53 protein-coding genes and 2 tRNA genes (2 of these 55 cut by a window edge) are annotated in these 55,904 nt (G+C 58.7%); 27 read left to right on the top strand and 28 right to left on the bottom strand.

Translation table 11 applies throughout. The annotated features are described in order from the left end of the window. The 4 genes in view from BM403_RS12455 to BM403_RS12440 are tightly spaced (each overlapping or abutting the next) and all read left to right on the top strand, a layout consistent with a single transcriptional unit that may run on beyond the window. On the top strand, positions 1 to 457 hold the 3' end of the coding sequence (locus BM403_RS12455) for a hypothetical protein (RefSeq protein WP_093542987.1). 467 nt of this gene lie to the left of the window's left edge; the window shows 457 of its 924 coding nt (coding positions 468–924); its start codon lies beyond the left edge, outside the window; it ends in the stop codon at positions 455 to 457. Next, positions 454 to 999, top strand: a complete 546-nt coding sequence (locus BM403_RS12450) for a baseplate complex protein (protein WP_093542984.1) — start codon at positions 454 to 456, stop codon at positions 997 to 999. Before BM403_RS12455 ends, BM403_RS12450 begins: the two co-directional genes overlap by 4 nt. Beyond that, positions 996 to 1,700 (top strand): hypothetical protein, encoded by a 705-nt coding sequence (locus BM403_RS12445; protein ID WP_093542981.1) that lies wholly within the window; start codon positions 996 to 998, stop codon positions 1,698 to 1,700. The genes BM403_RS12450 and BM403_RS12445 overlap by 4 nt, the downstream gene beginning before the upstream one ends. Next, positions 1,673 to 2,650 (top strand): hypothetical protein, encoded by a 978-nt coding sequence (locus tag BM403_RS12440; RefSeq protein WP_093542979.1) that lies wholly within the window; start codon positions 1,673 to 1,675, stop codon positions 2,648 to 2,650. The genes BM403_RS12445 and BM403_RS12440 overlap by 28 nt, the downstream gene beginning before the upstream one ends. Positions 2,651 to 2,658: 8 nt before the next feature. Here BM403_RS12440 and BM403_RS31470 read toward each other — a convergent pair whose 3' ends face one another. The 4 genes from BM403_RS31470 to BM403_RS12420 form a co-directional block, all read right to left on the bottom strand. Continuing rightward, positions 2,659 to 3,351 (bottom strand): hypothetical protein, encoded by a 693-nt coding sequence (locus BM403_RS31470; protein WP_139237967.1) that lies wholly within the window; start codon positions 3,349 to 3,351, stop codon positions 2,659 to 2,661. A gap of 30 nt (positions 3,352 to 3,381) precedes the next feature. Continuing rightward, positions 3,382 to 4,245, bottom strand: coding sequence for a hypothetical protein (locus BM403_RS12430; RefSeq protein ID WP_093542973.1), 864 nt, complete (start codon positions 4,243 to 4,245; stop codon positions 3,382 to 3,384). Positions 4,246 to 4,314: 69 nt separating this feature from the next. Then, positions 4,315 to 4,611: a hypothetical protein gene (locus BM403_RS32155; RefSeq protein WP_093542971.1), complete on the bottom strand. Its 297-nt coding sequence runs from the start codon at positions 4,609 to 4,611 to the stop codon at positions 4,315 to 4,317. Between the two features lies 1 nt (position 4,612). After that, complete coding sequence (locus BM403_RS12420) at positions 4,613 to 4,873, bottom strand: hypothetical protein (protein WP_175538064.1); 261 nt, start codon at positions 4,871 to 4,873, stop codon at positions 4,613 to 4,615. A gap of 81 nt (positions 4,874 to 4,954) precedes the next feature. Here BM403_RS12420 and BM403_RS31465 point away from each other — a divergent pair, with 81 nt between their 5' ends. Next, positions 4,955 to 5,152, top strand: coding sequence for a hypothetical protein (locus BM403_RS31465; protein ID WP_139237966.1), 198 nt, complete (start codon positions 4,955 to 4,957; stop codon positions 5,150 to 5,152). 231 nt (positions 5,153 to 5,383) lie between these two features. Here the strand turns inward: BM403_RS31465 and BM403_RS12415 are convergent, their stop codons facing one another. The 3 genes from BM403_RS12415 to BM403_RS12405 form a co-directional block, all read right to left on the bottom strand. Beyond that, complete coding sequence (locus BM403_RS12415) at positions 5,384 to 5,743, bottom strand: hypothetical protein (RefSeq protein ID WP_093542969.1); 360 nt, start codon at positions 5,741 to 5,743, stop codon at positions 5,384 to 5,386. A 490-nt stretch (positions 5,744 to 6,233) separates the two neighbouring features. Next, on the bottom strand, positions 6,234 to 6,827 hold the full coding sequence (locus BM403_RS12410; RefSeq protein WP_093542967.1) for a DUF4145 domain-containing protein: 594 nt from the start codon (positions 6,825 to 6,827) through the stop codon (positions 6,234 to 6,236). Between the two features lie 115 nt (positions 6,828 to 6,942). Beyond that, positions 6,943 to 7,018, bottom strand: a tRNA-Thr gene (locus tag BM403_RS12405). A 181-nt stretch (positions 7,019 to 7,199) separates the two neighbouring features. Between BM403_RS12405 and BM403_RS12400 the strand changes: the two genes are divergently transcribed. The 11 genes from BM403_RS12400 (at position 7,200) to bcsQ (BM403_RS12350) (ending at position 23,901) form a co-directional block, all read left to right on the top strand. Beyond that, positions 7,200 to 7,607, top strand: a complete 408-nt coding sequence (locus tag BM403_RS12400; protein WP_012721720.1) for a hypothetical protein — start codon at positions 7,200 to 7,202, stop codon at positions 7,605 to 7,607. A 736-nt stretch (positions 7,608 to 8,343) separates the two neighbouring features. Beyond that, a complete protein-coding gene (gene bcsQ / locus BM403_RS12395) occupies positions 8,344 to 9,378 on the top strand; it encodes a cellulose biosynthesis protein BcsQ (RefSeq protein WP_093542965.1) in 1,035 nt (344 codons plus the stop codon). After that, positions 9,375 to 11,594 (top strand): UDP-forming cellulose synthase catalytic subunit, encoded by a 2,220-nt coding sequence (bcsA, locus tag BM403_RS12390; protein WP_093542963.1) that lies wholly within the window; start codon positions 9,375 to 9,377, stop codon positions 11,592 to 11,594. Before bcsQ (BM403_RS12395) ends, bcsA begins: the two co-directional genes overlap by 4 nt. Then, positions 11,591 to 13,858, top strand: coding sequence for a cellulose biosynthesis cyclic di-GMP-binding regulatory protein BcsB (gene bcsB, locus BM403_RS12385; RefSeq protein ID WP_093542961.1), 2,268 nt, complete (start codon positions 11,591 to 11,593; stop codon positions 13,856 to 13,858). Before bcsA ends, bcsB begins: the two co-directional genes overlap by 4 nt. Beyond that, positions 13,855 to 15,051, top strand: coding sequence for a cellulose synthase complex periplasmic endoglucanase BcsZ (bcsZ, locus tag BM403_RS12380; protein ID WP_093542959.1), 1,197 nt, complete (start codon positions 13,855 to 13,857; stop codon positions 15,049 to 15,051). The genes bcsB and bcsZ overlap by 4 nt, the downstream gene beginning before the upstream one ends. Next, on the top strand, positions 15,033 to 18,872 hold the full coding sequence (locus BM403_RS12375; RefSeq protein WP_093542957.1) for a cellulose biosynthesis protein BcsC: 3,840 nt from the start codon (positions 15,033 to 15,035) through the stop codon (positions 18,870 to 18,872). Before bcsZ ends, BM403_RS12375 begins: the two co-directional genes overlap by 19 nt. A gap of 16 nt (positions 18,873 to 18,888) precedes the next feature. Then, positions 18,889 to 19,554, top strand: a complete 666-nt coding sequence (locus BM403_RS12370; RefSeq protein ID WP_028615346.1) for an SGNH/GDSL hydrolase family protein — start codon at positions 18,889 to 18,891, stop codon at positions 19,552 to 19,554. Next, positions 19,554 to 20,219, top strand: coding sequence for a cell division protein FtsQ (locus BM403_RS12365; protein ID WP_093542954.1), 666 nt, complete (start codon positions 19,554 to 19,556; stop codon positions 20,217 to 20,219). The genes BM403_RS12370 and BM403_RS12365 overlap by 1 nt, the downstream gene beginning before the upstream one ends. Before the next feature lie 17 nt (positions 20,220 to 20,236). Then, positions 20,237 to 21,652 carry an MBOAT family O-acyltransferase gene (locus tag BM403_RS12360; protein WP_093542952.1) on the top strand — a complete coding sequence of 472 codons (1,416 nt, stop codon included), beginning with the start codon at positions 20,237 to 20,239 and terminating at the stop codon, positions 21,650 to 21,652. Positions 21,653 to 21,664: 12 nt separating this feature from the next. Then, the gene (locus BM403_RS12355) at positions 21,665 to 22,789 is read left to right on the top strand and encodes an alginate O-acetyltransferase AlgX-related protein (RefSeq protein ID WP_093542950.1); all 1,125 of its coding nucleotides are present in this window, start codon (positions 21,665 to 21,667) and stop codon (positions 22,787 to 22,789) included. Positions 22,790 to 22,965: 176 nt separating this feature from the next. Further along, positions 22,966 to 23,901, top strand: coding sequence for a cellulose biosynthesis protein BcsQ (bcsQ, locus tag BM403_RS12350; protein WP_093542947.1), 936 nt, complete (start codon positions 22,966 to 22,968; stop codon positions 23,899 to 23,901). A 241-nt stretch (positions 23,902 to 24,142) separates the two neighbouring features. On the opposite strand, the gene BM403_RS12345 is transcribed toward bcsQ (BM403_RS12350), so the two are convergent. The 5 genes from BM403_RS12345 to BM403_RS12325 form a co-directional block, all read right to left on the bottom strand. Then, positions 24,143 to 25,330: a methyltransferase gene (locus BM403_RS12345; RefSeq protein WP_093542945.1), complete on the bottom strand. Its 1,188-nt coding sequence runs from the start codon at positions 25,328 to 25,330 to the stop codon at positions 24,143 to 24,145. Continuing rightward, complete coding sequence (locus BM403_RS12340; RefSeq protein WP_012721732.1) at positions 25,311 to 26,000, bottom strand: ABC transporter permease; 690 nt, start codon at positions 25,998 to 26,000, stop codon at positions 25,311 to 25,313. The genes BM403_RS12345 and BM403_RS12340 overlap by 20 nt, the downstream gene beginning before the upstream one ends. Next, positions 26,000 to 26,692: an ABC transporter permease gene (locus BM403_RS12335; protein ID WP_093542943.1), complete on the bottom strand. Its 693-nt coding sequence runs from the start codon at positions 26,690 to 26,692 to the stop codon at positions 26,000 to 26,002. Before BM403_RS12335 ends, BM403_RS12340 begins: the two co-directional genes overlap by 1 nt. A gap of 74 nt (positions 26,693 to 26,766) precedes the next feature. Continuing rightward, entirely contained in the window at positions 26,767 to 27,519 is a 753-nt protein-coding gene (locus BM403_RS12330) for an ABC transporter substrate-binding protein (RefSeq protein WP_003187758.1), read from the bottom strand. Between the two features lie 13 nt (positions 27,520 to 27,532). After that, a complete protein-coding gene (locus BM403_RS12325; RefSeq protein WP_012721734.1) occupies positions 27,533 to 28,306 on the bottom strand; it encodes an ABC transporter ATP-binding protein in 774 nt (257 codons plus the stop codon). Between the two features lie 554 nt (positions 28,307 to 28,860). Between BM403_RS12325 and gabP the strand changes: the two genes are divergently transcribed. Beyond that, on the top strand, positions 28,861 to 30,252 hold the full coding sequence (gabP, locus tag BM403_RS12320) for a GABA permease (protein ID WP_046034626.1): 1,392 nt from the start codon (positions 28,861 to 28,863) through the stop codon (positions 30,250 to 30,252). Between the two features lie 118 nt (positions 30,253 to 30,370). Here the strand turns inward: gabP and BM403_RS12315 are convergent, their stop codons facing one another. Both BM403_RS12315 and BM403_RS12310 read right to left on the bottom strand, forming a co-directional pair. Next, positions 30,371 to 30,784, bottom strand: coding sequence for a hypothetical protein (locus BM403_RS12315; protein ID WP_012721736.1), 414 nt, complete (start codon positions 30,782 to 30,784; stop codon positions 30,371 to 30,373). A 3-nt stretch (positions 30,785 to 30,787) separates the two neighbouring features. Further along, complete coding sequence (locus tag BM403_RS12310) at positions 30,788 to 31,741, bottom strand: alpha/beta hydrolase family protein (protein ID WP_012721737.1); 954 nt, start codon at positions 31,739 to 31,741, stop codon at positions 30,788 to 30,790. A gap of 173 nt (positions 31,742 to 31,914) precedes the next feature. Between BM403_RS12310 and BM403_RS12305 the strand changes: the two genes are divergently transcribed. The 3 genes from BM403_RS12305 (at position 31,915) to BM403_RS12295 (ending at position 34,925) form a co-directional block, all read left to right on the top strand. Continuing rightward, the gene (locus BM403_RS12305) at positions 31,915 to 32,880 is read left to right on the top strand and encodes an arsenic resistance protein (protein ID WP_093542941.1); all 966 of its coding nucleotides are present in this window, start codon (positions 31,915 to 31,917) and stop codon (positions 32,878 to 32,880) included. An 87-nt stretch (positions 32,881 to 32,967) separates the two neighbouring features. Continuing rightward, positions 32,968 to 34,560 carry an ArnT family glycosyltransferase gene (locus tag BM403_RS12300; protein WP_093542939.1) on the top strand — a complete coding sequence of 531 codons (1,593 nt, stop codon included), beginning with the start codon at positions 32,968 to 32,970 and terminating at the stop codon, positions 34,558 to 34,560. A gap of 89 nt (positions 34,561 to 34,649) precedes the next feature. Beyond that, a complete protein-coding gene (locus tag BM403_RS12295) occupies positions 34,650 to 34,925 on the top strand; it encodes a hypothetical protein (RefSeq protein WP_093542937.1) in 276 nt (91 codons plus the stop codon). Between the two features lie 103 nt (positions 34,926 to 35,028). On the opposite strand, the gene BM403_RS12290 is transcribed toward BM403_RS12295, so the two are convergent. The 11 genes from BM403_RS12290 to BM403_RS12240 form a co-directional block, all read right to left on the bottom strand. After that, positions 35,029 to 35,430, bottom strand: a complete 402-nt coding sequence (locus BM403_RS12290) for a GtrA family protein (RefSeq protein ID WP_093542935.1) — start codon at positions 35,428 to 35,430, stop codon at positions 35,029 to 35,031. Next, positions 35,424 to 36,713 (bottom strand): NAD(P)/FAD-dependent oxidoreductase, encoded by a 1,290-nt coding sequence (locus BM403_RS12285; protein WP_093542933.1) that lies wholly within the window; start codon positions 36,711 to 36,713, stop codon positions 35,424 to 35,426. The genes BM403_RS12290 and BM403_RS12285 overlap by 7 nt, the downstream gene beginning before the upstream one ends. Positions 36,714 to 36,715: 2 nt before the next feature. Continuing rightward, the gene (locus BM403_RS12280; protein ID WP_093542931.1) at positions 36,716 to 37,657 is read right to left on the bottom strand and encodes an NAD-dependent epimerase/dehydratase family protein; all 942 of its coding nucleotides are present in this window, start codon (positions 37,655 to 37,657) and stop codon (positions 36,716 to 36,718) included. Then, on the bottom strand, positions 37,654 to 38,850 hold the full coding sequence (locus BM403_RS12275; protein ID WP_093542929.1) for a glycosyltransferase 87 family protein: 1,197 nt from the start codon (positions 38,848 to 38,850) through the stop codon (positions 37,654 to 37,656). The genes BM403_RS12280 and BM403_RS12275 overlap by 4 nt, the downstream gene beginning before the upstream one ends. A 77-nt stretch (positions 38,851 to 38,927) precedes the next feature. Beyond that, positions 38,928 to 39,668, bottom strand: coding sequence for an SDR family oxidoreductase (locus BM403_RS12270; RefSeq protein ID WP_093542927.1), 741 nt, complete (start codon positions 39,666 to 39,668; stop codon positions 38,928 to 38,930). Next, on the bottom strand, positions 39,665 to 40,978 hold the full coding sequence (locus BM403_RS12265; RefSeq protein WP_093542925.1) for an FAD-binding oxidoreductase: 1,314 nt from the start codon (positions 40,976 to 40,978) through the stop codon (positions 39,665 to 39,667). Before BM403_RS12265 ends, BM403_RS12270 begins: the two co-directional genes overlap by 4 nt. Beyond that, on the bottom strand, positions 40,975 to 42,408 hold the full coding sequence (locus BM403_RS12260) for a UbiA family prenyltransferase (protein WP_093542923.1): 1,434 nt from the start codon (positions 42,406 to 42,408) through the stop codon (positions 40,975 to 40,977). Before BM403_RS12260 ends, BM403_RS12265 begins: the two co-directional genes overlap by 4 nt. Positions 42,409 to 42,850: 442 nt before the next feature. Then, a tRNA-Phe gene (locus BM403_RS12255) sits at positions 42,851 to 42,926 on the bottom strand. Positions 42,927 to 43,029: 103 nt separating this feature from the next. Then, a complete protein-coding gene (locus tag BM403_RS12250) occupies positions 43,030 to 43,302 on the bottom strand; it encodes an oxidative damage protection protein (protein WP_012721742.1) in 273 nt (90 codons plus the stop codon). Continuing rightward, a complete protein-coding gene (gene mutY, locus BM403_RS12245; protein WP_012721743.1) occupies positions 43,299 to 44,366 on the bottom strand; it encodes an A/G-specific adenine glycosylase in 1,068 nt (355 codons plus the stop codon). The genes BM403_RS12250 and mutY overlap by 4 nt, the downstream gene beginning before the upstream one ends. Continuing rightward, positions 44,363 to 46,573: an AsmA family protein gene (locus BM403_RS12240; RefSeq protein ID WP_093542921.1), complete on the bottom strand. Its 2,211-nt coding sequence runs from the start codon at positions 46,571 to 46,573 to the stop codon at positions 44,363 to 44,365. The genes mutY and BM403_RS12240 overlap by 4 nt, the downstream gene beginning before the upstream one ends. 324 nt (positions 46,574 to 46,897) lie before the next feature. Here BM403_RS12240 and BM403_RS12235 point away from each other — a divergent pair, with 324 nt between their 5' ends. From BM403_RS12235 to BM403_RS12205, 7 genes are all read left to right on the top strand, one after another. Beyond that, complete coding sequence (locus BM403_RS12235; RefSeq protein WP_012721745.1) at positions 46,898 to 48,559, top strand: OFA family MFS transporter; 1,662 nt, start codon at positions 46,898 to 46,900, stop codon at positions 48,557 to 48,559. Between the two features lie 315 nt (positions 48,560 to 48,874). Beyond that, on the top strand, positions 48,875 to 49,468 hold the full coding sequence (gene hisB / locus BM403_RS12230; protein WP_003218037.1) for an imidazoleglycerol-phosphate dehydratase HisB: 594 nt from the start codon (positions 48,875 to 48,877) through the stop codon (positions 49,466 to 49,468). Further along, positions 49,468 to 50,106, top strand: coding sequence for an imidazole glycerol phosphate synthase subunit HisH (hisH, locus tag BM403_RS12225; protein WP_012721746.1), 639 nt, complete (start codon positions 49,468 to 49,470; stop codon positions 50,104 to 50,106). The genes hisB and hisH overlap by 1 nt, the downstream gene beginning before the upstream one ends. After that, the gene (locus BM403_RS12220) at positions 50,107 to 50,364 is read left to right on the top strand and encodes a DUF2164 domain-containing protein (protein WP_012721747.1); all 258 of its coding nucleotides are present in this window, start codon (positions 50,107 to 50,109) and stop codon (positions 50,362 to 50,364) included. A gap of 39 nt (positions 50,365 to 50,403) precedes the next feature. After that, positions 50,404 to 51,141, top strand: coding sequence for a 1-(5-phosphoribosyl)-5-[(5-phosphoribosylamino)methylideneamino]imidazole-4-carboxamide isomerase (gene hisA / locus BM403_RS12215; RefSeq protein WP_003187784.1), 738 nt, complete (start codon positions 50,404 to 50,406; stop codon positions 51,139 to 51,141). Between the two features lie 9 nt (positions 51,142 to 51,150). Then, complete coding sequence (gene hisF, locus BM403_RS12210; protein ID WP_003171107.1) at positions 51,151 to 51,921, top strand: imidazole glycerol phosphate synthase subunit HisF; 771 nt, start codon at positions 51,151 to 51,153, stop codon at positions 51,919 to 51,921. 66 nt (positions 51,922 to 51,987) lie between these two features. Further along, a complete protein-coding gene (locus tag BM403_RS12205) occupies positions 51,988 to 52,743 on the top strand; it encodes a substrate-binding periplasmic protein (RefSeq protein ID WP_012721748.1) in 756 nt (251 codons plus the stop codon). Between the two features lie 3 nt (positions 52,744 to 52,746). On the opposite strand, the gene BM403_RS12200 is transcribed toward BM403_RS12205, so the two are convergent. The 3 genes from BM403_RS12200 to BM403_RS12190 all read right to left on the bottom strand — a co-directional run. Continuing rightward, on the bottom strand, positions 52,747 to 54,333 hold the full coding sequence (locus tag BM403_RS12200) for a serine protease (RefSeq protein WP_256577160.1): 1,587 nt from the start codon (positions 54,331 to 54,333) through the stop codon (positions 52,747 to 52,749). 67 nt (positions 54,334 to 54,400) lie between these two features. Then, on the bottom strand, positions 54,401 to 55,189 hold the full coding sequence (locus BM403_RS12195; RefSeq protein WP_093542917.1) for a divergent polysaccharide deacetylase family protein: 789 nt from the start codon (positions 55,187 to 55,189) through the stop codon (positions 54,401 to 54,403). 1 nt (position 55,190) lies between these two features. Beyond that, a protein-coding gene (locus tag BM403_RS12190) for a S41 family peptidase (protein ID WP_012721751.1) crosses the window boundary here: on the bottom strand, positions 55,191 to 55,904 show its 3' portion. Its footprint extends 603 nt past the window's final position; only the last 714 of its 1,317 coding nucleotides appear in the window; its start codon lies beyond the right edge, outside the window; it ends in the stop codon at positions 55,191 to 55,193.

Here is a 55,904-nt window from a genome sequence, read left to right as displayed (position 1 = left end):
GCGCGCTGAACGCCGTGCCCGCAACCTGTCGCGCCTTGAGGCTGAAAAGTGGGAGATCCCCAGCGCCGGGCCTTTGCCACGTTGGTCTGCGCTGCCCCTGGAGCGCTGCACGGTGGTGAAAGCGGCCAAGCAATCCATGGCCGGCCAGATCGCTGTCCTGGAGAGCTACGCGGCTGATAGCTCGCCCATGAGTGACCTGGCGGCGCTGGCCGGGCGCAAGGCTGCCCAGCAGCAGGACCGCGATAAGCAACTGAACGACCTGAAAGCCCTACTGGCCGACGGCAACGCCGATCACAGCATGCGGGCGCGGATCCTGGGCCCCGGCGACAACAACGAACTGCGCCGCGCCCTGCTGCTGGGGGATGCACCTGGTCATGAATGGGTGCTGTGCGCGGGCGTGCTGCTGGTCGGCTCGCTGGACGGTTTGAGCTTTGTTCGGGAGTTGGTCGGCCTATGACGCTATTACTCGACGGCCAACAGATCCTAGGCAAACGCCTGAAAATCACGGCCAACCTGCGCATCGAAAGCGATGATTTGTCCGGGCAGACCAGCAACAGCCAGACCGCGCACAAAGGGTTCAAACCCAAAACCCTAGCGGTCTCGCTGATGATCCCGTTCGTTGACCAGGTGCAGCTGCGCAACCTCATGCGCTTGGCCGAGGCCACTGCCGGCGGTGGGCAACTCAAGATGTACCGCATCGTCAACGACACCGCTGCCGCATTCGGTATCCGTGAGGTGCAGTTCTCCGACGGTGTGAGCGCCCGGGAAGATGACTCGCTGAACGCCTGGCTGGTGCAGTTCACCCTGTCGGAGAAGCTGTCCAACCCAGAGCGGGTGGAGAACCGCCGTGCCGGCAACAAGGTTACGTCGCAGTCCGGCCCGGGTTCGGCTGTCGGCGGCGGCGCTGGAGGTGGCGACGGCACCGGCAATCCCGAGGAACTGAGCGGTTTTGAGCGGACCTTGAAAAAGGTCGATGACTGGCTGGCCCCGACACCATGAAACTGCACAAGGTATTGACGATCGGCGGCACGCCTTACCCGCTGATCAAAGATGAAGTACGTCTGGAGATCAAAAGCCCGGGCCGTGCGACGTTCACCATCCAGGCCGGCGCCCCTGTCAAAGGCCTGGTGATGCTCGATGTCGGTTACAACGACAGCCCGCTGCATCGCCACTTCATTGGCTTTGTTGAACGCTCGACGGCGATCAACAGCGTGCAGCAGATCCTGATCTGTCGGGAATTGGCGGCGATCCTATCGCAGCCTATGCCGCTGAACCTGCGTCACGTCGACCTGCAGGGCGTGCTGGCCGAGGTCAGCGATAAGACCGGCCTGCGTTTCCGTGTGCCGGACAAGGCATACGCCAAGGTCAAGGCGCCGTTTTTCTACAGCCTGGCCGCCGGATACCTGGCCATGGACAGCCTGGCCAGCGTGTTCAACATCCCCGACTTTATCTGGCAGCAGCAGGGCGACGGAGAAGTGTTCGTAGGCAGTTGGGCCGACAGCTTCTTTGGCGTGCGTGCGCCGCTGCAGCTGCCGGTGGAGCTGTTCGACGGCTATCAGGGTAACCAAAGCGCAATGATCGCGGCCCTTCCCGGACTGCGCCCAGGTGCAACTATCAACCAGGGCGAGAGGATCACCAGCGTGACCCTTGCCGGCAACCAAATGGCGATCAAATGGACGACGCAATCCGTCGCAGCGTAGAGCGGCAATTCCCTGAACTCACCGGCGGTTACCACCTGCCACGCTTTGGCCGAGTGGTGGCCGTGCCCGATGCGCCGGCGGCGCCTGGTCTGTGCGATGACTTCCGACCGCGCTTCGGCGTTGATGTGGAAGTATTACTGCCCGATGGCGAGCCAGATCCCGCGCTGCCGATACTCACCGGGCTGCCGTTGCCGGCGCCGATGGGTGGGCAAGAGGCGGGTATGTTCGGCTTTCCGGAGGAGGGCACCACGGTGGTGATCAGCTTTGCGTATGGCTTGCCGCACAAACCCTTCATCACCCAGATCCTGCCCCACGGCCTGAGCCTGCCCCGGGTGCCGAAGGGTGACCAGGTGTGGCAGCACAGCGAAGCGTGTCAGCAGCGCGTCGACGCGGACGGTAACTGGCTGCGCCAAACGGACGGCAAGATCCAGGACAAGGCGATCGAGCGCGAAGTGGAGGCGATGCAGAACACCGAGAGCTTTCAGAGCCACACCAGGACGGTGGACGATCATTCAACCGAGTCGGTGGGCGGGATCAAGACGATCGAGGCTTTGGGTGCGCTCAAGTTGCTGTCGGGCGGATCCGCGAGCCTAGCGGCGGTGGACGACCTGCACCAGGCAACCGGGCGGGACTTGAACCTGGTGGTGGGGCAGAAGCATAACGCCACGGTGGGTGGAGATATGGAGGAAAGGATTCAGGGGATGCGAAAAAGCTTGTCGGCAGACAGCCAACTCATGGTCGCTCCAAGGAGCTGGATCGGATCAGAAAACGTTAATCTGTTTAAGGTGGTGTGCGATGTGCTCGACTTGCTCCAGCAACTGAATGCTCAGTTGGCCGTTCATACTCACGTTTCAGGGGCCGCCCCAAGCCCAGTTGACGCAGCCGCATTCAATGAGAAAGCGGCAAAGGCACTATTATTGTCCGCAGAGGTCAAGGTAATTACTCTTTAGTGTTGGTCTTAATGGTTTTGTCTGATGTACTGGGCAATGTCTAACTTTATATCGTTCACCAATAATTCAATTTCACTCGTTAGCGCTTTCATTCCGTCTGCGGTGTCACCCATGTTTAGTTTTTTGGACTCCTGATACTGATATGTGTCGTAATATTCAGATAGTTTTTCAGAGCCAGCTTCGCTAATTTCTATTTTTTTGTCGTCTGCTTTGCTGATGATTATTTTCATGGCATCTTGCGTCGCCTTGCAGATATCGTGATAATTCTTGTTGTTGAGCTCTATCATGCTCACCATACCTTTCATGCGCATGTACAAGCGTACAAGTTTTGCAGACGTATCTGGATTGATATTCGCTAGGCAAGCCGGAACGGAGTCGTATATCGGGAAAGGGTTATTTCCTATTGGAAAGTTACAGAGATAAGGCTCTGATGCAGCTACTTCGAATAAGTCTTTGGCGTATTCTTCCTGATAGAGATCCCATGCAGTAGAGATCTCAACGCTCAACAGAAGTAGTGTATTTTTTGTTATTCTGGCTTCGTCATGGTCTGATTTTTTTATAGCGTTCCAATGTGCTTCATTTGTGGCTTTTCTTGTTGCTCTAGCGCCCATCCAGGCTGCTATTAATGCAATCATCACTTCTTTTGAAAAAGCAGCGTCTACGGCACTCGCAATTTCATTTAATATGTTTACTAATGTCATATGTGCAATCTCTGAAACTATAATGTTGGATTAGACTGCTGATGAAGAAGCCTCTTCACGATGCCTTATCACTTTTGTTTCTAACAGTACGCGCCTGTAAACAGATATAAATTGGGAGATTAATCCAAATTTTGGAGAAATCGGATCATTTCCTAAGAGAATGGCTATAGTCCAAAGCAGCTCTTTAAAGGTTGAATTGAATCCCTCCTCTAATATATGGGATACCGTTTCGATTCCGGTGATAAACCCTCCATCATTTGCATATAATAGTTGGTTTCTATAATCAGCCCTCTGAGTGACGAACACTTTAAGGCTGAAATTATGAGTGTGCTCAACCTGACTCACTAATTGTTGGTATAGAGAGTCAATTACCTCTTCATTGGACTTGTCGTCCAGACTGAGAAAAATCGATAGGGGATTTAGTGGCAGCATCTCCTTCCCATCGAGGTCGCATATATGGAAAATAACTGTGTCGCTACTTATTTTTGCAGTTACCTTCATTTGGTAATGCTCTAGCCCCTCAAGTGCTAATCCTCCTTGAATCATTGGGCTTACTGTGTGATACATTAAGCTTAATACTGGATAGAACATTAATTTGGCTTGGTGGTTTTTATAAGATCGAACAAGATCTCGATGTTCTGGCATCTTGCTCTCGTTAAGTTTTAGCCACTCAAATATTGCGACTACGAGTTCTTCTTCTGCCGCAATGAGCCGGATTGCCCCCATTTCGTTATCGATATTATCCAGTAGTCTGGCTTTTTCTGCGTGATCCATTGCTTTTAAAATTCGCGACCAAACCTTAGTAGGAGCTTTTTTCTCAATGAAGCTTAAAAGCTCTTCTCCTATGAGCTCGACAAAGTAATCTGTACTGATGCTGCGCTCTACGTGCTCCATAAATTTCCCTAGTTTAAGATTTTCTGAAGTGTACCTTTAGTTTGCTCGCTATTACGCAATTTATATAAATTAGCCCAATCTACACCACCAGGATTGAGCGTAGGCGCACCCGTCTATGTATTCAATTCCACTTAAAACGAAACCGGTGACAGCCATCCCCGAAAGCGTGGCGTCCAGTAGCTGTGGCAGAGGATCCGGTTCAAGAGGCATACCCACATTCAGCCTAGCGACATTGGCACTCCGCCCGAGCTCAGAATTGTTCTCTGAATTCACCATCACGTTTCCCTTGATCGCTGGATACCTCCGCCGTTCTGAGGGGGTAAGAGGAACACCTCTGCATCTCATCGGGGTAACAAGCATGTGCATGCTAGTCCTCCATGCCGCTAATCTGATAGTCCATCAGCGCTTCTACGGCATAGGCCAAAGCGCCATCAGCTTGCTCAAGCAGATCGCTGAGATCGTCACAGCTAATCACCTGAGCTCGGTATAGAGAATGTGCCTTGGAGAGCAGAGCTTTATGATGTGCACCCGGATGGCTCAGCAGAGCGGCCTCATCCCGCAAAAGTTCGTTCCATAACGCGATTCCCCGTGTGCGAACAAGAGATCTTTTATCATTCTCTTCAGTCATAGCTGCCTCCTAATAATAGCTGTATGGATGAACAGTACTTGTTCGGAGCACGCCCGCCTATCGCGGCCCGATGAAATGCGAATGTTTGATTGGCAAGGGCTTCATCGAAAGCTGGCTGGTGAAGAAAAAAAACAAGAAAAAGCACTTATCCCCCTCCCGCCGACGGGGTTTGTGTCCTTTTTTTGTGCAAAGTCGGAAGTAGTGCAAACGAAGCTGCAGCCTAAGCGGGCCGTGGGGCTCTGCGGGCGATCGGCAATTTCACAGATTGCAAAGTTTTGAAGAGAAATGCAGCGCGGCTGCACAACAGTGCGATGGGTGTACTTCAATAGCGGAAAGCTGAAGTCCCCGGCCCCATTGGGCAAAAAAATGAAAAATACCGTTATTCGCGAGTTTTCATTCTCGGATGGGCTCTTTTGAAGGCGCCTCGCTGATCAATGGCCGAACCGCATTTCTGCTCTGGGGCCCCCGAATACTGTGGGCTGTAGCCGATGCGCCCCATTACAGAGAGTTTCACACCGATTCGGAGGCGGCCAAGCGAAGGTGGGGTAGTTCATTCAGCTTCTGCAGGCGTGTGAATTCATGCTTCACAACTGGAATCAGCAGACTTTCCAGCGCGTCACGCAGCTTTGTTGCCTGCTCTTCGGTCAGCTTTTTAACCGAGCCAGTAACGCTGCTGGCGCAGAGGACGTTGGCGGGGAGGATGCCCAACATATCCATGGAACCGTCAATGTATCCGCCCAGGTATTCCTGCCGTTTGAACAGTACCGAGCTTTCGGGGGCTTCCTGGTAATCCCAATGAACCTCCCAAGTCGAACCGTTCTTCTTTATTTCAATGATGGGTTCCGCTGCATGGGACGCTGGCTTACGCATGCTTGCTTCCTTCGATCAGTGTGCGGCGCAGCATTCTGAGCGTGAGCTTCGAGGCGTCCGCATTAATGTTTATTTAGGTTGACCCTCAAATCCCTGTCAGATCACGGATATCTGTCAGCGAGTGCCCTACAGGCCCCGTGTTTACTGGAGTTCAGCTCTGACAGCGGGGTTGGATGTTTGTGTCAGTTTCTCCCTCAAAAATAAAAAACCCTTAAAAATCAAGCGCTTAAAAACATAAAATCTGACAACACTGTTTTGTCAGGTTCTGACAGGTCTCCGACAGCTTTCTGACAGTGATGCAAAACGCTGAAAGGCTTGAAATATAAGGGTTACAGAGTAGAGGAATATAAATCTGACAAATCTGACAGGCTTTTAAGGGGTCAACCTTAATTTTTTCGGGGACGTATATCTCGCTTGTCATCGTATGCGTGTATACAAAGGCGGCTTGTGGGAATCGTCTATCTCACAGCGATATAGGCTTCCCCTCGTATCACTTGCCTCGTCCACTCCGAACTCGACTTGGTAATACGAACAAGAACTGAGCAAGCGCCATTACAAACTCAATGGATCGTTGCGCATCAGTTTCGTCCGGTAGGCCCGCATCCTCATCAGCATGCCGTTGGTCGTTTGCATCTAACCTAACCTCGTGAGCCCATTCCGCCATCTCGTTGGTTATTAAGTGCCCTTCTGCAGCTAACTTGATCCGGCTGTAGAGGTTTCCTTGTGACAATCCAATTTCTTTAAGCATCGCGTCGACAGAGGATGCTGCGAGCATGACCGCACCAGATGGAGCATGGATGCTGTTGATAGCTTGGTTGAGGAATTGCTTCGCGCGATCAGGAACTGAATCATCCACCACCTGAGAGGATGGCCAGATCTTGTGGATGTCTTCCCAGCCGCCATCGGTTTTCCGGGCTACTGTAAGTAGAACCCCACCGCAGGTGCGGCACGAATAGCCTATCCACCGACGAGGATTACGCTGAGCGCTGTCTCGAGTTTCCGCGCCGCAAACTTGGCTTAGGTTGGGTTTCGCGACACTGCAGTGAGGGCAGCGATCTAAGTGAATGTTGGGGTCCTGCCTCATAGCAATCCCTCGGGTTAAAGTCCAGAACTGACGTTCTGACCTCGCTTGTTACGTCGTATGTTACGTAACGTAGACAAAAAAAAGGCCTGCATCGCTGCAAGCCTTTGATTTTAAATGGTGCCGGCACCAGGAGTCGAACCCGGGACCTACTGATTACAAGTCAGTTGCTCTACCAACTGAGCTATACCGGCGTGTTAGGGCGACGATTATAGCGATTGGAAAGGTTCTGTAAACCCCTGAATTCTGACTATTTTTGCAAAACCCAAGCTTTTCTCACACTCGCCCCTTTTTTCGACCAGCAAGGGTAGGATTCTTCTCTTAATGCCGAAGGGTCTATCTCGGCAATCTTGTCCAAACCAAAGGAAGCCCCATATGAAACGGACTCTCTCCCTGTCCCTCGTCCTCCTCACCGCCGCTCTCGGTGCGTGCTCCACCCATCAGTCGGCCAACGACCCCGCGCTGGTTGGCACTTGGAAAGGCTTGCGCACCGAGACCGGTAAATGCCAGTTCCTGTCGTGGACCAATACCCTCAAGCCTGACGGTCGTTTCGTTATTACCTTCTACCGCGATGCGCAGCAGACGCAGGTGATCCAGACCGAGCAAGGTTCGTGGGCGGCGGCCAATGGTAAGAATGAGCTGCGCACAGATGGCGTGCGTTCGCCGGATGTGTACACCTATAAGCTGCTGGACGCAGACACCGTTCATTATGTGAGTGTGGCATCGGACCCCACCAGCGATTGCCAGGACGACTACCAGTTCACCGAGCGCCGTGTCCGCTGACAAGGCAGGTTTGCTTCAAAACCGGGCACTCGGGTGCCCGGCCGTCACAAGTTTCAACTCCCTTGCGCGCACGTGCCCGCACCTTTCTCGTAGTCCAATACCTTTTTTTGCCGGGCGTGAGCATCAGCAGCAAAAGCCTACAGCCTGACTGCGATCAATTTGGTCTAGTTAATGGGGCGTATCTTCCAGGCTCAGCAGGTTTAGCGCTCTGGAGGTGTCGGCCCTGTGTCATTCGGCGTGGGTTTTGCTTCGTCGTCTTGGCTGCCTGCACAGCGATATACGGGCCGTGGCTTTGAGGGCGGTTGCGGATCGACCGCTCGGCAGTTTCGCCCTTGAATACAGGCGAGGTTTCCGTATTCTGTCGCGCGATATAAACCGTCCGTTTAATCGCGGTTGTGTGTAGGCAAATTTTTGAGACAGTGTAGGGCAATCGAATATTTGTTTATGGGTATGTCAGATTAGTGCCGTTTCTGACCACTCAGCCAACAAATAATACGATAAATCAGTGCAAGTTCATGTTCTTACAGCGAATGCATTCTCTCTAAATAATCTGTCATAAAAATGGCGCCACGCCGTTCGTCGGATAAGATTGAGCGAAAAGCATCAAAATACTGACACCATCATTGTGATATCACAGAATGAGCCCGACACCACATAACTAAAAAAATACAAGGTCAGCCTATTGCTGACCTTTTTATCGCCTTTAAAGCGCAAACCAGGTGGGGAGGGGCAGTGAGTGAGTCGAGCAGATGACATTTCAAAACTATTCAACAAGCTGGGTGCCAACCCGAGCGGCTACCGCGAGATCGACTTCGTCCACGAGTTCATCGAGGACGATGTAGAGGTCCTGGAAACCCCGGCGGTCGTTCGAGCCCTGCCTGTGATTGAAGCGCCGTCAGCGCCTTTGCTGCGTCTGTTGGAAGAGCTGAGCCAAGGCGAAGCCGACCACCTGCAGCCGCCCGAAGTGGTGGAGGGGCCAAACGGTGAGGTGTACTCGGAGCATTCCAGCCCCAAAGTCGTGGTGGTTGTCTCGGTAAAAGGCGGCGTTGGCCGCAGCACCCTGACTGCCGCGATTGCCAGTGGTTTGCAGCGTCAGGGGCGCCCGGCACTGGCCCTGGACCTGGACCCGCAAAACGCCCTGCGCCACCACTTGTGCCTGGGCCTCGACATGCCCGGCGTGGGCGCGACCAGCTTGCTCAATGAAAGCTGGGAAGCGCTGCCCGAGCGCGGTTTTGCCGGGTGCCGCCTGGTGGCATTCGGTGCTACCGACCACGAGCAGCAACAGAGCCTGAATCGCTGGCTGGGCCAGGATGACGAATGGCTGAGCAAACGCTTGGCCGGCCTCAAATTGAACGGCCAGGACACCGTGATCATCGACGTCCCGGCCGGCAATACCGTGTACTTCAGCCAAGCCATGTCGGTCGCCGACACAGTGCTGGTAGTGGTGCAGCCGGACGTGGCGTCGTTCAGCACGCTCGATCAGATGGACAGCGTGCTCAAGCCCTCTCTCAATCGCAAAAAACCGCCACAACGCTTCTATGTGATCAACCAACTGGACGGTGCCCACCGCTTCAGCCTGGACATGGCCGAGGTGTTCAAGGCCCGCCTGGGTGCTGCCCTGTTGGGGACGGTCCACCGCGACCCCGCGTTCAGCGAAGCCCAGGCCTACGGGCGTGATCCCCTTGACCCCACCGTCAACAGTATCGGCAGCCAGGACATCCATGCCCTGTGCCGCGCATTGCTCGAACGAATCGACTCGGACCTCCCATGACCGACACTACGTCCTCCACGCCCTTCGTCGAAGGGCGCGCTGAACAGCGCCTAAATGGCGCCATCGCGCGCTTCAATCGGTGGCCTTCGGCGCTGCGTACGGTACTGGTTGTTGCCAGTTGCGTGCTCGGCGCCATGCTGCTGCTGGGCATTATCAGCGCGCCGCTCGACCTTTACAGCCAATGCCTGTTTGCCGCCGTGTGCTTCCTGGCGGTGCTGGTACTGCGCAAGATCCCGGGGCGCCTGGCGATCCTCGCCTTGGTGGTGTTGTCGCTGGTGGCGTCGTTGCGCTACATGTTCTGGCGCCTCACCTCCACCCTCGGCTTTGAAACCTGGGTCGACATGTTCTTCGGCTACGGCCTGGTCGCGGCCGAGTTCTACGCCCTGATCGTGCTGATCTTCGGCTACGTGCAAACCGCGTGGCCGCTGCGCCGCACGCCGGTGTGGCTCAAGACCGAGCCGGAAGAGTGGCCGACGGTCGACGTGTTCATCCCGACGTATAACGAGGCGCTGAGCATCGTAAAGCTGACCATTTTCGCCGCCCAGGCGATGGACTGGCCCAAGAACAAGCTGCGCGTCCACGTGCTCGACGACGGTCGCCGCGACGACTTCCGCGAATTCTGCCGCAAGGTCGGCGTGAACTACATCCGGCGCGACAATAACTTCCACGCCAAGGCCGGTAACCTCAACGAAGCGTTGAAGGTCACCGACGGCGAATACATCGCCCTGTTCGACGCAGACCACGTGCCGACGCGTTCCTTCCTGCAAGTGAGCCTGGGCTGGTTCCTGAAAGATCCGAAGCTGGCGATGCTGCAAACGCCGCACTTCTTCTTCTCGCCGGACCCGTTTGAAAAGAACCTCGACACGTTCCGCGCCGTGCCCAACGAAGGTGAGCTGTTCTACGGCCTGGTGCAGGACGGCAACGACCTGTGGAACGCCACCTTCTTCTGTGGCTCCTGTGCCGTGATTCGCCGTGAGCCGCTGCTGGAAATCGGCGGCGTAGCCGTTGAGACCGTGACCGAAGACGCCCACACCGCGCTCAAGCTCAACCGCCTGGGCTACAACACCGCTTACCTGGCCATCCCGCAAGCCGCGGGCCTGGCCACTGAAAGCCTGTCGCGCCACATCAACCAGCGCATTCGCTGGGCACGGGGCATGGCGCAGATTTTCCGCACCGACAACCCGCTGCTGGGCAAAGGCCTGAAGTGGGGCCAGCGCATCTGTTATGCCAACGCCATGCTGCACTTCTTCTATGGTTTGCCGCGCCTGGTGTTCCTGACCGCGCCGTTGGCCTACCTGATTTTCGGCGCCGAAATCTTCCACGCATCGGCGCTGATGATCGTCGCCTATGTGTTGCCGCACTTGGTGCACTCCAGCCTGACCAACTCGCGGATCCAGGGGCGCTTCCGTCACTCGTTCTGGAACGAGGTGTACGAGACCGTACTGGCCTGGTACATCCTGCCGCCGGTGCTGGTCGCGCTGGTCAATCCCAAGGCGGGTGGCTTCAACGTCACCGACAAGGGCGGCATCATCGACAAGCAGTTCTTCGACTGGAAACTCGCCCGGCCCTACCTGGTGTTGTTGGCGGTCAACCTGATCGGCCTCGGCTTCGGTATCCACCAGTTGATCTGGGGCGATGCGTCCACTGCCGTGACGGTGGCGATCAACCTGACCTGGACCCTATATAACCTGATCATCACCAGTGCCGCCGTGGCCGTGGCCTCGGAAGCACGCCAAGTGCGTTCCGAGCCGCGTGTCAGCGCCAAGCTGCCAGTGAGCATCATTTGCGCCGACGGCCGCGTGCTTGATGGCACCACCCAGGACTTCTCGCAAAACGGCTTCGGTTTGATGCTTTCCGATGGTCACTCGATCACCCAGGGTGAACGCGTGCAATTGGTACTGTCGCGCAACGGCCAGGACAGCCTGTTTGACGCCCGCGTGGTGTTCAGCAAGGGCGCGCAGATCGGCGCCCAGTTCGAAGCCCTCAGCCTGCGCCAGCAAAGCGAACTGGTTCGCCTGACCTTCTCACGCGCCGATACCTGGGCCGCGAGTTGGGGCGCCGGTCAGCCGGATACGCCGCTGGCGGCCCTGCGCGAAGTCGGCTCCATCGGCATCGGCGGCTTGTTCACCCTCGGCCGCGCCACCCTACACGAACTGCGTCTGGCCTTGAGCCGCACCCCCACAAAACCGCTAGATACGCTGATGGACAAGCCATGACCTCGAACATATTCGCTCGCCCTCATCCGCGCCGTGCACTGGCGCTGATGATCGCCTCGCTGATGGGCTTCAACACCCTCGCGCAAGCTGCCGAGCAAGCGGTTGCCACCGTGCCGGTACAAAGTACCGACACCGGCTACAGCCTGACCCTCAAGCAATTGGGGCGTCGCGACACCATGAACCTGCAAGGTGTGGAGTCGTCCGACAGCGTCAACTTTGATATCCGTGCCGATGAAGTGGTGAAGGGCGCGCAACTGTTGCTCAAGTACAGCTACTCGCCGGCGCTGCTGGCCGATCTGTCGCAGATCAACGTGCTGGTCAACGGCGAAGTCGCCGCCAGCCTGCCGCTGCCTAAAGAAGGCGCGGGCACGCCGCAAGAGCAGTTGGTGCAGATCCCGGCGCACTTGATCACCGAGTTCAACCGCCTGAGCCTGCAGTTCATCGGCCACTACACCATGTCTTGCGAAGACCCACTGCACAGCAGCCTGTGGGCCAAGATCAGCAACAGCAGTGAGCTGAAAGTGCAGGTCGAGCCGATCGTGCTCAAAGACGACTTGGCCGTGCTGCCGCTGCCGTTCTTCGACAAGCGTGACGCACGCCAGGTGAGCCTGCCGTTCGTGTTCGCCACCGCTCCCGACAGCGCCGCGCTGGAAGCCGCCGGCGCTCTGTCGTCGTGGATCGGCGGCCTCGCCAGCTACCGCGGCGCGACGTTCCCGACCACCCTCGGTGAGTTGCCGGCCAAAGGCAACGCCATCGTGCTGGTGCAAACTGCCGACGCGATGGACATACACGGTGTTGCCGTTGCCAAGCCGGCCGGCCCGACCCTCACCCTCATCGCCAACCCGAACGACGCCAACGGCAAGCTGCTGATCGTCACCGGCCGTGACGGTGCAGAGCTCAAGCGCGCCGCCAACGCGGTGGTGCTGGGCAACCCGGTATTGGCCGGTAACAGCGTGGTGATCACCAAGCTGGATACCCTCGCACCGCGCCGTCCATACGATGCCCCGAACTGGCTGCCAAGCAACCGCCCGGTCCGCCTGGGCGAGTTGATCGAACAGCAAAAACTCAGCGTGTCGGGCTACAACCCAGGTGCGATCAGCGTCGATATGCGCCTGCCGCCAGACCTGTTCAACTGGCGTGAAGAGGGTGTGCCGCTCAAGCTCAAATACCGCTACACGCCGCAGCAGGTGTCGACCAACTCGTCGCTGCTGATCGGCCTGAATGATCAGTTCATGAAGTCCGTGGCATTGCCGTCGGTGAGCAACCTGGGCGGTGACCAAACCCTGCTCGACCAGTTGAAGAAAGACGAAAGCCTGCCGCGTGAAGTGACGACCCTGTTGCCGATCAGCTCGGCATCGCCCAAGTCCAAGCTGCAAGTGCGCTTCATGTACGACTACATCAAAGAAGGCGAATGCCGCGACATCATCGTCGACAACATGCGCGGTTCGGTCGACCCGGACTCGACCCTCGACGTCACGGGCTACCAGCACTACATCGCCATGCCGAACCTGGGCGTGTTCAACGACTCGGGTTTCCCGTTCACCCGTTTGGCTGACCTGTCGGAGTCGGCCGTGGTCATGCCCGACAATTACGGTACCGACGAGCTGACCGCCTACCTGACGGTGCTTGGCCGTTTTGGCGAAGCCACCGGCTACCCGGCCACTGCGGTAAAAGTAGTGCAGGCCAAAGACGTGCAAAGCGTTGCCGACAAAGACCTGTTGGTGCTCGCTACCGCTGCCAACCAACCGCTGCTCAAGCAGTGGCAGCAATACCTGCCGGCGACCAGCGATGGCGAGCAACACCAGTTCCTGCTGTCTGACCTGCCACGTTATGTGCGCAGCTGGATCAGCCCGGACCCGGCGGCCAACCAACACCCGGCCAACACCGGCATTACCTTCAAGGGCCTGAGCAACAGCACGTGGCTGGCGGGTTTCCAATCGCCGCTCAAGAGCGGTCGCAGCGTGGTGCTGATCGCCAGCAACCAGCCTCAGGGCCTGCTGGAAGCGACCAACGCGCTGATCGGCGGTGACGACTATAAAGACTCGATCCAAGGCAGCCTGGCGGTGGTGCAAGGCACGCAAATCAGCTCGCTGGTAGGCGATGAGCAGTACTACGTCGGCAAGCTCAACTACTTCAAATTCATGCAGTGGCAACTGTCGCAGAACCTGGGTTGGATGCTGTTGATCACCTTCCTCGGCCTGGCCGTGGTCACCAGCCTGATCTACTTGTCGCTGCGTGCCCGTGCAAAACGGCGGTTGGCATGAGCCCGCTTAAGAGCATGGCCCTGGCGGCGCTGGGCGCGGTGATGTTCGTCGGTAGCGCGCAAGCGCAAACCTGCGACTGGCCGTTGTGGCAGAACTACGCCAAGCGCTTCGTGCAGGATGATGGGCGCGTGCTGAACTCGTCCATGAAACCCACCGAGAGCAGCTCGGAAGGCCAATCCTATGCGATGTTCTTTGCCCTGGTCGGCAACGACCGTGCGAGCTTCGACAAGCTGTGGACCTGGACCAAGGCCAACATGTCGGGCGCCGACATCGGCCAGAACCTGCCCGGCTGGTTGTGGGGCAAAAAAGCCGATAACACGTGGGGTGTGATCGACCCGAACTCCGCCAGCGACGCCGACTTGTGGATGGCCTACGCCTTGCTCGAAGCGGCACGCGTGTGGAATGCACCGCAGTACCGTGCCGACGCGCAATTGTTGCTGGCAAACGTTGAACGCAACCTGATCGTGCGTGTGCCTGGCCTCGGCAAGATGCTGTTGCCAGGCCCGGTGGGCTACGTGCACGCCGGTGGCCTGTGGCGCTTCAACCCGAGCTATCAGGTGCTGGCGCAACTGCGTCGCTTCCACAAAGAACGCCCGAATGCCGGCTGGAATGAGGTGGCCGACAGCAACGCCAAGATGCTTGCCGATACGGCCAGCAACCCTCACGGCCTCGCGGCCAACTGGGTCGGTTACCGCGCCACCAGCGCCAACACCGGGCTGTTCGTGGTCGACCCGTTTTCCGATGACTTGGGCAGCTATGACGCGATCCGCACTTACATGTGGGCCGGCATGACCGCCAAGGGCGATCCGCTGGCGGCGCCCATGTTGAAATCCCTGGGCGGCATGACGCGGGCCACCGCAGCATCGGCCACCGGCTACCCACCGGAAAAAATCCATGTACTGACCGGCGAAGTCGAGAAAAACAACGGCTATACGCCGATGGGCTTCTCGGCCTCCACCGTTGCCTTCTTCCAGGCTCGCGGCGAAACCGCACTGGCGCAGTTGCAGAAGGCCAAGGTCGACGACGCGCTCGCCAAAGCCCTGGCCCCTTCGGCGCCGGACACCGCGCAGCCGATCTACTACGACTACATGCTCAGCCTGTTCAGCCAGGGCTTTGCCGATCAGAAGTACCGTTTTGAACAAGACGGTACGGTCAAACTTTCCTGGGAGGCCGCATGCGCCGTCACACGCTAGCCATTGCGATTCTCGCCGCCCTGGCCTCCACCGCCAGCGTCGCTGAAACCAGCGACCCGCAGTCCCTGCTGATTGAGCAGGGCTATTACTGGCAGTCGAAAAAGAACCCCGAACGCGCCCTGGAAACCTGGCAGAAGTTGCTGCGCCTGAGCCCGGATCAACCGGATGCGCTGTACGGGATCGGCCTGATCCAGGTGCAACAGAACCACCCGGCCGAAGCGCAAAAGTACCTGGCCCGTTTGCAAGCGTTGAGCCCGGTGCCGCGCCAGGCCTTGCAACTGGAACAGGACATCACCGTTGCGGTTCCGGACAACGCCAAGTTGCTGGAACAGGCGCGTGAACTGGGCGAGCCGGAGGCCGAGCGTGAACAGGCTGTGGCGTTGTATCGCCAGATTTTCCAGGGCCGTCAGCCTCAAGGCCTGATCGCCCGCGAGTACTACAACACCCTGGGCTTTACCGCCAAAGGCAGCAGCGAGGCCATCGCCGGCCTGCAGCGCCTGACCCGTGAACGCCCGAACGACCCGATCGTTGCGCTGTTCCTGGCCAAGCACCTGGCGCGTAACCCGGCCACCCGGCCTGACGGTATACGGGCCCTGGCTAAACTGGCATCGAACAACGACGTGGGCGGCAACGCTGACGAAACCTGGCGCTTCGCGCTGGTCTGGCTCGGCCCGCCGAAACCGGACCAGGTTTCGCTGTTCCAGCAGTTCCTCACCGTGCACCCGGATGACAGCGAGATCCGCGCGCTGATGAACAAAGGCATCGCCCAAGGTAAAGGCGGTGGCACCTGGCAGCGTGATCCGCAGATGACCAAGGCTTTCAAGGCGTTGGATGACGGCGACCTGAAAACCGCCGAGCCTCTGCTGGCGGCGCGCCTTGCGCAAAAGTCCAATGACGTTGATGCCCTCGGCGGCATGGGCGTGTTGCGTCAACAGCAAGAGCGCTACAGCGAGGCGGAAAACTACCTGGTCCAAGCCACGCGCTTGCCGGGTGGCGCTGCTTGGCAGTCGGCCTTGAATGATGTGCGCTACTGGAATCTGATCAGCCAAAGCCGTGACGCCCAGCGTGCCGGTCGTAGCGCCCAGGCCCGCGACCTGGTGGCCCAGGCCGAACGCCTGAACCCAGGCCAGCCTGGCGCGGCTATTGCGCTGGCGGGCTTCCAGGCCCAGGACAACCAGTTCGACGACGCCGAAGCGGGCTACCGCAAAGTGCTGGCTCGCCACCCTGGCGACCCGGATGCCTTGAGCGGCTTGATCAACGTGCTGTCCCAGTCGGGCCAGCCGGATGAAGCCTTGAAGCTGATCGACTCGGTGTCGCCGGCCCAGCGCGCCAAGTTCGCACCGAGTGTGAAAATCAACGCGTTGCGCGCGACCCAGGTGGGCAAGCTGGCCGAGCAGCGGGGGGATCTGAAGGCCGCGCAAGCCGCCTATCGCCAGGCCCTCGATGCCGACCCGGAAAACCCCTGGACCCGCTTCGCCTTGGCGCGCATGTACCTGCGCGACGGGCAGATCCGCAACGCGCGAGCCTTGATCGACGGCTTGCTCAAGTCCCAGCCCAACCAACCCGATGCGCTGTACACCAGCACCTTGTTGTCGGCGCAATTGAGCGAGTGGAAGCAAGCCGAGGCCACCTTGGGGCGTATCCCCACGGCACAGCGCACGGCGGACATGAACGAACTGGCAACTGACATCGCGCTGCACCAACAGACCGACATCGCTATCGAAACCGCTCGCCGTGGCCAGCGCCCGGAAGCCTTGGCGTTGCTCGGACGTTCCGAACCGCTGACCCGCAATAAACCCGAGCGTGTGGCCGTGTTGGCCGCCGCCTATGTGGAAGTGGGGGCTGCGCAGTACGGTCTGGACATGATGCAGAAGGTGGTGGAGAACAACCCTAACCCGACGGTCGACCAGAAGCTGCTGTACGCCAACGTGCTGCTCAAGGCCAACAAATACAGTGAGGCGGGTGAGATCCTGCGCGAAGTGCAAGGCCAGCCTTTGACCGAGACCGGCCGCCAGCGCTACGACGATTTGATCTACCTGTATCGGGTCAAGCAGGCCGACGCCCTGCGTGAGAAGAACGACCTGGTGGCGGCTTACGACATGCTGTCCCCGGCCTTGGCCCAGCGCCCGAACGACGCTTTGGGCGTCGGCGCCCTGGCGCGGATGTACGCCGCCAGCGGTAATGGCAAGAAGGCCATGGAGCTGTACGCGCCGTTGATCCAGCAGAACCCCAATAATGCGCGCCTGCAACTGGGCCTGGCGGACATCGCCCTGAAAGGTAATGACCGTGGCTTGGCGCAAAGCGCCAGTGACAAGGCGTTGGCCCTGGAGCCGGGTAACCCGGAGATCCTCACCTCGGCCGCGCGCATCTATCAGGGCCTGGGCAAGAACAGCGAAGCCGCGGAACTGCTGCGCAAGGCCCTGGCGATTGAAAACGCCATGAAGGCCAAGACCCAGGTCGCCCAGGCCAGCGCTCCAGGTACGTCGTATAACCCGTTTGTGGGTTTGCCGGGCCAGCGTCGCCAGGTCACCGACCTGACCGTTGCCGGCGCGGTACCGCCACCGATTGATGCACCGACCAAGTCCGTGACGTCCAACGCGTTTGCGAGTGCCACGTCCAACGACTTGAGCGACCCGTTTGTGCCGCCATCGAGCATTGCGTCGATCGACAGCCCCGAGCTGAGCCCGGCGCGTCGTGCGCTGGACACTATCCTGCGTGACCGTACCGGTTATGTGGTGCAGGGCTTGAGCGTACGCAGCAACAACGGTGAGAAAGGCTTGAGCAAAATCACCGATGTGGAAGCGCCGTTTGAAGCGCGGATGCCGGTGGGGGATAACAATGTGGCGCTGCGGGTGACGCCGGTGCATTTGAGTGCTGGTAGCGTCAAGGCTGAGTCGTTGTCGCGCTTTGGTAAAGGCGGCACAGAGCCGGCGGGCTCTCAGAGCGATAGCGGTGTCGGTTTGGCCGTGGCGTTTGAAAACCCGGATCAAGGCCTCAAGGCTGACGTCGGCGTGAGCCCTCTGGGCTTCCTCTACAACACCCTCGTGGGCGGCGTGAGCGTGTCGCGTCCGTTCGAGGCCAATTCGAACTTCCGCTACGGCGCCAACATCTCGCGGCGCCCGGTCACCGACAGCGTCACTTCCTTTGCCGGCTCCGAAGACGGCGCGGGCAACAAGTGGGGGGGCGTCACCGCCAACGGCGGCCGTGGCGAGCTGAGCTATGACAACCAGAAACTGGGCGTCTACGGCTACGCGTCGTTGCATGAGTTGCTGGGCAACAATGTTGAAGACAACACCCGCCTGGAGTTGGGCAGCGGTATCTACTGGTACCTGCGTAACAACCCGCGCGACACGTTGACGCTGGGTATCAGTGGTTCGGCGATGACCTTCAAGGAAAACCAGGACTTCTACACCTACGGCAACGGCGGTTACTTCAGCCCGCAGCGCTTTTTCTCCCTCGGCGTACCGATTCGTTGGGCGCAAAGCTTTGATCGCTTCAGTTACCAGGTAAAAAGTTCGGTGGGCCTGCAGCATATCGCGCAAGATGGCGCGGATTATTTCCCTGGCGACAGCACGCTTCAAGCCACCAAAAATAATCCAAAGTACGACAGCACCAGCAAGACTGGCGTCGGCTACAGCTTCAACGCCGCCGCCGAATACCGCTTGAGCTCGCGCTTCTACCTGGGCGGCGAAATCGGTCTCGACAACGCCCAGGACTACCGCCAGTACGCCGGTAATGCTTATCTGCGCTACTTGTTCGAAGACCTGAGCGGGCCTATGCCCTTGCCGGTCAGTCCGTACCGTTCCCCTTATTCCAACTGATTAATCGGAGTCATTCATGCCTGTTTCTGCGATTGCCGGCCTAACCATGCTGGTATTGGGCGAAAGTCATATGAGCTTTCCCGATTCGTTGCTCAACCCGCTGCAAGACAACCTCACCAAGCAAGGCGCGGTGGTTCACTCCATCGGTGCGTGCGGTGCCGGTGCGGCGGATTGGGTTGTGCCGAAAAAAGTCGAATGCGGCGGCGAACGCACGCCCACTGGCAAGGCCGTGATCTATGGCAAAAACGCCATGAGCACCACGCCGATCCAGGAGCTGATCGCCAAAGACAAACCCGACGTGGTCGTGTTGATCATCGGCGACACCATGGGCTCCTACACCAACCCGGTGTTCCCTAAAGCCTGGGCCTGGAAAAGCGTGACCTCGCTGACCAAAGCCATCACCGACACCGGCACCAAGTGCGTGTGGGTCGGCCCGCCATGGGGCAAGGTCGGTTCGCAGTACAAGAAAGACGACACCCGCACCAAGCTGATGTCGTCGTTCCTCGCCAGTAACGTGGCGCCGTGCACCTACATCGACTCGCTGACGTTCTCGAAGCCAGGCGAGTGGATCACCACCGACGGCCAGCACTTCACCATCGACGGCTACCAGAAGTGGGCCAAGGCCATCGGTACAGCCTTGGGTGACCTGCCGCCATCGGCCTACGGTAAAGGAAGCAAATAATGAAACGGATGACCCTGGGCCTGGCGACCTTGCTCGCCAGTGTCAGCGCCTACAGTGCCGACATCCCGCTGTACCCGACCGGCCCGGAGCAAGACGCAGCATTCCTGCGTTTTGCCAACGGCACCCCTGGCGAATTGAAGCTGGTGGCGGACGGTTCCAAGGCCAGCCTGGTGTTGAGCGGCGACAAACCCGTGTCGGCGTTCCTGCCGGTTGTCGGCGGCGACAAGCCGATCAAAGGCGTATTGAGCAGCGGCGGCAAAAACGCTGATTTCTCAGTGAAAGTGGCGCCGGGCGAATTCGCCACGGTGGTTGCACTCGTCGATGCCAAGGGCGCCACGCGCCAATTGGTGGTGCGTGAAGTGCCGGACGACTTCAATGCGCTCAAAGCCTCACTGGCGTTCATCAACGCCGACGCCACCTGCGCCGACGCCAGCCTGGAAGCCGTGGCGCAAAAGGCCGAACTGTTCAAGAAGGTCGCTGAAGGTGCCGTGCAGCGGCGCATGATCAACCCGGTGGAATTGTCGGTGCAGCTCAAATGCGCCGGCTCGCCGGTGGGCCAGCCGTTGACGTTCACTCTCAAGGCGGGCGAGCGCTACAGCGTATTGGCCGTTCCTTCAGACACAGGCTCGAAGTTGCTGTTCGCCTCTGACGCACTCGCTAACTGATCGGGCCCGACACCACTATGGTCTTTGCCTCACTCGAATTCCTCACGCTGTTCCTGCCGGCCTTCCTGTTGATCTATGCCCTGGCTCGTCCGAGCTGGCGCAACGTGATCCTGTTGATCGGCAGCTGGTTGTTCTACGGCTGGTTGAGCCCGTTGTTCCTGTTCCTGCACATGGTGTTGACCGTGGTGGCATGGGTCGGCGGCTTGCTGGTGGACCGCTCCCGTGAGGACGGCAAAGGCCGGGTGCGCCTGTTGATCGCGTTGATCGTGTTCAACACGGCCGTGCTGTGTTGGTACAAGTACGCCAACATCGTCGCTGGCACGGTGAGCGAGGTGATCACCTGGTACGGTGCGATGCCGCTGGACTGGCAGCGCGTGGCCTTGCCGGCGGGCTTGTCGTTCATCGTGTTGCAGGCGATTTCCTACCTGGTGGATGTGCACCGTCATACGGTGCCGGTGGAACGCAGCTTCATTAACTACGCCACCTATATCTCGATGTTCGGGCACTCGATTGCGGGCCCGATCATCCGTTACGACTGGGTCCGCCGTGAGCTGAACCAGCGGTATTTCAACTGGGCGAATTTCTCCCTGGGCGCACGGCGCTTCATGATCGGCATGGGCATGAAAGTGCTGGTGGCCGACACCTTGTCGCCGCTGGTGGACATTGCCTTCCACCTGGAAAACCCCAGCCTGGTGGACGCCTGGATCGGTTGCTTGGCGTATTCGCTGCAACTGTTTTTCGACTTCGCCGGCTACAGCGCCATGGCCATCGGCTTGGGCTTGATGCTGGGCTTCCACTTCCCGGAAAACTTCAACCGGCCGTACCTGGCCAGCAGCATCCAGGACTTCTGGCGGCGTTGGCACTTGTCGTTGTCCAGCTGGCTGCGCGACTACCTGTACATCGCGCTGGGCGGTAACCGTGACGGCGTCTGGCGCACCTACCGCAACCTGTTCCTGACCATGGCGATTGCCGGGTTGTGGCACGGCGGCGACAGCTGGAACTACCTGCTGTGGGGTTCGGCCCACGGCGTGGCGCTGTGTGTTGACCGCGCATGGTCGCGGTCGAGCTTGCCGAGCATTCCGCCGGTGCTGTCGCACGTTCTCACGCTGCTGTTTGTGTGCCTGGCCTGGACGTTGTTCCGCGCGCCGGACTTCCATTCGGCACTGACCATGTACGCCGGCCAGTTCGGTCTGCACGGCATGGCCTTGGGTGACGCGATGGCCGTGGCCATGCGCCCGGCCCATGGCATGGCGGCGTTGCTGGGGCTGGTGTGCATCATCGCGCCGATCTGGCAGGTGCGTTGCGAACAGCGCTTCGGCACCCAGCCGTGGTTTGTGGTGGCGGCCTCGCTGTGGCCGGTGGCCGGGTTTGTGTTGTCGTTCGCGCTGATTGCCAGCCGCGACGCCGTACCGTTTCTGTACTTTCAGTTCTAAGGACGCCCGACCATGCCTGCTCCTACCGCGCCGACTCCACCGAGCGACTTGGCCGTTCGCACCAGCCCCTTGGCGGCCTGGGTGCTGGTGCCCTTTTTGGCGGCGGGGCTGCTGTCCTGCGTTTGGCTGATGGTGAAGGGGCCGATCAGTTATGTGCCGGCCAAGGTCGACAGCGACATGTTGCTGCACGGTGACCTGACCCATCGGTTTGCCAAGGAACTGGCCAAGGCGCCGATGGCGATCCAGGCCGCCCACCTGGAGCGCGGCGGCAGCTGGCTGGCGTTTGGCGACACCGGGCCGCGCGTACGTCCGGGTTGCCCCGGCTGGCTGTTTATCAGCGATGAGCTGCGCATCAACCGGCATGCCGAGGCCAATGCCCAGACCAAGGCCCAGGCGGTGATCGACCTGCAAAAACAACTGGGTCAAAAAGGTATCGACCTGCAAGTGGTGGTGGTGCCGGACAAGAGCCGCATCGCCGCCGCCCAACGCTGTGGCCTGTACCGCCCGGCGGTGCTCGATAACCGGGTGCGGGATTGGACCGCCATGTTGCAGGCCGCCGGCGTTTCCGCGTTGGACCTCACCGAAACATTGAAACCGCTGGGCGCCGAAGCCTACCTGCGCACCGACACCCACTGGAGCGAAATCGGCTCCAACGCGGGGGCCAAGGCCGTGGCGCAGCGTACCCAGCAGCGCGGCATCAAGGCCACGCCGGAGCAAACCTTCGACATCACCCAGGCGCCGCTCGCCGTGCGTCCGGGCGACTTGGTGCGCCTGGCCGGTCTCGACTGGTTGCCGCCCACGTTGCAGCCGCCAGGGGAATCGGTCGCGGCCAGCACGACCCATGAAACCGGTGGTGCGACCAGTAATGCCGACGATCTGTTTGGCGATGCCGGCCTGCCCAATGTGGCGCTGATCGGCACGTCGTTCTCGCGTAACTCCAACTTTGTCGGCTTCCTGCAAAAGGCCCTGAATGCGCCTGTGGGCAATTTCAGCAAGGACGGCGGCGAATTCTCCGGTGCGGCCAAGGCGTACTTCGACAGCCCGGCGTTCAAGCAAACCCCGCCTAAGTTGTTGATTTGGGAGATTCCAGAGCGCGATTTGCAAACGCCATACGATGTCATCACGATTGGCCAGTAATTTGACGATTGTCCGTTTGTCTAAAAAATAAACAGCACAAGCATCAAAATAATGACACTTTTGTGAGCTTGAAGCAGACTGCCTGCACAAGGGCGACGACAAAAAGACCTGCGGTAAGCAGCCGGATGAGCTGGCCTTTTCACGTCGTTAAGCTTCGCCGTGATGAGGAATCCGCTATGAGCTTTACAGATGGTCTTCTCGTTCTGCTGGGCAAAGACGTCAGCCGTGATGCCCAAGGGCTGGATGCGCGGCTGCATTTTTTTGGCAGCATTCCCGTGGATGACGGCACCCCGTTTCCCCCTCAAACCCCCAGTGCGCAGGCGCAGTCCCAGTCCGTGGATAAGGGGGTACGACGTCCGTGTGTGGTGGCGTTGGTGTCGGTCAATGGCGGCGTGGGGCGCAGTACCTTGGCGACGGCCTTGAGCAGCGGTTTGCAGCGCCTGGGTGAGTCGGTGGTCGCCGTGGACCTGGACCCACAGAACGCCCTGCAGATGCACTTCGGTGTCAGCCCCGCCTCGCCGGGTATCGGCCCGACGAGCCTGCGCAATGCGCAGTGGGACAATATCCAGCAGCCAGGCTTTGTCGGCAGTCGGGTGATCACCTTTGGCGACACCGATATGCGCCAGCAGGACGACCTGCAACGTTGGCTCAAACATGAACCGGACTGGTTGGCGCAGCGTCTGTCTGCATTGGGCCTGAGCGCCCGTCATACCGTGATCATCGATACCCCCGCCGGCAATAACGTCTACTTCCATCAAGCCTTGAGCGTGGCCGACGTGGTGCTGGTGATTGCCCAAGCCGACGCGGCCTCCCTGGGCACACTGGACCAACTCGACGGGCTGTTGGCACCGCACCTTCAGCGCGAACGCCCACCGCACGTGCACTTTGTGATCAACCAACTGGATGAGGACAACGCCTTCAGCCTGGATATGGTGGAGGCGTTCAAGCAGCGCCTGGGCACCAGAGAGCCTCTGGAGGTGCACCGCGATATGGCGATCAGCGAGGCCCTGGCGTTTGGTATCGACCCATTGGATAGCCAGGCATTGAGCTTGGCGGGGGACGATATCACCGAGCTTTGCCGGCTGCTGATTGCACGTAAAAAACGGCTTTAAATTGCGCTTTATTCGCTTAACGCCAGATGCTTATGCACAATCGGTTGGAGGGCAATGTCACGAAACAGCCGTTGTGTGGAGGCGTTCTCATCACGCCGCAACTGCCTGTTTTGAGTGCGTTTTATTTTGTGAACAAAAAATGACCAGCCTGGCTTTTGGCCTGTAACGTAGATGGCTACGGGCTCTGTAAAGAATTCATCAACAGAGTTATCCACAGGCTGTGCCGCGACAATTTCGCCCTTTAATCGCGCTCGGCAAGCACCATCAAGTTGCGCGGCGTCAAGGCCGGTTCGCAGAAGGTGCCGACTTCCACCCTGTAGCCGTTTTCGCTGAGAAACAGTGCACGATCCAGCACCAGCCATAACTCCAGCGGCCGCCGAAACAGACCACGTACTAATTCCAGGTTTCTGACCTCTGCCAGGCGTCGCCAGCCATACGCCTCTAAACCGGCCCAATCCTGTTCGTCTGTGGATAACCCTTTGAGCTTTGCCAGCGCGTGGCAGTAGTCCGCGAAGGGCCTGTCCAGCCAGCTCGCGGGCAGCGACGGCGTGGACAGGTACTCGTCACAGCCACGCAACTGGCGTTGCAGTTGATCGAAACCCAGGCGTCGCGCCATGGACGTGTCCCGCTGCAAACGCACCCGTTTGCCCGCGGTGACGGTTTCGCTCAGCGGCAGGCCGAGGTCATCGATCGACAGTTGCAGGGGTGAAGCACGACCGGCGCTGGACAGTGGCTGGTAGGCCTGGGCGTTGATGCGGTTGTAGCAGCAGGGCGCCAGCGCCAACTGTTTGCAGCCGGCGGCGCTGGCCAGGTGCAGCAGGCGTACATGCAGGTCGCCACAGGCATGCAGGGCGACGGGCGTGTGTTCGGGGCCGATAGCCACAGCGGCCATCACGTCTTGCAGGCAATGCGTGACGGGCAGGCCGTGATGCTCGCTCAAGGCCTGGCCTGCGGCGATCAGCGCCGGGTCGTATTCCAGGCAGGTCAATGCTTGATCTGCCTGCAACAGGCGACGACCCAGATGGCCTTTTCCCGCACACCAGTCCAGCCAGTGCCCGGGCTTTTGCGCAAACTGCAGCGCGGCGCCGAACGCTTCGATTTGTGCCCATTTACGGCCAGGTACATCGACGCTAAGGCGATGGCGAGCGGGTGCCAAGGGCTGCATCGGTAACTTATCCACAGCACTGAGCTGCCGGGCTTGCGCGGCAAGCTGCGGAAACGGCGCGGGTGCCGCCAGGTCGTGGGGCTGATTGTGGCTGGCTTCGGCAGCGGCTAACGAGCGTCGGCGTAGCCACTGGGCGAGTTCGGGGTGCTGGGTTTCCCAAGGTAAATACAGGTGCGTAAAGGGCCGTGGTTTCCACAGCCCTTGGTGGTCGGTCAGGAATGCATCCAGCGCCTGGAAGCGTGCCTCAACGTCCTTGACAGGCATCAACGCGCAGCCAGCGTTCCAGCAGTTTGAAGCCGCGTACCAGCAGGTACGACATCAGCAGGTAGAACACACCAGCGGTGAAGAACATATCCACTGTCAGGTAGTTGCGCGCAATGATCGTCCTGGCCATGCCGGTCAGCTCAAGCAGCGTTACCGTACTCGCCAGCGAGCTGGCCTTGAGCATCAGGATCACTTCGTTGCTGTAGGCAGGCAAGCCGATACGCGCGGCGCGCGGCAGGATGATGTAGAACAACGTCTTCGGCTTGGACATGCCCAGGGCGCGAGCGGCTTCGATCTCGCCCGGGGGAATAGCCTGGATCGCACCGCGCAGGATCTCAGCGATGTACGCGGCGGTGTGGAGGGTCATGGTGGCCGTGGCACACCAGAACGGATCACGCAGGTACGGCCACATGGCGCTGGTGCGCACGGCATCGAACTGGGCCAGGCCGTAGTAGACCAGGAACAGTTGCACCAGCAGCGGTGTGCCACGGAAGAAAAAGATGTAGGCGTAGGGCAGCGAACGCACATACCAACGCTTGGACGCACGAGCGACGCCCAGCGGAATCGCGAGTATCAGGCCAAGAATGACAGCGATGCCCACCAGTTCCAGGGTCAGGATGGCACCTTGGATAAACTTTGGCAGCCACTTGATGATGACTTCCCATTCCATTACGTCGTCCTCACGAAGCCGCGGGCGGCGCGTTGTTCCAGGAAGTGCATGCCGACCATCGACAGCGAGGTCAGGCCCAGGTAGATGAAGGCCGCGACCAGATAGAAGGTGAAGGGTTGCCGGGTAACGGTGACCGCGATCTGCGCGTGACGCATGATTTCTTCCAGGCCGATGACCGTGACCAGCGCAGTGTCCTTCATCAGGATCATGAACAGGTTACCCAGGCCTGGCAGCGCGATGCGCCACATCTGCGGCATGATCAGGCGGGTGAAAATCCGGGTTTTCGACAGCCCCAGCGCCAAACCGGCTTCGCGATGGCCCTTGGGGATGGCGATGATCGCGCCACGCAGAACCTCGGTGGCATAGGCGCCGTAGCACAACCCCAAGGCGATGACCCCGGCGGCGAAGGCGCTGAGCGAAAGGTCGGGGATGCCGAAAACTTCACCCAGTTCGCGCACCACATTGATCGTGCCGAAATAAATGAGCAGCACCCACAACAGTTCCGGCACGCCACGCACGATGGTCGAATAGGCTCCGCCCACCCATTGCAGCGATTTGTGCGCAGAAGTCTTGGCCAAGGCACCGGCCAGGCCGAGCATCAGCCCCAGGCACAGGGCCGTGAGCGCCAGTTTGACGGTCATCAGCGCGCCAGCGGCAAGCGCCGGGCCGAATCCGTAGAGATCGAAATTCATGGTGTTTTCATATCGCGGCAGGCAGTGCAAAAAGCCGACGCGCTCAACTGAGCGCGTCGGGCATACCGTTCAGATCATTCGATGCTGAAAGGGAAGTACTTGTCGTTGATCTTCTTGTAGGTGCCGTCCGCCTTGATCTCTGCCAGGGCTTTGTTCAGGCGCTCGCGCAGTGGGTCGCCCTTGCGTACAGCGATACCGATCTTGTCGCTTTCGACCACCGGATCACCTTTGAACTCGTAGGCGGAACCGTCTTTGCTCTTGAGCCATTCGTACTGCACGTACTTGTCGGCGAGGATGCCGTCGAGGCGACCGGAGGTCAGGTCGAGGTAGGCGTTTTCCTGGGTGTCATAAAGCTTGGCTTCGGTGTCAGGCAGCTTGTCTTCCAGGTAGGTGCCGGCCAAGGTCGCACGCTGTGCACCGATGACCTTGCCTTTCAAGTAAGCCGCGTCAGTCTTGAAATCGGCGGTGGCTTTCGGCGCGATGAACTGCAGCTTGTTGGAGTAGTACGGGTCGGTGAAGTCGACGGCTTGCTTGCGCTCATCGGTGATCGACAGCGAGGACACCAGGAAGTCGAATTTCTTGGCGTTCAGGGCCGGGATGATGCCGTCCCAGTCGGACACATACACTTCGCACTTTTCGACTTTCATCTTGGCGCACAGGGCGTCGCCGATGTCTTTGTCGAAGCCCACGACGTTGCCGCTGGCGTCTTTGTTGTTGAACGGCGGGTAGGCCGCTTCGATCCCCATTTTCAAGGTTTCTGCCATGGCCGTGGCGCTGAACGCCATCGAGACGGCCGCGGCCAGAAGGAATTTTTTATAGTTCTGCATGCATGTTGCTCCGTTAGCGGTTGCTGGACATGAATTGTTTGCAGCGCGCCGAAAGCGGGTTTTCAAACACCTGCTGTGGCGATCCTTGCTCTTCGACCAGGCCTTGGTGCAGGAACACCACTTCACTGGACACCTGGCGGGCAAAGCCCATTTCATGGGTGACCAGCAGCATGGTGCGGCCTTCTTCGGCCAGCGCGCGGATCACATTAAGTACTTCCTGAACCATTTCCGGGTCAAGGGCCGAAGTGGGTTCGTCAAACAGGATGACTTTAGGCTGCATCGCCAGGGTGCGCGCGATGGCCGCCCGTTGTTGCTGGCCGCCGGACAATTGCGCCGGGTAAGCATGGCGTTTGTCGGCGATGCCGACCTTGTCCAGCAGGGCTTCGGCCACTTCGATGGCCTCGGCCTTGCTTTGGCCGAGCACGCGGCGAGGGGCCTCGATGATGTTGTCGAGGATGCTCATGTGCGGCCACAGGTTAAAGTTTTGAAACACAAAACCGATTTCGCTGCGCAGGCGGTTGATCTGCTTGCCGTCGGCGGCCATCAGCTCGCCGTTTTTCGCGGCCTTGAGCTTGAGTTCTTCGCCGGCCACCAGGATCTGGCCCTGGTGCGGGTTTTCCAGCAGGTTGATGCAGCGCAGGAAGGTGGACTTGCCGGAACCGGAGGAACCCAGGATCGAGATCACATCGCCGTCGCGAGCGGTGAGCGAGATACCTTTGAGTACCTCCAGCTCACCATAGCGTTTATGCAAGTTGCGGATTTCAAGCGCGGGCGTGGCCTCGGCCATGTGGGGTCCTCATTGTGTTCATTGCGATCTTCGCTGTTGGGCCGCCTTCCTGGCGAGGCGCCAAGCTAGCATAGCGTCTTGATAGCAGCCAACAGCGTGGCTTGGGGTAAACAGGTGGTGTGCGGCAGGGTGTCGCATCGGCACAGCAGCGTGTCGCGCCATCAACAACCGAACAACCGTTTGAACCCGAAAAATCGCGGGCTTCGCGTAAAAAGGGCGCGATGGTGCCAGCTTTGGCCGGGTGTTGGAAGGGTTAACCGGGCAAACGGTGCGTATCAGCCCTTTTGTGGGGCGTCACGTACTTTTTGTGTGTGTTTATGGTGCGTTTATTCGTCTTGAATGTGAGTCGCACGGTAACGCTATAGCGGAATGCCATTGTTCTCAATGACTTGCGATGGTTGTTGAATCGTCCTGCAGCCCGCGTCAATCGTGGCCCTGTAACATTTTGGCGCAAATATTGCGTAAAAAATAAAGAACGCCCCGTTGGTTTCTTTTCACGAGAAAGATCCCGGGCCGGGCCGACCGTTTTCGCAATTCCTCGTAAAGGTGTGTCAATGAGTAGTACGCAAAGCTCCAATGACCTCGAACAGGGGCTCAAACCGCGTCACGTCACCATGCTCTCGATTGCCGGCGTCATCGGTGCCGGTCTGTTTGTCGGCTCCGGCCACGCGATTGCCGCCGCCGGCCCGGCCGTACTGCTGGCGTATGCCGCTGCGGGCACACTGGTGGTATTGGTGATGCGCATGCTGGCCGAAATGGCCGTCGCGTCACCTGACACCGGGTCGTTCTCCACTTACGCCGACCGCGCAATCGGTCATTGGGCCGGGTTTACGATCGGTTGGTTGTACTGGTGGTTCTGGGTGCTGGTGATTCCGTTGGAAGCCAACGCAGCCGCGACCATCCTGCACGCCTGGTTCCCGGATGTGGCCATTTGGGCCTTTACCCTGATCATCACCTTACTGCTGACGGCCACCAATCTATTCAGCGTGAAGAACTACGGCGAGTTCGAGTTCTGGTTTGCGTTGATCAAGGTCGTGGCGATCGTGGGCTTTGTAATCCTTGGCCTGGCCGCGATTTTCGGCTTCCTGCCGACCAGCCAGGTCAGTGGTGTTTCGCACCTGTTCGACACCCAAGGCTTTATGCCAAATGGCATGGGCGCCGTACTGGCCGCGATCCTCACCACCATGTTCTCGTTCATGGGCACCGAGATCGTCACCATCGCCGCCGCTGAATCGAAGAACCCAGGCCAGCAGATCACCAAGGCCACCAACTCGGTGATCTGGCGGATTGGTTTGTTCTACCTGCTGTCGATCTTCATCGTGGTGTCCCTGGTCCCTTGGAACGATCCGACCTTGGCGGCCGTAGGTTCCTACCAGACTGTGCTGGAACGCATGGGCATTCCGAACGCCAAGCTGATCGTCGACCTGGTGGTGCTGGTTGCCGTAACCAGCTGCTTGAACTCGGCGCTGTACACCGCTTCGCGCATGCTGTTCTCCCTGGGCCGTCGCGGTGATGCACCGGCCGTGGCCAAGCGCACCAACAAGAGCGGCACGCCTTATTGGGCAGTGTTGTTGTCCACCGGCGCCGCGTTCCTGGCGGTATTCGCCAACTACGTGGCTCCGGCGGCCGTGTTCGAGTTCCTGCTGGCCAGTTCCGGCGCCATCGCGTTGCTGGTGTACTTGGTGATTGCGGTGTCGCAACTGCGCATGCGCCAGAAGCGCACGGCGGCGGGCGAGAAGATCGTCTTCAAGATGTGGCTGTTCCCGGGCCTGACTTACGCGGTGATGGTGTTCATCGTGGGTACGCTGACCATCATGCTGTTCCAGGAAGCGCACCGGGTCGAGATCATCGCGACCGGCGTGCTGAGTTTGCTGGTGGTGGCTGCGGGACTGTTTGTATCAAGCCGTCGCAAGGCGCAGAGGGTTGGCGCTGCGGTATTGAACTGACGAAATGCGGTAAAAAATGTGGGAGGGGGCTTGCCCCCGATTGCGGTGTGTCAGCGTCAGATGTGCTGGCTGATCTACCTCAATCGGGGGCAAGCCCCCTCCCACATTTGGTTTTGTATCAGTCCTGGGAACTGGTCAGCGCCTGTGATGCCGCCACGTAATCCGCCTGGAACTGCGGCGACTCGATCCACGCCAGCGCGGCGGCTTCATCGTCGGTGTCCGTGGCCCACTGCCGATACTCGATCAGTGCCGCAAGAATGAAGTCGGTGGCTTCCTCCTCGCCTTCCTGTTCCAGCACCAGCGCCAGCAACGGGTGAGCCAGGAACACGGCACACAATGCCTGCTGGCTGATCTCGCCTGCGGTGCGCATCTCCACGAACAGCTCGGTCAAATCCACTGACTCAAGGTCGATGCGGCTGTCATCCCCGGCAAACGCGTCCGGCTTGGTCGCGACAGCGCGTTGGGTACGGTTTTGCTTGGCCTTGGCCTTTGCCCGGTGGGCGCGTTTTTGCTGCTTGTTCGGCGAGGCCATGGCTCAACGTCCTGGAATGCTGGATCTGGGTGGGGTATTGAAGCGCAGGTTGGCAGAAATCCCAAGGGTATCCGCCGTTAATTGCCCGTTTTGAAGCCATTCCAGTGCAATCGGCCACAACCGATCCTGATACTCGCTGCGAAAAAAGGCGAAATGTCCGACTTCCTTTTCGCCGATGTCTTCAGGGGCGATGCGCAGATGTGTGCGCTCACTGCTGTCGAAGTAACCCAGTAGCCGCTCGATGGCCGCGACTGTCCCGAACGGATCATCGGTCATGCTGATGGCCAGTATCTGCGCGTTTACACGACTGAAAGGCAGCTCACCCAACGCTCGTCCACTGGGGCGCGTTTCATACCTGGGCGTCAGCGTGCTCCAGTCCCGTACCACGCCCGCCGGCGTGTCTTCCAGCCAGCCCAGGCGCTTGCCGGGGAAGTGCCCGCACAGCGCCGTCACCAGCGGCATCACCACATGCCACTTGGCAAACATCCGCCAACGCACGCTCGCCGCATAGTCGCGCCAGTACGCAAACTGCGCACCGACTGTCACCATCCGCCGAATGACCGCGCCCGACGCGCCGAGCCCTGCCGCGCAGCCGCCAAAACTGTGGCCGACGACGTCAATCGGCTGCCCTGGAAACTCCCGCTGCGCTCGCTGCAGCATCGCCTCGAAATCCAGCACGCCCCAATCCGACCACGAGGCGTTGAACCCCCGCAACGACCCGCTGCGAGATTCGCCGATGCCACGGTAGTCGTAGGTGATGACGTCGAAGCCGTTGGCGAACAGGTAGTCGGCGAAGCGGGCGTAGTGGCGGCAGCGCACGGAGGTGGCGGCGTTGATGATGACGACCGGGCGTTCGACGTCGGTGCGCAGGTGGCGCCAGGTGAAGCCGCCCAGGGAGTAGCCGTCGGTGGCGGGTTCGTGGAACGCTAGCGGGGTGGGGCGGGTTGGAAGGTTCATGGCGCTACTGGGTCCTTACGCCTCGGGTGAGGGCATGCAGGCTCACGCGTTTTTATAAGACGTCGAACTTAACAAATTCCGTGCACCGTGATCGCGGAGATTGTCAGGGTGCTCGACCTTGCCACCTCGTATGCTTAGGCTGACCACCTTTCGATCCATCTGAGCCTGCCTTCATGTCCCGCGACAGCCTCGAACACAACCAGATCCCGGTCTACTTCGCAGCCGTGCTGCTGGCCGCCGTTCTCGGCCTGCTCGCCCCCTCATTTGCCCACAGCCTCAGCGCACTGGTCACGCCCACGATCGCGGTGCTGATGTATGCGATGTTCCTGCAAATCCCGTTTCTGGACCTGCGTCAAAGCTGGGGCAACAAGCGCTTCCTGTCGGCATTGCTGCTGGCCAACTTTATTCTCGTTCCGTTACTGGTGTGGGCATTGACCCAAAGCCTCGTGGGCCGTCCGGCGTTGCTCGTGGGCGCTTTGCTGGTGTTGCTGACGCCCTGCATCGACTACGTGGTGGTGTTTACCCACATCGGTAAGGGGGATTCGCGGTTGATGCTGGCGGCTACGCCGGTGCTGTTGCTGCTGCAGTTGGCGCTGTTGCCGATCTATCTGGGCCTGATGCTCGGCGCGCAATCCGAGGGGGTGGTCGAGGCGCGGCCGTTTATCGAGGCGTTCCTCTTGTTGATCGTGGTGCCGATGCTGCTGGCCGTGGTCACGACTGTGCTGGCGCGGCGATCATCGATTGCCAGTGTCTGGAACAGCGCCTGGGCGTGGCTGCCGGTGCCGGCGATGGCGCTGGTGTTGTTTGTGGTGGTCGGCTCGCAAATCACCTCCGTGGTGCGGGATATCAACCTGTTGCTGCCGGTGATCCCGGTGTACATCGGCTTCGTGTTGCTGGCGCCGCTGATGGGGGCGCTGGCGTCGCGGCTGTTTGCGCTTCCTGCGGTAACGGCGCGGGCGGTGACGTTCAGCGCGTCGACACGTAACTCGCTGGTGGTACTGCCCTTGGCATTGGCTTTGCCCGAGGATGTACGCGGGTTGGCGGCGACGGCGGTGGTCCTGCAAACCCTGGTCGAGCTCATTGGGGAGTTGATTTACGTTCGGTTGATCCCGCAGTGGATATGGCCCGCAGGTCGGTAAACGCGGGAATGTTCAGGTCTGTTCAGGCGCTATTCAGCAGGGCGGTCTGCACCATAAGTCGGCGTCCCTTACCTGACAGGTCAACCGATGGATCACCGCAGCCGTTTTCGCCTGGAATCACTGGGCATTTTTGTGTTCGCCCTATTGCTGTTCACCTTCGGAATCTGGGATCAGCAGCCCCAAGGATTTGACGGCCGCTGGGCGCTGTTCCTGCAAGAAATGTTTCGCCATGGTGCGAGTCTTTTTCCGACCACCTACGGGCAGCCTTACGCGGATTACCCCGGCACCGCGACCTTCTTCAGCTGGGTGTTTGCCCGACTGTTGGGGGCGCCCAACCATCTGGCGAATGTGCTGCCCACCGCCCTGGCTTCCGCTGGGGTGGTGGCCGTGATCTATCGCTTGCTGGTTCCGGCTAATCGCCAGTGGGCGCTGCTCACGGTGTTGTTGACCTTGCTCACCACCCAACTGCTCGAAAAATCCCGCTCGGTGTGCCTGGACCAGATGGTGGCGTTGCTCTGTGTCGGCAGTTTCTACCTGCTGCACAGCGGTGGTCGCTGGAGGCGGCTTGCGGTATTCCCTCTGTTCATTCTGGGCTTCGCGATACGTGGGCCGTTGGGCTTGATCGAGGTCTGCGGTGTGGTGTGCGTGTATTGGGCGCTGGGCAAGCCTGGAGAGCGTGTGAAGCAGGTGCTGATCCACGGCAGCGTCGGCCTGGTGCTGTTGGCAGCCTGTTGGTGGTTGTTGATGAAGTTGGCGCGCATCAGCGGGGGTGACGCATTTGCCGATGAGGTGTTCAAGATGCAGGTGGGCGGGCGTCTCGATGAAATCGGCGAGCCGTTCTATTTCTATTTCCAGCTGAGCTTGTACCGCTACTTCCCGGTGGTGCCGTTGGCGCTGGCCACAATGATTGCCCTGCGTCACCGCTGGCCCGAGCGGTTCGAGGGCACTCTGCACTTGGTGGCGCGGCTCGGCGCCTGCGGCTTGATGATCCTGCTCGGGCTGTCGGTGCCGCACTTCAAGCGCGCCTATTACATCCTGCCCATGGTGCCGATGTTTGCGGCTGTCGCAGCCTATGGGCTGCTGCAGGCGCAAGGGTGGCTTGCGGGCGTGCGCCGATGCTACGAAGGGCTTGTCGCGGCGCTGCCGGCGTTGTGCGTGGTGGTGGTCTTTGTCTGTCGGCATGCCTGGCAGAAGCATGGCTATTGGCCAAACGTTTCGTTACCGTTGCTGATCGGCGTGCTGGTGGTGCTGCAAGTGGCGGCGCTGGTCGCCTGGCGTCGGATTGGCCGTTTGGTTTGGCTCAGCCTGATTGCATTGGCGGCGCAATGGCTGCTGTTGGTGGCGGTGGTGGAGCCGGCCAAGGATCTGCAATTCGATACCCGGCAGTTTGTTGGCCAGGTAGAGGCGCTGCGTGCCGAGCAGCCGGGTCCGCTGGTGTTTATCAACCTGGGTCGGGACACTTGGGCGGTGCGCTACATGATGAACCTGGATCACGACGAGCAACCGGTATTTATCGGCAGTAAAGCGCTTGAGCAACTGGGGGACTTGCCCCGACCGGCCTGGGTGATAGTGGCGCGTAAGGAAACTGAGCTGCTGTACGGAACGCCTCTGGAGCATCTGGCTCCAAGCTTTGAAGGGCGGTTGAACGACAACCCGCTGATGGTGTTTTTGCTGAAATGAATCAGCCACTTGCTGTATGTTCGGCCAGCTGAGTGACCGACTGGTCATTCAGTTGTGCTGTTTTTTCGCGTTGTCGTACTGGAAGCATCATGGATATGACAAAAAACGACGTTAAGCGGCCTGACGGTGGCCACGTGATCGGCCGCTCCCGATTTGGCCGGTTGAGCATTTGCTTCGACGGTGGCTGCAGCTACCCGGCGATGATCAACGTGTTGAGGGCTGTCTTCAAGCGCTACGGGCGACTGGTGCGCTTTGGGGAGAGGTTGTCGGCGCAGGGTTGGATTGATCGGGTGGAGGCGCGGGGGTTTCAGATTTCCGATCAGGAGCGGGTGGCGGTGTTTACGTTGATGTGGGATCGGGGGTGATTGGCGATCCACGGTTATCTTTGATCGATTCTATAAAACACGGGTATCAAAAAACCCGCATCAAGCGGGTTTTATGTGTTTCATTGGCAGGCTATGTCAGTCATTACTTGAATGACCAGTGCTTATGGCCAAGATAACTGGTGAACACGGGGACGATGACACCCACGGCGTGAGATATCTCTTTGACGAAGTGTGTGACGCCTAATGCAGGTAATACGGAATAGGCAAGGAAAAGGCTAATAGCTAAAGTCTGTATAATCGCAACCACGTTGACCAGTATGAAATACATAATGGAGTGTCGAACTGCCTGGGTGCTTTGCGTGAAGACAAATAGCCGGGACAGCAGGAAGGCCGTTATCATCCCTGTTATGTAGGCCGCTACGACGGATGCTGAAAAGCTTATCCAATAACTATAAAGGATTCGCGAGCCAAAGTTTACGCCTGCGGCAAAGCCGCCAACCAATAAAAACATCAAGAATTGCTTTGATCTAAATTCGCTTAGCACGCGCTAGCATCCTTGGCCAATTGTCTACCGAAACCAATACTTTCGGAGATTCCCCGGTCTTCAGGATAGTAGTAGGAGGTGTCTGCAACCCATAGCCCTCGAACCGGCAATGCTGCCGGGGGTAGATGTTCCAAGTAACCCGGATCGCATATGGGTTGTGCATGACGATAACGGCTCGCACGAATGTCAATAAAATCGTCAGCCGTGAGTGTTGGGTTGATTTTTTGTAGGTATTGACGAACCTTTGCAATAAAAACTTCGTCTGGATCAGAAAACTTTTGGTGTTCGCCAGGCATGTAGAACGGAACATAGATTATAGGTTGATCCAGTGGGCGGAGGTTTGAGTACTCGACCAGCCCTGGAATATCCATTTCTGGATCATTTGTGTTCAGCCAGAAGTTTTCGGTGAGTGCCTTGCGCAACTTTACAATTACACAAACGACGGCGATATTTTTGAGTGCGCGGAATTTTTCGTGTATCTCGATGGGTAGACCGGGCATGATCTGCGGCACATAGGGTAGCGGAATGGTGCTTATCACCTTATCGAAGGCGTGCTGTACTCCAGCGATTTCAACGCTATTAACCTGGCCATCGCTAATGTGTACGCAATCGACCTTTGCACCCAGGCGGACCTCGCCGCCAAGCGACTCGATTTCCGCTTTCATGGCTTGTAACAGCGTAGTTGAGCCGCCCTCGAGGTAGCCCAGCTTTTCTCGGAACAGGCTGTATCGAGAGCGGCCAATCCGACGAATTCGACTCCATATCCATGCGGCCGACAGTCCGCTTGCATAGTTGTAGAATTTGTAGTCAAACAGGCGACGCCACAAGACTTCCCAAGCTTCCTCGCCGACCCAGCGACGAATCCATCCTGATGCTTCAACGTTATCCAATGGAGTCCAGTCGCTTCGTTTCGTACACAGGAACGCGTGTAGACCATAACGAATCTTGGCGATCAATCCGAGGCCGCGAAACTTCAGTAAGGCAACGGGGTTGCCCCAAGGCTGTAGACGATTTTGGTACCAATAACCCATTTTGGTTTCGACCCAGCGCATTTTTCCGGCAATACCCAGCTCATCCAACATTGCCAGAAACGCGTGGTCTGAAGTGCAATGAAAGTGGTAGTAACGTTCGATTTCCAAGCCGCCGAAGTCAAAACATGCCGTCATCCCACCGACACGATCGTCCGCCTCAAACAAAATTGGCGTATGCCCATCCTTTGCCAGTTGGTAGGCCACAGCAAGGCCCATGGGGCCTGCGCCTAGTACGGCAATGCGTTGTCCCATGCTCAAAACTCCAGTTCTACCTTGCTATAAATCGGATGATTGAATGTTTCGTCCACAGCTTGAGAGAATGGAGTATAAGAAACATTGAATAGTGTCGGCCAATCGATAATTTCAAATTCGTCTTTTGCACTTAATGCCGCGAGCTGCTGCGTGGTAAAGGGAGGGTTTTTATCAAAGAGCCCCCAGACCCAAAGCAACCCATAAAAAAGTGTATAGGGAATGCGCGCGATGATTGTATTGACTTTTGTAGCTCGCTTGATTTCGCGAATGATATCAATATAGTCAACTTTTTCGTGCCCCGAGATATTAAATATTCCGGTGGCTGAAGGCGACTCCAGGCAGCTGATTATAATAGTGCAGAAATCCCCGACATATAAAGGTTGTCTCATATAACGCCCGTGGCCGGGTATGGGGAATACGGGGACCTTTTTCATGAAACGAGACAGCCAGCCAAGATGCTTTCGGTCAAACCACCCAAACATCAACGTAGGGCGCAGTATCGGGCAGGGGATACCGCTCTCTAGTACCATCTCCTCCTGCGTTTTCTTGGTTTGTGTGTAAAAGTCATCGGCCACCGACACGACGACTGAAGAGCTGATGTGTACGAGATGTGGGATGTTATTGATTTTTATCTGCTCAAGAATGAGCCGCGTGGAATCTATGTTGTTACGCACAAATTCCTGAAAATCGTTTCCGCCAATCTGGGCTTGAAGCATGACAACCGCGTCGGCGCCGGAGAAGTGCTGTTGCCAGTCGCCCGCCACCGCCAAGTCGGCGTAGATAGCGTTGATCGTTGGCTGGATTTTTTTAAGCGTAGCAAGATTTGCCCGATGTTTATCAAGCACTACTATATGAGTGTAGCCCTTCGCTATCAGCCTGGCTATTAGATTCTGGCCCACTAAACCTGCCCCGCCTGGCAGTACGATTTTACTGTTCAAGTTCATTTTTTAAAACCAAGGCTCAGGAATTTAAAGACGAAAGAAAGGCACAAAATATAAATGATCCAATCTACGGACTCGTCAAAGCAATAAAGGGCGATCCGCGCCTGTGTATAGTCATTCAGGTATCTCGCAAAAAAGAGATACCAGAATGATAGTAGTAGCGCCGTAATAAAGATCTTTGTGCAGAGGCGAGCGGTGCTGCTTGAGAATAATTTTAATGAGGAGACGAGTGTCGGAACCGTCAGCATCAGGAAGATTAACCGGTAGTCCCAGTTGTTCCCGATAAAAAAGGTTCCGATATAAATGAGTGCGCCAGCAAGAAAAAAACCTTTGCCTTCCAAGGCGTTGAGTTCTTCTGAGTTGCTCAGCAGCAGTTTTTTACTGATGAAATATGCGCACGCTGTTGCGACCAGGAATAACGTGTTGATGACGATATCAACATAGATTGAGAACTCTGCCGGAATATTACCCTTCATGCGGTTTGCGAAAACGCTTCTACCGTAGGAGATGTCCCCGGCTCGGGGTGTGGAGTTGCTTATCAGGATCAAGTCCTGATAAGTGAAAGCAAAGTACGCCAGGCAGGCAAGTGTCGAGATGATAAAAATTCTGATCAGGTTCTTTTTTGTTGATGCCATGACAATGATAGGCAGGCAGAAAAGAGGAAATATCTTCAAGACAGTTGAAGCAATCAGAATTATTGCGGTGAGCAGTGGTCGTTTATTTACATAAACAGCAGCGACCGTGACCATCAGGAAGATTAATAAGTCAATATTTCCTCTTTCGACACCCAGCATAGCTGCAGGTGAGAGCGCACAGCAGGTAATCAGGAAATGGGTAAGAGTATTTCGACTCACCTTTAGTAGAAGGAAAACGGCCACCAAATAACAGGCCAGCATTAAATAGCCGATCAACATTGTATGGCTTTGGTTGAGGCCAAAGTAAAAAAGAGTGTGCCAGACTCTTGGATAGTTCATCGGATTTTTCGACCACATCATCGGATTACTGACCAAGGGATCGAACCCTTGGTAGTAAGACTCTGCGCCAGCAGTGATGACTCGGGAGTCATTAAAGATAGGTTTGACTATTTGGACCCCTAACGCAGACCAGAGATCGTCATAATAAAAAAAGCAAAGGAAAGTGAACGCTAATATGAATATAAAAAACAAGGTTGAGTTGATTTTTTTTGGATGATTCATGTTTAAAATGCTGCCCTGTCGAAAGCCCGCCTGAAGAGGAAAAGACTGGTTGTTAAGGTGGCTGTTGAATCAGTAAATTACAGATTGGTTTTTTTGAATACGAACTGTGGAACCAGCTTTATTATCAGCATGATTGCTTTCCAGAAGCCTGGGGTATACAGGACGTTCGTTTTGTTTTCGATGCCCTTGACGATGCGCTTTGCTATCTGCTCGGGCTTGACGACCAGTTGGGCGGGCAGTGGCAGGCCTTGGGTCATGGGAGTATCTACAAAGCCTGGTTTGATATCGATCACGTGTACACCAACCTTATACAGGCGAGCACGCAGGCCCTCACAGAAAGTCGATACCGCCGCCTTGGCTGTGCCATACAGATAATTGGAAGGGCGCCCACGGTCGCCAGCAACCGAGGAGATCACTGCAAGTGTCCCGCAATGCTGGGTCTCGAATTGTTTCGCCAGCAGCGTGAGGAGGCTGATGACCGAAGTGCCGTTGATTGCGAACTCGCTGAGGGCTGTTTCGACGTCTTGTTCGCAGGCCCGCTGATTCGGCAGTGTCCCATGGGCGATCAGAGCAATGTCGATCTGCTGCAAGGCCGCACGACACTGCTCCACCATCTCAGCATGGCCAGAGAAATCAGTGACATCCATGGTGTAGGAAGTAACCACTTTGGCTCCGCGCGCCAGTAGATCGCTGCGTGTCTGTTCAAGCTTTTCGCTATTGCGGGCTACCAGGAAAAACTCGGCGCCTTGCTCCGCCCAGAGGCGTGCACAGGCTGTGGCAATAGCGGAGGTTGCACCAACGATCAAAACTCGTTTCATGTGATAACTCGTTTCCAAAAGCAGGACATCAAAGTGGGATCGCGCAGGGCTTCAAGCTTTTCCCACGCTGGGTAGGCCTGGCGGAAATCGACGCCACTCATGTGGGCATCCTTGGCGGGGTAGAGCCGGCCACCAGCCTTGCGGACTATGTCGTCCAGGCGAACGAACAGTGCTGCAAGGCTGGCCTTCTGTGGGAAGTCTAAAGCCAGTGAGGTGCCAGGCAGCGGGAACGACATTAGGCCTGGTGAGGCAATGTTCCCGCAACGTTTAAGCACGGCGAGAAACGAACCCTGGCCTGACTCGGCGATGACCCTCAGAAGCTCCTTGGTTGCCGCTTCGGCGGCGGCATCAGGAATCACGCATTGGTATTGTTGAAATCCTTTGCGGCCGTAGATTCGATTCCAGTGCAGAAGGCCATCCAATGGATAAAAAAAGGTGTCGTAACTGCTGCGCTTGAACGTGTGCTGGAGGGGATGGCTGCGCCAATAGGCCTCATTGAAAGCACGTAGGGACAGGTTGTTGATCAGGGAGATCGGGGGCGTCAGCGGGACTTCGCGCTTGGCGCGGGCATCCACCTCCAGTGAACCGTACGGCGCGTGATCACCGACGATGAACACGCCGCGTCCGGCATTCACACCTTTGGCCAGGCAGTCTATCCAGGCGACACTGTACTCATGTTGATGGTCCAGTTCAGCGGATAGGGTGAAGAACTCCGCCAGGTTGCTAAAGCGCACCACGCTGCTATCGATCTGGCTGCTACGGATGGGCATCAGCTGGATTTCTGACCACGCGATTATTCCGGTCAGGCCCAGGCCGCCGATGGTTGCGGCGTATAGATCGGGATTTTCATCAGGAGAGCAGTTCAGCATGCCTTGACCCTGACGTATCAAGCCAAAGCACCGAACATGATTGCCGAAGGTTCCGCGCACATGGTGATTTTTGCCGTGTACATCGTTGGCAATAGCTCCGCCCAGGGTGACGAACTGAGTGCCGGGCGTGACAGAGAGGAACCAACCATGGGGAATCGCAAGGGTGAGAATTTCCGCCAGTGTTACCCCGGCTTCAGCTTGTACGATCCCCCGCTGCCAATCGACATGAATAAAGCGGTCCAAGCTACGCATATGCAGTGCTTGGCTGCTCGCGGCAAGGCAGCTATCGCCATAGCTGCGCCCGTTGCCGTAAGGCAGGGTGCTGCCATGAGTGTTGGCCAGCTCTGTGAGCAGGCTCGGGAGTTCGCTTTGCCAGTGGCAGGAGTGCGCGGTTTGTGGTGCGTCGGGGTACCGTCCCCAGGAGTACAGGGGGGCGCTCATGCTGCAATCCAGAATACGAGACCGAAAAGCGTACCGACGATCAGACTGACACGATCCCTAATTGCAAAAACAACCGGATCATCATGCATTTGTCCGCGGTGAGTGAGCATCCACACTCGTGTTATCCAGAACAACAGCAAGGGGCAGGATATCCAGATCAGTTGTGGGTGAGCATATAGCCCGCTGTCTGACTGGTCATGGATATACAGTGCCAGCACCATCACTGCGAGGTATCCGGAGGCGGCGCCCAGCGATGAAATCATTTCAAGATCCGAAGGGTAATAACCGCGTCCTCGCGTTTTTCCGGTGCGCCCCTTGTGTCGCGCTTCATGCAGCTCTGCATAGCGCTTGACCAGTGCCAGGCTAAGGAACATGAACATGGAGAACGCCAGCATCCAGAAGGTCAGGGCGAGGCTGAATGCTGCCGCGCCAGCTATCAGGCGAATGGTGTACAGGTTAGCCAAGGCTATAACGTCAATTGCCATGTGCCGTTTCAGCGACAACGAATAGGCAAGAGTTAAGACGTAGTAGGCCAAGAGTGTTGCAGCGAACTGCCAGGGCAGCAACAGTGCGGCGCCGGAAAATGCACCAATCAGTAACAGCGGGAAGGTCACCAGCCCCGATTTTATCGATAAGCGTCCGGATGCAAATGGGCGCTTGCGCTTGGTTGCGTGGTGGCGATCGTCGGCTAGATCCAGTAGATCGTTGAGCAGATAGACGCTGGAGGCGCATAACCCAAACAGCATAAACGCAAGTACACCCTGCCAGAGCAGCATGAAATTGGTGAGCTGGTGGGCTGCCAGCAGCGGAACAAAGATCAATAGATTTTTCATCCATTGGTGCAGGCGTAAAGCTTTCAGCCAGTCTTTAACTCCCCCGGGATTTGAGTGAATGACTTGTTCGACATTACCCTGGGCTTTTGCGCGACGCTCTACGCCGCTTTCTGGATTGATAACGTAGGCCTTGCGAGCTTTGGACCAAACCGAAAGGTCGTCATTGGAGTTGCCTACGTAGTCGAAACCCTGCTCGCCGTAATGTTCGACCAATAAGTCGCGCTTGCGATGGGAGGACAGGTTTCGTTCACCGTCAGAGGCCAACACTTGGTCAAACAGTTGCAAGTGCTCGGCAATGCGTTCGGCCAGGGTGTAATGACTGGCAGTGGCCAACACGATTCGTCGCCCACTGCTACGTTCACGCTTGATCAGCGCAATGACCTCGGGGTCATAGGGCAATACGCTGATATCCATATTTGTTGCGCAGGCCAGCCCTTCCTTCAGGGTTGCTTTGCCCTTGACCAGCCACCCGAAGGGTTTGAACAGTTTTAATGGCTGAAGTCGTACGTAGGCCATGCCAGTTTCCAGAAGCAAATCGGAACGTAGCAGCGTGCCATCGAGATCGACCACTAAGGGGAGGGGCGAAAAGGCGGTCAAAAGAGCTCTTCCCTAATGGCTGGCCAAATAGAGCTGTGCCAGCGAAATGAATCCAAGGTAACAATGGTGGGTGTTATCACGAGGTATGCAGGTGTCCAGTGGGGGGAGTTGCATGCCCGACATAGCATTTGTGGCGCTATGCTTGCTTTCCTTGCCTGCATTTCGTGTTTGTATCGCCGAGCTCTGATCGTGGTGATGCCAATCAGTCGCCGAGGTAGGAGGCGAGCGTAGGAAATTTCCTAGCGGCGGAATCATATCACTCCATAAGGGTCACCTGAACCCAGACGTGATATGCAGAGCGTTCTTAGGAGTGGCTTGGGTCTTAATTACGAATAGGTTCGTAACGCGTGGGCTCGACTTTTCTGCAGACAACAAAAAGCCCGCACTGGGCGGGCTTCTTGAATGCTTTCACGTGATGTTCACACCACCTGAAAGCTGAAGGTGGTGCCCAGAGACGGAATCGAACCGCCGACACGGGGATTTTCAATCCCCTGCTCTACCGACTGAGCTATCTGGGCAACGGGGCGCATTAAACGGGTTTTTCAGGGGGTCGTCAAGCAAGTTTTCAAAAAATATTTAATTATTACCGTCGCTTACGTGCCGACCCTGGTTTTTGATCAATTATTGAGCAGGCGGCACGTAGCCGTCGGCCTTGGCGTATTCCTCGCCGGAAAAGAACTTGTCCATCTCGCCCGCCAGGTATTTACGATCTTCGGCGTTCATCATGTTCAGGCGTTTTTCGTTGATGAGCAGGGTCTGGTGTTTCAGCCAGTCGCCCCAGGCTTTGGCGGAGACGTGATCGAAAATGTCCTGGCCCTTGGCGCCCGGATACGGAGGGCGTTCCAGGCCTGGCAATTCTTCTTTGTACTTGCGGCAGATAATGGTGCGGGTCATGACGAAACTCCTGCGTTCAATACGTCGGCCGCGCGCTTCAGCAGTTTTTTCACCGGGGCGGCAAGGCCCAGGCGCGGCGGGGTGGCGAGGTTATACCAGAGCCAGTCGGCCTCGGCCACGTGATGGGCGGATTCCTCGACCTGGACCAGCCAGGGTTCGATGGCGAGCTGGAAGTGGCTGAAGGTGTGGATCAGCCCCGGCAGTTCCTGTGGCTTGCCCAGTTCCAGCGCGTGCTGGTTGGCCAGGTGTTCGAGGTCTTGCAGGTCGTCCAGCTCGGGCAAACTCCACAGGCCGCCCCACAGGCCCGTGGAAGGGCGACGGTAAAGCAGGATCGCGCCCTCGGCATTGGCCAGCAGCGGCATCAGCGTGCGCTTCTGCGGGATGGTCTTGCGCGGCTTGGGGATCGGGTAGCGTGTCTCCAGGCCGAGCATGTGGGCTTCGCAGCCTTTTTCCAGCGGGCACAGCAGGCAGCTGGGTTTGCTGCGGGTGCAGAGGGTGGCGCCCATGTCCATCATTGCCTGGGTGTAGGCATTGACGCGATCATGCGGCGTGAAGCGTTCTGCGGTGGCCCACAGCTGCTTGGCCACCTTGGGTTCGCCGGGGTAGCCCTCTTGTGCGGTAAAACGTGCCAGTACGCGTTTGACGTTGCCGTCGAGGATCGGCGCACGCAGTCCCATGCTCAGGCTGGCGATCGCGCCGGCGGTGGACAGGCCGATGCCCGGCAGTTCGGTCAGCTTTTCGACGTCCCTGGGAAACTCACCACCGTACTCGGCCACGACAATCTTCGCGGTCTTTTGCAGGTTGCGCGCCCGGGTGTAGTAACCCAGGCCGGTCCACAGGTGCAGCACTTCGTCTTCCGGCGCGGCGGCCAGGGCTTCGACCGTCGGCAGCGAGGCCATGAATCGGTCGAAGTAATTGAGCACGGTGCTCACCTGGGTCTGCTGCAGCATGATCTCCGAGACCCACACCCGATAAGGCGTGATGCCCTGTTGCCAGGGCAGGTCATGGCGGCCGTGGCGGTCGTACCAATCGAGTACGGCCTCTGAAAACTGCTCGTTTCTCATCGCTTGAACAGGCCCTTCAAAGCGTCTTTAAGTTGCGGGTTCACCTTGTCGAGCTTCTCTTCCAGCTTGTCGCTGAGCTTGTTGCCGGCCGCCTTGATGGCGACCTGGGTCAAGCCGTCCTTGTCCAGGCGGCACGCCTTGGCGCCCAGTTCCAGCGGGCCACGGCAGCGCAGCGGCACTTCGATGCCCTGGAAGTTGGCGCCGACCTGGCAGGCGGGGTCCGGCGTTTCACGCTGGTCGCCTTCGACGATGATGCCGACGCGGTAATCCATGCCCAGCACACGCAGGTCGACGTCGCCATTACCGTTGACGGTCAGGGCTGGGATGCGCACTTTCAGGTCAGGGTTGCTGGCGACCCCGTTGCGGAAGGTCAGGTTGCCCTTCAGCTCCTGGAACGGCGTGTCCTTGCCTTGCGGCGTGCTGCTCAAGGTCTTGCGGTTGAGCAAGGCGATGCCGGTGCACAGTTGCTGCTCAAGGTTGGCATTGAGCAGCACACCGTTGTTGATCACAAAACTGGCGGTGCCGTTGAGGCTGTCGATCAAGGCTTTCTGGCTGTTGCCACGGCCTGTGAGGTTGCTGTCGAGGGTGATCTGGCCCTTCACCGGCGGGGTTTGCCCCTGGGCTTGCAGGATGCGCTCGACCGGTACTTGCTTGATCCGGCTCTGCAGCGCCAGCACGGGAATGTCCTGGCGCACATCAAGGTTGCCGTTGGCCTGGAAGCTACCGTTGTAGAGACCGCCACTCAAGGTGTCGAGCTTGAGCTGGCCATCAAGGCCGGAGGCTTTGAGCACCGCATTCTGGATCGGCAACTTGCTCAGGGTCAGTTGGCCGAACGCAAGGTCGGCGTCCACGTCCAGCGTGCGCAGGCGGGTCAATGGCAATAGTTTGTCGGTGCTCCAGGCGCCTTTGGTCGGAGCGTCGGGCAGCGGCGTGGTGCCGCCTGCGGCCATGGCCCCGGCTTCGCTGTTCTGTACTTCGGCCTGGCGTGCGGCCGCCGCACCCTTGGCCGATTCAGACTTGGCCGGCAGGTAGTTGTCGGCGTTGAAGGTGTCGCCCTTGAGCTGAACGCGCAGGGATTGCTTGGCGAAATCCTCCACGGCGACGCGACCGGTGAAGGTGCTGCCGTCGAGTTTCAGGTTCAGGTCTTCCAGGGCCACGCTGGTCGGCGTGCCCTTGAGGCGGCTGACCAGCTCGACCTTGCTCAGGCTGCCGTCGGCCATCGGCGGCAACGGGTGGCCGACGCTGTCGAGGAACTTGGCCAGGTCAAACTGGGCGATCGACAGGGCGCCGCTGAGCTGCGGAGTCTTGTCCAGGTCGTTGACCTTCAGTTCGCCCAACGCGCGCAGTTGGTTGGCCGACAGCTTCATGTTGGTCCATTCGGCGATATTGGCCGCCTGGTCAACCAGCAGCTGGCCCTGGGTGGAGAACGTCACGGTCTTGCCCTGCAGCGGCTCGCCCGTGGCTTCGCCGGTGATCTTCATGTCTTCGAGCTGATAGCGCTTGAGTGCCCGCTGGATCCGCAGGTTGCCGTTGAGCTCGGTCTTGACGCGCATCACCGGCTGGTTGCTGCCGAAGAAGGCGGTGAGTTTCACCGGGATGCTGGCGCCTTCGTGCACCGCACCGGCGCTCAGTTGAATGCTTTCGGCGCTGAACTGTTTGCCGGTCTGCTCATCGTTGTATTCAACGCGGGCGTTGTTGATGGTCAGGCTGTCGATGTCCAGGCGGATGGGTTTTGCCGGCTTTTCCGGTTCGGATTCGACAGGCTGCTCAACCGAGCCAGGGCTGCCGACGCTCGCCTCAGTCACGTTCTTGCCGATGTCTTCCCAGTTGCCATGACCTTGCTTGTCACGGTTGAGGCGCAGGTTCAGGCCTTCGACACGCACGTCGCTCATCTGCACTTCGCGGCGCAGCAACGGCAGTACGCGCACCGAGAGGCCGAGCATTTGCAGGTCGGCGAACGGTTGGGTCGGCGCGGTCAGGGTTGCCACGCTGGCTTCGTGCAGTTCAAGGCCGAGCCACGGGAACAGGCTCCAGCCGATATCGCCATTGAGCGTCAGCTCGATGTGGGCCTTGTCGCGGGCAATCTGGCGAATCTCGTCTTTATAGTCGTTGGGATCGAAGAGATGGGTCAGGGCAAAACCCAGAGCCACAATGATCAGCAACAGCCCGAGAAGTACCAGACCCAGGATTTTGCCGAACGCTTTCATGGGCGAGTCCTTGTATGTCGATTTCAAAATTTAGCCGCAGAGTATAACGCCCGACGGCCTGCGTCAGTGCCCCGATCGTTACATTGTATCCAGGGGCGGGGAAAGCGGGTTTTTGGCGTCAAAAAACAGATTTCCTGAAAAAGGTGATGTCACTTTGGTTTTTCTGTCATCGACAGGTGCTAATCTCTGCACGTTCGTCCGCCTTCTGCGACCTAAGGTCGCGCCTAAAATGGAGCTTCACTCAACAAAACGGCCACGCTTTGCGTGCAAGGCCGAGGGAGAGAGCGCCTGACGGACACATACTAACAACTGGGGGAAACACCAATGAGCACTAGCACTGCGGCAGGTTCATCTGCTGCAAAGCCAGCGTTCCTGTCCAAGGAACGCATCATCGCCAAGCCCGGCTTCAACCGCTGGCTGGTTCCACCGGCCGCCCTGGCCATCCACCTGTGCATCGGCATGGCCTACGGGTTCTCGGTGTTCTGGCTGCCTCTGTCCAAGGCACTGGGTGTTACCAAACCGGTCGCCTGCGCGCCGGACATGAGCTTCATCGCCCAAGTCTTCTCGTCCCAATGCGACTGGCCCATCTCCATGCTGGGCTGGATCTACACCCTGTTCTTCATCTTCCTGGGCTGCTCGGCAGCGATCTGGGGCGGCTGGCTGGAACATGCCGGGCCACGTAAGGCCGGTGTTGTATCGGCGTTGTGCTGGTGCGGCGGGCTGCTGATTTCTGCCTTGGGTATCTATACCCACCAGATCTGGCTGATGTGGATCGGCTCCGGGGTCATCGGCGGTATCGGCCTGGGCCTGGGCTACATCTCTCCCGTGTCGACCCTGATCAAGTGGTTCCCGGACAAGCGTGGCATGGCCACCGGTATGGCGATCATGGGCTTTGGCGGCGGCGCGATGGTAGGTGCACCCCTGGCCGCAGCGTTGATGGGCCACTTTGCTACGCCGACCAGCGTGGGCGTGTGGCAGAGCTTCCTGGTGATGGCGGCGATCTACTTCGTGTTCATGATCGGCGGCGCACTGTCTTATCGCGTTCCGCCGACCGGCTGGAAACCTGAGGGCTGGACCGCCCCGGCGAAAAAGGCCAGCAACGCGATGATCACCCACCGTCACGTGCACGTGAACGTGGCGTGGAAAACCCCGCAATTCCGCCTGGTTTGGTTGGTGTTGTGCCTGAACGTATCCGCCGGTATCGGCATCCTCGGCATGGCTTCGCCGCTGCTGCAGGAAGTGTTCGGCGGCAAGTTGCTGGGTGTTGATGTGCCGTTCGGCCAACTGGATGCCGGTCAGCTGGCCTCCATCGCGGCCATCGCGGCAGGTTTCACCGGTCTGTTGAGCCTGTTCAACATCGGCGGCCGCTTCTTCTGGGCATCGTTCTCCGACTACCTGGGCCGTAAAAACACCTATTTCGTGTTCTTCGCCCTGGGCTTTGCCCTGTACGCGCTGATCCCGAACCTGGGGCACCTGGGCAACGTGGCGCTGTTCGTGGCGGCGTTCTGCATCATCCTGTCGATGTACGGGGGTGGTTTTGCGACCGTTCCTGCCTACCTGGCCGACCTGTTCGGTACGCAAATGGTCGGCGCGATCCACGGTCGCCTGCTGACCGCCTGGGCCGCTGCGGGCGTCTTGGGTCCGGTGCTGGTGAACTACCTGCGTGAATATCAGTTGAGCATCGGCGTTGAACGCGCGGCTGCCTATGACATCACCTTGTACATTCTCGCCGGCCTGCTGGTGCTGGGTTTCATCTGCAACCTGCTGGTTCGCCCGGTGGCGGACAAGTACTTCATGACCGATGCCGAATTGGCCGCCGAACAGGCGCTGGGTCATGACAAAGGGGCGGATGCCACCACTTCCCTGGAGTGGAAAGCCGCTTCCGGCACCGTGCCATTGGCCATCGCGGCCTGGCTGGTGGTGGGTATTCCGTTGGCGTGGGGTGTGTGGGTGACCTTGCAGAAGACCGCGGTTCTGTTCCACTAACACTGCGATGACCGGGTGGGCCTGGTTCCTGCGGGAGCCGGGCTTGTTGTGGCGAGGGAGCTTGCTCCCGCTGGGTCGCGAAGCGACCCCAATCAATTCACCGCGTTGGTTCTGGAAGCTCGCGGTGACAGGTTTTGGGGCTGCTGCGCAGCCCAGCGGGAGCAAGCTCCCTCGCCACATCAGCCCAACCCAACAGTTGTATGCACATGTCTATCTCCGACACTCCATCAGTCTTATCCCCTCCGATGTTTCTGTTTAGCGCCCGCGCCCCTATAATGGCTGCCTTTTTCGCCCAATGATTTTGCGGAGCTGGTGATGGCCGAACGTAAGGCGTCCGTCGAGCGCGACACTCTGGAAACCCAGATCAAAGCCTCGATTAACCTGGATGGCACCGGAAAGGCCCGATTTGATATCGGTGTACCTTTTCTTGAGCACATGCTGGACCAGATCGCCCGTCACGGGCTGATCGACCTGGATATCGTCAGCAAGGGCGACCTGCATATCGACGACCACCACACGGTGGAAGACGTCGGCATCACCCTCGGCCAGGCATTTGCCAAGGCCATCGGCGACAAAAAAGGCATCCGTCGCTACGGCCACGCCTATGTCCCGCTGGACGAAGCGCTGTCGCGTGTGGTCATCGACTTCTCTGGCCGCCCAGGCCTGCAGATGCACGTGCCCTACACCCGCGCCACCGTCGGCGGCTTCGATGTCGACCTGTTCCAGGAATTTTTCCAGGGTTTCGTCAACCACGCACTGGTCAGCCTGCACATCGACAACCTGCGCGGCACCAACACTCACCACCAGATCGAAACCGTGTTCAAGGCCTTCGGCCGCGCGCTGCGCATGGCCGTAGAGCTGGACGACCGCATGGCCGGGCAAATGCCTTCGACCAAGGGCGTCCTGTAATGCAGACGGTCGCGGTTATCGATTACGGCATGGGTAACCTGCACTCGGTGGCCAAGGCCCTCGAGCATGTAGGCGCCGGCAAAGTGCTGATCACCAGCGATGCCAACGTGATTCGCGAAGCTGACCGGGTGGTGTTTCCCGGCGTTGGCGCGATTCGCGACTGCATGGCCGAGATCCGCCGCCTGGGCTTTGACAGCCTGGTGCGCGAGGTCAGCCAGGATCGTCCGTTCCTCGGCATCTGCGTAGGCATGCAAGCCTTGCTCGACAGCAGTGAAGAGAACGATGGCGTCGACTGCATCGGCCTGTTCCCAGGCCAGGTGAAGTTCTTCGGCAAAGACCTGCATGAAGACGGCGAACACTTGAAAGTCCCGCACATGGGCTGGAACGAAGTGCGCCAGAGCGTCGATCACCCGCTCTGGCACGAAGTGCCGGACATGGCGCGCTTCTACTTCGTGCACAGCTACTACATCGCCGCCGGCAAGCCGGGCCAGGTGGTGGGTGGCGGGCACTACGGCGTCGACTTCGCCGCCGCGCTGGCCGAAGGTTCGCGGTTTGCCGTGCAGTTCCACCCGGAGAAGAGCCATACCCATGGCCTGCAATTGCTGCAGAACTTCGCCGCCTGGGACGGGCGCTGGTAAATGGCCAGGAAGCCGAAGCAGCCGGTCTTGAACCTCACGCCCGAACAGGAGAGTGAGGCTACCCTCAAGATCAAGCGCTTCATGGAGGACCGCTTCGAGCTCAAGCTGGGCTCGTTCGAGGTCGCCGAAATTCTTGAGCTGTTTACCACCGAAGTGGCTCCGCACTATTACAACAGGGCGATTTTCGACACGCAGACGCTCCTTAAAGAAAGGTTCGAAAGCATCGAAAGCGACCTGTGGTCGCTTGAGAAACCCTGATTTCCCAAGCATTGCTGAATATCGAATAAGGTTTGCCAGATGCTGATTATTCCCGCTATCGATCTCAAGGACGGCGCCTGCGTACGTCTGCGCCAAGGCCGCATGGAAGACTCCACCGTGTTCTCCGACGACCCGGTGAGCATGGCTGCCAAATGGGTGGAAGGGGGCTGCCGTCGTCTGCATCTGGTGGACTTGAACGGCGCCTTCGAAGGCCAGCCGGTCAACGGCGAGGTGGTCACCGCGATCGCCAAGCGCTACCCGAACCTGCCGATCCAGATCGGCGGCGGTATCCGCTCGCTGGAAACCATCGAGCACTACGTAAAAGCCGGTGTGAGCTACGTAATCATCGGCACCAAGGCTGTGAAAGACCCGGCGTTCGTCGCCGAAGCCTGCCGCGCGTTTCCTGGCAAGGTCATCGTGGGCCTGGACGCTAAAGATGGTTTCGTCGCCACCGACGGTTGGGCCGAGATCAGCACCGTGCAGGTGATCGACCTGGCCAAGCAGTTCGAAGCTGATGGCGTGTCTGCCATCGTTTATACCGACATCGCCAAAGACGGCATGATGCAGGGCTGCAACGTGCCGTTCACCGCTGCGCTGGCCGCTGCGACCAAGATCCCGGTGATCGCTTCCGGCGGTATCCACAACTTGGGCGACATCAAGTCGCTGCTGGACGCCAAGGCCCCCGGCATCATCGGCGCCATCACCGGCCGCGCGATCTACGAAGGTACCCTGGACGTCGCCGAAGCCCAGGCTTACTGCGACGCCTACAACGGCTGAGGACTGACCATGGCGCTGGCCAAACGCATCATCCCTTGCCTGGACGTCGACAACGGTCGCGTGGTCAAGGGCGTCAAGTTCGAGAACATCCGTGACGCCGGAGACCCGGTGGAAATCGCCCGTCGCTACGATGAGCAGGGTGCCGACGAGATTACCTTTCTCGACATCACCGCCAGCGTCGATGGCCGCGACACCACGCTGCATACCGTCGAGCGCATGGCCAGCCAGGTGTTTATCCCGCTGACCGTGGGCGGTGGCGTGCGCACCGTGCAAGACATCCGCAACCTGCTCAATGCCGGCGCGGACAAGGTCTCGATCAACACCGCTGCGGTGTTCAACCCGGAGTTTGTCGGCGAGGCCGCGCAGCACTTTGGTTCGCAATGCATTGTGGTGGCCATCGACGCCAAGAAAGTCTCCGGCCCGGGCGAAACCCCGCGCTGGGAGATCTTCACCCACGGCGGCCGCAAGCCTACCGGTCTGGATGCGGTGGAATGGGCGATGAAGATGGAAGGCCTGGGCGCCGGTGAAATCCTGCTGACCAGCATGGACCAGGACGGCATGAAAAACGGCTTCGATCTGGGCGTGACCCGTGCCATCAGCGATGCGTTGGGTATCCCGGTGATCGCTTCCGGCGGCGTCGGCAACCTGCAGCACCTGGCTGACGGCGTGATCGAAGGCCACGCCAGCGCAGTGCTGGCGGCGAGTATTTTCCACTTTGGCGAATACACCGTCCCCGAGGCCAAGGCCTACATGGCGGCGCGCGGTATCGTCGTTCGCTAAACGCTGCTGGACACCATGGCAAGCGCGCGGCAATCTCTGCGCTTGCCATGGATTCCGGTAACCTTCATGTTCAAACACCTGCTGCTCGCCCTCGCCAGTACGTCGCTCCTGTTGGCTGGCCCTGGCCACGCCGATGAATCGTCTGACGCCTCCCTGGTGTTGCTGACGGAAAACTTCCCGCCCTACAACATGGCGAAAAACGGCAAGAATTTCGCCAAGGACGAGAACATCGAAGGCATCGCCGTGGACATCATGCGCGAGACCTTCAAGCGCGCCGGCATTTCCTACAGCCTCACCCTGCGTTTCCCTTGGGAGCGAATCTACAAACTCGCCCTGGAGAAACCCGGTTACGGCGTGTTCGTGATGGCCCGCCTGCCGGACCGTGAAGCGCTGTTCAAATGGGTCGGTCCCATCGGCCCAGACGATTGGGTACTGCTGGCCAAGGCAGATAGCAAGATCCAGTTGAGCGACCTCGAGCACGCCCGTCGCTACAAGATCGGCGCTTACAAAGGCGACGCCATCGCCGAGACCCTGGAGAAGCAGGGCCTTAAGCCGATGGTGGTGTTGCGCGACCAGGACAACGCGCAAAAGCTGCTGGAGGGTCAGATCGACCTGTGGGCTACCGGCGATCCGGCCGGCCGGTACCTGGCTCGCCAGGTCGGTGTGACCGGGCTCAAGACGGTGCTGCGTTTTAACAGTGCTCAGCTTTACCTCGCGCTGAACAAGGACGTGCCTGATGAGCTTGTGGACAAGCTTCAAGCAGCGTTGAACCAACTGCGCAAAGAAGGGCGTGTTGACGAGATCATGGCGCGTTACCTCTAGTGGTCAACGTGGTTTGAGCAGGTCCACGCGCAAATCTGAAGGCCGGCCTGCCTGGTCGAATGCGTAGGTGCAGATTTTTATCGGCTGGTTATGCGTGGAAATAATCTGCGCGAACTTCTGATGCGGTGCATCGGGGGCCTGGTCCAGGGGAGGCATGCCGAAGAGGTCCTCTGCGTCATCGGTTTCTTCCGTATCGCTGTGCTTGGGCGGCAGTGTCCGATAGCCTTCGGGTGCCAGGCAATCTGTGCGCTGAGCTGGGCCAAATTTGTAGGTGTAGCGGCTTATAAAGGGTGGCGCCAGGTTCCAGATAACGGTGTAGCGCTGCAAGAACTGCCTGTCGAGCACGATGCTGACGTCTGGGGCGCGGGTCGCCGCCGGTTCAGCGAGTTCGACCGCCAGCGTCAAGGCATTGCGCATCGCGCTGTTGCTCACCGCCTGGTCTGATTCGACACCCAGGATGCACAACAGATGCATGCCAGTTTGCGGGCCGATGGGGTCCTTGATCGATGCGTTGTGGCTGTTGATCGGCGGGCTGTAATGCACGGGGTTTTCACATTCGCTGGCACGGCGTACGGCCTTGTAGCGATAGAGCCGGCTGGTGGTAGTAAATTCCAGGTTCCAGCTTGGCGTGATATTCCGGCCCTTGTCTCCGGGTCTTTTGACGAAATATTGTTGCAGCGGCTCAGGGCTGCTGAAGGTGATGGACGTCGCGGGGTAGAGGTTGCAGGTCTGCTCGTTGTCAGTCAGCACGCCCTCCACAAAACAGTGCTTGAGGAACACGACAGGACTGCCGTAGTTACTGTCGGCATGCCAACTCGCCTTGCCATCCCTCACCTCGCATGGTGCGTCGCGCTGACACTTTTTAGCTGCGGCCTGGCCGATGGTTGTACTGCTGAGAATGCCGAACAGCGTATTGGTGGCGCGATCCACCAGCGGTGCACCGAATGCGCCTGATTGCACGCCCTTGCACTGGTTTTTCATGGTTACGCGCCAGACAAAAGGTTGCTCCACCACCTCTTGAGAGGCCTGTTGAAGGCACGCTGACAGGTGCAGCGTGTTCCATTCAGGGACGATCAGAGCAAGAATCGGGCGTGCTTCGTCAGGTAGGTCCTCGGCCAGTTTCATCGGCTCGATGCCATTGCTGATCAAGGCGGACAGCGGAATATCGAGCTCGATGAGTGCCAGGTCGACGCCGTGGCTGCTACCCCACTTCAGGGTCTTGAGCGGGTAGGTCTTGAGCTGCTCCAACGTGTCATCAAAGTAGTTGAAGCTGATATGACCCTTGAGTACCTGGTCCTTGATGACGGCACCACTGACACGGTGAATGCAATGGCTGCTGGTGATGATGTAAGCCGGGCCGGAAATGCCTTGTTCATCGCGGGTATCCAGTAGGGTCGCGGTGCAGAGTGCCTTATCGTTGCGGATGCGGCCGATGCCGCTCCAGTGATTATGTTGTTGGTTGGCGTTGGTCAGCAGGCGTGGAGCGCTGGCGTTGGCCAGGCCTTCACCAAAGTCTTTGGACGCGCCCCATAGATACACAGGGCACGCAGTCAGCAGCGCGCAGATCAGCGCGGGATAAAGGGTTTTCATGGTCATCCTCGAATTGATGCGGGGCAGGCGTCAACTATCGAGGGGGCAACTGGCAGAGCGGGGGTAGTTATTTAGTCGGCGATGGGCGGTAGGTGCCATTTTTGCCGTGCCCGGCCATGGCCTGGTTGCCGCGTACGCTGATCATCAACTTGATATCAATCCAGTCGACGCCCTGGGCCTTGAGCTTGGGCAACTCGCGCTCCAGCACTGCCAGGGTTTGTGGATAAGGGTGGCCGATCATCACGGCGGAACCTTGTTTGTGTGCCAGCTTGATTGCGGTTTGCAACTGCGTGGTAATCGCCGCCTCGGTGCGCTCGTCATCGAGGAACACATCCCGCGAGACATGCGCCAGGCCGATCTTCTGCGCTTCGGCGGCGGCGACGGTTTGGGCGCTGGTGCGGCTGTCGACAAAGAACTTGTTGCGCCGTTGCAACTCGGCCATCAACCAGGCCATGGCGGCCGGTTGCGCCGTCATGCGGCTGCCCATGTGGTTGTTGATGCCGGCGGTATAGGGCACCGCCTGGAACGCGGCGTCCAGTCGCTTGCCAAGTTCTTCGATAGGCAATTCGGGGTGCCAGGCGAACGGCCCCGTGGCCGGGTCCATGGGCATGTGGAGGATCACGATCTTGCCGGCCTTGTGGGCTTCGCGGGCGAATTCGGCGGCGTGGGGCGTGTCGGGCATGATCGCCGTGGTCACCGGCCCGGGCAGGGCCAGGACGCGACGATCCCGGGGCAGGTTTTGCCCGAGGTCGTCGATGATGAGGGTCAGGTAGGCTTTTTGAGGCTCGCCGGCAGGCGTCGCGTGGGCGACGCCTGCCAGGCTGCACAGCAGAGCGATGATCAGGGCAAAACGCATATCAACGGCTGCGGGTGATGCTCAAGCCCTTGAGCAGGCTAAGCGCCTGGGCCAGCTGGTAGTCATCGTCCTGCGGCATTGGCTTGGCTTTCTTGCCGCTGCCGGTCGGCTGGTCGGCGCCGCCGTTGCCATTGCCCAGGTGACCTTGCAGGTCAGCTTCCTTGTAGTACTCGCTGTCGATCTCGTTGGTGATCTTGGCCTTGCGCACCTCGATGTCCGGCACGATGCCCTGAGCCTGGATCGAGCGGCCGTTCGGCGTGTAATACAGCGCGGTGGTGATCTTCAGCGCACGCTCGTTGTTCAGCGGCAACACGGTTTGCACCGAGCCTTTGCCGAAGCTGGTGGTACCCATCAGCACGCCGCGCTTCTGGTCTTGCAGAGCGCCCGCGACGATCTCCGACGCCGAAGCGCTGCCGCCGTTGATCAGCACGGCCAGCGGTACGTTTTCGCTGAGGTCATTGCCGGTGGCCGAGAAGCGCAGCTCGGAATTGGCGATACGGCCTTTGGTGTACACGATCAGGCCCTTGGTGATGAAGTGGTCGACCACTTCCACCGCCGACTGCAGCACGCCGCCAGGGTTGTTACGCAGGTCGAGCACGATGCCGCTGAGTTTCTTGCCGTTGTCCTTGCGCAGCTTGGCCAGCGCCTTGGCCACTTCGTCGCCGGTCTTGACTTGGAATTGGGTGATGCGGATGTAGCCGTAGCCCGACTCCAG

Source organism: Pseudomonas sp. OV546 (assembly GCF_900116845.1).
Classification (GTDB): domain Bacteria; phylum Pseudomonadota; class Gammaproteobacteria; order Pseudomonadales; family Pseudomonadaceae; genus Aquipseudomonas; species Aquipseudomonas petroselini.
This window is presented reverse-complemented; position numbering and strand designations above follow the sequence as displayed.

Excerpts from the sequence above, each read along its gene's own strand:
- BM403_RS12450 (WP_093542984.1), top strand. The coding sequence starts at position 454 with ATGACGCTATTACTCGACGGCCAACAGATCCTAGGCAAACGCCTGAAA.
- BM403_RS12445 (WP_093542981.1), top strand. The coding sequence starts at position 996 with ATGAAACTGCACAAGGTATTGACGATCGGCGGCACGCCTTACCCGCTG.
- BM403_RS12440 (WP_093542979.1), top strand. The coding sequence starts at position 1,673 with ATGGACGACGCAATCCGTCGCAGCGTAGAGCGGCAATTCCCTGAACTC.
- BM403_RS31470 (WP_139237967.1), bottom strand. The coding sequence starts at position 3,351 with ATGACATTAGTAAACATATTAAATGAAATTGCGAGTGCCGTAGACGCT.
- BM403_RS12430 (WP_093542973.1), bottom strand. The coding sequence starts at position 4,245 with ATGGAGCACGTAGAGCGCAGCATCAGTACAGATTACTTTGTCGAGCTC.
- BM403_RS32155 (WP_093542971.1), bottom strand. The coding sequence starts at position 4,611 with ATGCACATGCTTGTTACCCCGATGAGATGCAGAGGTGTTCCTCTTACC.
- BM403_RS12420 (WP_175538064.1), bottom strand. The coding sequence starts at position 4,873 with ATGACTGAAGAGAATGATAAAAGATCTCTTGTTCGCACACGGGGAATC.
- BM403_RS31465 (WP_139237966.1), top strand. The coding sequence starts at position 4,955 with ATGTTTGATTGGCAAGGGCTTCATCGAAAGCTGGCTGGTGAAGAAAAA.
- BM403_RS12415 (WP_093542969.1), bottom strand. The coding sequence starts at position 5,743 with ATGCGTAAGCCAGCGTCCCATGCAGCGGAACCCATCATTGAAATAAAG.
- BM403_RS12410 (WP_093542967.1), bottom strand. The coding sequence starts at position 6,827 with ATGAGGCAGGACCCCAACATTCACTTAGATCGCTGCCCTCACTGCAGT.
- BM403_RS12400 (WP_012721720.1), top strand. The coding sequence starts at position 7,200 with ATGAAACGGACTCTCTCCCTGTCCCTCGTCCTCCTCACCGCCGCTCTC.
- bcsA (WP_093542963.1), top strand. The coding sequence starts at position 9,375 with ATGACCGACACTACGTCCTCCACGCCCTTCGTCGAAGGGCGCGCTGAA.
- bcsB (WP_093542961.1), top strand. The coding sequence starts at position 11,591 with ATGACCTCGAACATATTCGCTCGCCCTCATCCGCGCCGTGCACTGGCG.
- bcsZ (WP_093542959.1), top strand. The coding sequence starts at position 13,855 with ATGAGCCCGCTTAAGAGCATGGCCCTGGCGGCGCTGGGCGCGGTGATG.
- BM403_RS12375 (WP_093542957.1), top strand. The coding sequence starts at position 15,033 with ATGCGCCGTCACACGCTAGCCATTGCGATTCTCGCCGCCCTGGCCTCC.
- BM403_RS12370 (WP_028615346.1), top strand. The coding sequence starts at position 18,889 with ATGCCTGTTTCTGCGATTGCCGGCCTAACCATGCTGGTATTGGGCGAA.
- BM403_RS12365 (WP_093542954.1), top strand. The coding sequence starts at position 19,554 with ATGAAACGGATGACCCTGGGCCTGGCGACCTTGCTCGCCAGTGTCAGC.
- BM403_RS12360 (WP_093542952.1), top strand. The coding sequence starts at position 20,237 with ATGGTCTTTGCCTCACTCGAATTCCTCACGCTGTTCCTGCCGGCCTTC.
- BM403_RS12355 (WP_093542950.1), top strand. The coding sequence starts at position 21,665 with ATGCCTGCTCCTACCGCGCCGACTCCACCGAGCGACTTGGCCGTTCGC.
- bcsQ (WP_093542947.1), top strand. The coding sequence starts at position 22,966 with ATGAGCTTTACAGATGGTCTTCTCGTTCTGCTGGGCAAAGACGTCAGC.
- BM403_RS12345 (WP_093542945.1), bottom strand. The coding sequence starts at position 25,330 with ATGCCTGTCAAGGACGTTGAGGCACGCTTCCAGGCGCTGGATGCATTC.
- BM403_RS12340 (WP_012721732.1), bottom strand. The coding sequence starts at position 26,000 with ATGGAATGGGAAGTCATCATCAAGTGGCTGCCAAAGTTTATCCAAGGT.
- BM403_RS12335 (WP_093542943.1), bottom strand. The coding sequence starts at position 26,692 with ATGAATTTCGATCTCTACGGATTCGGCCCGGCGCTTGCCGCTGGCGCG.
- BM403_RS12330 (WP_003187758.1), bottom strand. The coding sequence starts at position 27,519 with ATGCAGAACTATAAAAAATTCCTTCTGGCCGCGGCCGTCTCGATGGCG.
- BM403_RS12325 (WP_012721734.1), bottom strand. The coding sequence starts at position 28,306 with ATGGCCGAGGCCACGCCCGCGCTTGAAATCCGCAACTTGCATAAACGC.
- gabP (WP_046034626.1), top strand. The coding sequence starts at position 28,861 with ATGAGTAGTACGCAAAGCTCCAATGACCTCGAACAGGGGCTCAAACCG.
- BM403_RS12315 (WP_012721736.1), bottom strand. The coding sequence starts at position 30,784 with ATGGCCTCGCCGAACAAGCAGCAAAAACGCGCCCACCGGGCAAAGGCC.
- BM403_RS12310 (WP_012721737.1), bottom strand. The coding sequence starts at position 31,741 with ATGAACCTTCCAACCCGCCCCACCCCGCTAGCGTTCCACGAACCCGCC.
- BM403_RS12305 (WP_093542941.1), top strand. The coding sequence starts at position 31,915 with ATGTCCCGCGACAGCCTCGAACACAACCAGATCCCGGTCTACTTCGCA.
- BM403_RS12300 (WP_093542939.1), top strand. The coding sequence starts at position 32,968 with ATGGATCACCGCAGCCGTTTTCGCCTGGAATCACTGGGCATTTTTGTG.
- BM403_RS12295 (WP_093542937.1), top strand. The coding sequence starts at position 34,650 with ATGGATATGACAAAAAACGACGTTAAGCGGCCTGACGGTGGCCACGTG.
- BM403_RS12285 (WP_093542933.1), bottom strand. The coding sequence starts at position 36,713 with ATGGGACAACGCATTGCCGTACTAGGCGCAGGCCCCATGGGCCTTGCT.
- BM403_RS12280 (WP_093542931.1), bottom strand. The coding sequence starts at position 37,657 with ATGAACTTGAACAGTAAAATCGTACTGCCAGGCGGGGCAGGTTTAGTG.
- BM403_RS12275 (WP_093542929.1), bottom strand. The coding sequence starts at position 38,850 with ATGAATCATCCAAAAAAAATCAACTCAACCTTGTTTTTTATATTCATA.
- BM403_RS12270 (WP_093542927.1), bottom strand. The coding sequence starts at position 39,668 with ATGAAACGAGTTTTGATCGTTGGTGCAACCTCCGCTATTGCCACAGCC.
- BM403_RS12265 (WP_093542925.1), bottom strand. The coding sequence starts at position 40,978 with ATGAGCGCCCCCCTGTACTCCTGGGGACGGTACCCCGACGCACCACAA.
- BM403_RS12250 (WP_012721742.1), bottom strand. The coding sequence starts at position 43,302 with ATGACCCGCACCATTATCTGCCGCAAGTACAAAGAAGAATTGCCAGGC.
- mutY (WP_012721743.1), bottom strand. The coding sequence starts at position 44,366 with ATGAGAAACGAGCAGTTTTCAGAGGCCGTACTCGATTGGTACGACCGC.
- BM403_RS12240 (WP_093542921.1), bottom strand. The coding sequence starts at position 46,573 with ATGAAAGCGTTCGGCAAAATCCTGGGTCTGGTACTTCTCGGGCTGTTG.
- BM403_RS12235 (WP_012721745.1), top strand. The coding sequence starts at position 46,898 with ATGAGCACTAGCACTGCGGCAGGTTCATCTGCTGCAAAGCCAGCGTTC.
- hisB (WP_003218037.1), top strand. The coding sequence starts at position 48,875 with ATGGCCGAACGTAAGGCGTCCGTCGAGCGCGACACTCTGGAAACCCAG.
- hisH (WP_012721746.1), top strand. The coding sequence starts at position 49,468 with ATGCAGACGGTCGCGGTTATCGATTACGGCATGGGTAACCTGCACTCG.
- BM403_RS12220 (WP_012721747.1), top strand. The coding sequence starts at position 50,107 with ATGGCCAGGAAGCCGAAGCAGCCGGTCTTGAACCTCACGCCCGAACAG.
- hisA (WP_003187784.1), top strand. The coding sequence starts at position 50,404 with ATGCTGATTATTCCCGCTATCGATCTCAAGGACGGCGCCTGCGTACGT.
- hisF (WP_003171107.1), top strand. The coding sequence starts at position 51,151 with ATGGCGCTGGCCAAACGCATCATCCCTTGCCTGGACGTCGACAACGGT.
- BM403_RS12205 (WP_012721748.1), top strand. The coding sequence starts at position 51,988 with ATGTTCAAACACCTGCTGCTCGCCCTCGCCAGTACGTCGCTCCTGTTG.
- BM403_RS12200 (WP_256577160.1), bottom strand. The coding sequence starts at position 54,333 with ATGAAAACCCTTTATCCCGCGCTGATCTGCGCGCTGCTGACTGCGTGC.
- BM403_RS12195 (WP_093542917.1), bottom strand. The coding sequence starts at position 55,189 with ATGCGTTTTGCCCTGATCATCGCTCTGCTGTGCAGCCTGGCAGGCGTC.